Origin of the sequence: Pontivivens nitratireducens (genome assembly GCF_011290545.1) — a bacterium.
Taxonomy (GTDB): Bacteria; Pseudomonadota; Alphaproteobacteria; order Rhodobacterales; family Rhodobacteraceae; genus Pontivivens; species Pontivivens nitratireducens.
On the sequence record NZ_CP049811.1, the window covers coordinates 1,687,752 to 1,743,224 of the forward strand.

Consider the following 55,473-nt stretch of genomic DNA (forward strand, 5'->3'; position numbering starts at 1 on the left):
GCGGGTTCTGTGATCCACGCCATGCATCACGAGCAGGACATGAGGAACTATGGTGGTCTGCGGAAGAAAATCCCCATGACCTTCTGGGCCATGATGCTGGGCACGCTGGCCATCACTGGCGTCGGCATTCCGTTCAGCTACGATCTGTTCGGCGTACCGATCGGCTTTGCCGGGTTCGTGTCCAAGGACGCAATCATCGAGGGTGCTTTCGCCGGTCATGCCTATTTCGCCTTCACAGCGCTGGTCATCGCGGCACTGTTCACCAGTTTCTACAGCTGGCGCCTGATGTTCCTGACCTTCTATGGCAAGCCGCGCGGGGATGCGCATACGCACGATCATGCGCATGAAAGCCCTTGGGTAATGACGGTTCCGTTGGGTGTTCTGGCCATCGGCGCCGTCTTTGCCGGGATGGTCTACTACAACAGCTTCGTCGGGCACGACGCCGAGGAATTCTTCGGTGATGCGATCGGTGGACCGGCTGTAATGGCCGCTGATGGTCATGGCGTCGTTGCCGATGCGCATGAACCTACGGACGATAGCCATGGTGAAGAGATCGAGGGCGAAGACCTCCTCGCGGATGGCAGCAACGCTGTCGATACCGCGCACGATTCCGAGGGGGCGCATGACGAATCTGTCCTGCATTCCTATCACGACGTGCCGTGGCTGGTTGCCCTTTCACCGTTCATCGCGATGCTGGTCGGGCTGTTGACGGCGTGGATGTTCTACATTCGCAATCCGCAGACACCCGCACGCCTTGCAGCCGCGATGCCTGGGCTGTACCGGTTCCTGCTGAACAAATGGTATTTCGACGAGATCTACGACGTCCTGTTCGTGCGCTCGGCGAAATGGCTGGGTCGGTTCCTGTGGCGCAAGGGCGATGGCAGGGTTATCGACGGCGGCATCAACGGTCTGGCCATGGGTATCGTGCCGTTTCTCACTCGTATTTCCGGGCGTGCTCAATCCGGTTACGTCTTTCACTACGCCTTTGCGATGATAGCGGGTCTGGTCGCCATCATCACATGGTTCGCAATCCGCGGAGCCTCCTGATATGGAAATTCCATTGCTTTCATTCGTGACGTTCCTGCCTGCGCTGGGGGCGGTCGCAATGGGCCTGCTGCTGCGGGGCAACGATGAATGGGCCGTACGCAACAGCAAGATAATGGCGCTGTTCGTCACCACGATCACCTTTCTGCTGTCGCTGTTCATCCTCGCTGGGTTTGACCCGTCGTCGAGCGATTTCCAGCTAGTAGAAGATCGCGAATGGCTGGGCGGCCTACGCTATCGCATGGGTGTGGATGGCATCAGCGTTCTGTTCGTGATGCTGACCACCGTTCTGATGCCGCTGGTCATCGGGGCGAGCTGGAACGTTTCGCACCGGGTCAAGGAATACATGATTGCGTTTCTGATCCTGGAAACCCTGATGATCGGCGTGTTCTGCGCGCTCGACATGATCCTGTTCTACCTGTTCTTCGAGGCGGGCCTGATCCCGATGTTCTTCATCATCGGTATCTGGGGCGGCAAGGATCGCGTTTACGCGGCGTTCAAGTTCTTCCTCTATACGCTTCTTGGTTCCGTCCTGATGCTGATCGCGATGATGTACATGATCGCGGAGGCAGGCACGTCCGACATCGTGGCGCTGTTGGGGACGGAGTTCAGCTTCGCGACCTTCGAATTTGCCGGGATCGAGATCGTTGGCGGGGCGCAATTGCTGCTCTGGCTGGCCTTCTTCGCTAGCTTCGCGGTCAAGATGCCGATGTGGCCGGTTCACACCTGGTTGCCGGACGCGCACGTTCAGGCCCCCACAGCGGGTTCGATCGTTCTGGCGGCGATCCTGTTGAAAATGGGCGGCTACGGGTTCCTGCGGTTCAGTCTGCCCATGTTCCCGGTGGCCTCCGACATCATGGCGAACTTCGTCTTTGCGTTGTCGGTTATCGCGATCATCTACACCTCGCTGGTCGCGCTGGTGCAGGACGACATGAAGAAGCTGATTGCCTATTCCTCCGTCGCGCATATGGGCTTCGTGACAATGGGTATTTTCGCGGCGAACCAGCAGGGCGTCGATGGGGCGATTTTCCAGATGATCTCTCACGGGTTCATTTCGGGTGCGCTGTTCCTTGCCGTCGGCGTGATTTACGACCGTATGCACACGCGTGAGATTGCGGCCTTCGGTGGGTTGGTAAACCGGATGCCGGCGTTCGCGTTGATCTTCCTGTTGTTCACGATGGGCAATGTCGGCCTGCCGGGAACGTCCGGTTTCGTCGGGGAATTCCTGACATTGTCGGGGGCCTTCCAGGCGAACACCTGGGTTGCGTTCGGCGCAGCAACCGGAGTGATCCTGTCCGCGGGATATGCGCTGTGGCTGTATCGTCGCGTGGTATTTGGCGATTTGGTCAAGGAAAGTCTGAGCACGATCACGGATATGGATCGGCGCGAGAAGCTGCTTTTCGTTCCGTTCGTGTTCTTCACCCTGCTGTTGGGCGTTTACCCCAGTCTGGTGACCGACATCATCGGGCCGAGCGTCGAGGCATTGCTCGACTCCTATAATTTCGCGCTGGAGGAGGCAGGTATGGTTGCCGATACCGCGCCACATATGACGACGGGACACTGAGATGTTGAGCGAAAACCTCACGATTGTTCTGCCTGAGCTGCTGCTCGCCGGATTCGCGATGATCGCGCTGATTTTCGGCGTCTTCGCGGGCAAGGACAAGCAGGCGGAATTCATCCTCTTCGCAACAGTTGCGGTGCTCGCGATTCTGGCGCTGGTCGTCGGTACGCGCTCCGAGGGAACGCATATCGCGTTTAACGGGGCGTTCGTCGATGACGGCTTCGCGCGTTTTACCAAGGTGACGTTGCTGCTGGGCGCGTCGATCATGCTGTTGCTTAGCCGGGAATACCTCAAGCGCTATGACTTGATGAAGTTCGAGTTCCCGGTACTGATCGCGCTGGCTTGTGTCGGCATGATGATGATGGTGTCAGCGGGCGATCTGATGTCGCTGTATATGGGCCTGGAATTGCAATCCCTCGCGCTTTACGTCGTCGCCGCATTCCGGCGCGACAGCCTGCGCTCGACCGAGGCGGGATTGAAATACTTCGTTTTGGGTGCGCTCAGTTCGGGTTTGCTGCTCTACGGGGCGAGCCTGGTCTACGGCTATACCGGCACCACGGTCTTTGCTGGGATTTCTGCCATTATCGTGGACGAAGGCATCTCGATGGGTCTGCTGATCGGTCTGGTCTTCCTGACCACCGGTCTGGCATTCAAGATTTCTGCCGCGCCGTTCCATATGTGGACGCCGGACGTGTACGAGGGATCGCCGACGCCAGTTACAGCGTTTTTCGCAACCGCGCCGAAGGTCGCGGCGGCCGGGATGTTCGCGCGGGTGCTGCTCGATGGGTTCGGCGCAGCGGTGGCGGATTGGCAGCAGATTTTGACATTCCTCGCCATCTTCTCGATGTTTCTCGGCTCCATCGCGGCCATTGGTCAGACCAACATCAAGCGCCTGATGGCCTATTCCTCCATCGGTCATATGGGATTTGCTCTCATCGGGCTGGCGGCGGGGACACAGGCGGGTGTCGCGTCCTTGCTAATTTATATGGCGATCTACGTGGTCATGAATGTCGGCACGTTCGCATTCATTTTGAACATGGAGCGTGACGGCCGCCCGATCACCGATATCGGGGCGTTGAACCAGTATTCGACGGTGGCGCCGGGCAGGGCCTTCGCACTGGCCATTCTGATGTTCAGTATGGCGGGCATCCCGCCGATGCTGGGCTTCTTTTCGAAATATTATGTGTTTGCCGCCGCTGTGGACGCGGGGCTGATCCCATTGGCGATCCTGGGCGTCGTGGCCAGCGTGATCAGTGCATTCTACTATCTGCGCATCGTCAAGTTGATGTATTTCGGTGAGGATATCGATCCGCTGACGGGCCGTATGCCGCTGGCGCATGGGATCGCTCTGACGGCATCTGCTGTGGTGCTGCTGCTCGGCTCATTCGCGCAGATGTTCGGAGTGGAAACCTTGGCCGTACAGGCCGCCGCCTCGCTGTTCAACTAGATGATGGGGTGGCCCGAGGGCACCGCGCGCGTCGTTCTGGAGGAGGCCGACAGCACGCAGACACAGGCGTTCGCCCGCAGCGATGACGCGCCGGTCTGGGTGCTGGCGCATCGTCAGACCAGTGGAACGGGCCGGCGGGGCAGGCCATGGCAGATGCCGACCGGCAACTTCGCTGCCACCCTTGCCCTGCGCCCGAAAGACGCGGTTCATCGGCGTTCCTTGCGCTCCTTCACGGCGGCGCTTGCCTTGCGTGATGCGCTCAGCGAACTGACAGGACAGCCCGCTTTGTTTTCGCTCAAATGGCCCAATGACGTGCTGTGCCGTGGTCGGAAGCTGGCGGGAATTTTGCTTGAAAGCCGGGGGGATGTCCTGCTGATCGGGATCGGGATCAATCTGGCCGCCGCCCCGGCGCATTCCGTGCTGGAGCAGGGCAGCACCGCCCCTATAGATTTGCTGAGCGCGAGCGGCCAGTTGATCGGCGCGGAGGATATGCTGGATGCCTTGGCACCAGCCTTCGCGGAGCGTGAGGCCCGACTGCTGCGGGAGGGGTTCGACCCGCAACAGGCTGAATGGATGCGGGGCGCCACCCGTTTGGGGCAACCGATTGTCGCCCGCTTCGCCCAACATGAACTGTCTGGCAGGTTCGACGGGATCGACGCCGACGGCGCATTGCTACTGTCCACGGCGGAGGGCATTCAGCGATTGCCCGCGGCTGAAATCTACTTCAACGAAGCGGGGTAAGTGATGCTTTTGACCGTCGATGTCGGCAATACGAACACGGTTTTCGCGGTCCATGACGGCCAGTCGTTTCTGGGCGAATGGCGCTGTTCAACCTATGCCGCGCGAACGGCGGATCAGTATTATGTCTGGCTGCGCCAGTTGCTGGAATTCCACGGGCTGAACATCGCGATCGACAGCGTCGTCATCTCCTCCGTCGTGCCGCAAGTTGTGTTCAACCTGCGTCTGCTTTCGGATCGGTATTATCATTGCCGGCCGCTGGTTGTGGGCAAGCCGGACTGCGAATTGCCCGTCGACGTGCGTGTGGATGAGGGAACGATTGTCGGTGCGGACCGGCTGGTCAACACCGTTTCCGGCTACGACAAGTTCGGCGGCGATCTGATCGTGGTGGATTTCGGCACTGCCACCACCTTCGATGTGATCGATACTGACGGAGCGTATATTGGCGGCGTTATCGCCCCCGGTGTTAATCTGAGCATCAAGGCCCTACATGAAGCGGCAGCGGCTCTTCCGAACATAGATGTGACGAAGCCCCAGCGGGTTATCGGGACCAACACCGTGGCCTGCATGCAATCGGGCGTCTTCTGGGGCTATGTCGGCCTGATCGAGGGCATCTGCAAACAGATTAGAGGCGAACGCGACCGCCCAATGAAGATCGTCGCGACCGGTGGATTATCCACGCTATTCGATCAGGGAACCGAAATTTTCGATCATATCGATACGGAACTGACCATGCATGGTCTCGTCCTGATCAATGAACACAACAGAAAGACTATGAATGAGCAAGAATGACAGCCTCGTCTATGTAGCCCTCGGTGGGGCAGGCGAAATCGGAATGAACATGTATTTGTATGGCTATGGACCGGAGCGTAAGCGCCGCTGGATCATGGTCGACGCGGGCGTGGCGTTCCCGGATATGGACAGCTCCCCCGGTGTTGATCTGATTACTGCCGATCCCGAGTTCATCACCAGCAAGGCACACGCGCTGGACGCTATCTTCATCACCCATGCGCATGAGGATCATGTCGGCGCGATCGGACGTCTGTGGCCACAGTTGAAGGCCCCGGTCTACGCGCGTGAATTCACGGCCGAGATCGCGCGCGGCAAGATGGAGGAAGCGGGCGTCAACCCCGATGAGATCCGCACCGTCGGCCCCTGGCCCGAGGTCGTGGAGGCCGGACCGTTCAAGGTGGGCTTCCTGCCGATCAGTCACTCGGTCCCGGAAAGCTCCGCCCTGGTTATCGACAGCCCCGCAGGCCGCGTGATCCACACAGGCGATTTCAAGGTTGATGCGAACCCGCAGGTTGGTGAGCCGTTCAGCCCGGAGGCGATCATGGACGTGTCGAAGGACGGCGTTCTGGCGCTGGTCTGCGATTCCACCAACGTGTTCTCGAAGTCACCGGGGCGTTCGGAATCCGAGCTGGTCGGCCCGATCACCGAACTGCTGCGCTCGCAGCCCGGCATGGTCGTGGCAACGACATTCGCATCGAATGTGGCGCGTCTGCGCACGCTGGCGCTGGCCGGAAAGGCTGCGGACCGGTCCATTGTCGTCATCGGACGCGCGATGCACAAGATGATCGCGACGGCGCGCAAGGTGGGCCTGCTGACCGACTTCCCCGACATCGTGGACGTGAATGACGCCGCAAACCTGCCGGCGGAGAACGTGATGGTACTGGCCTCCGGCTCACAAGGGGAGCGGCGGGCGGCCTCGGCCCAATTGGCGCGCGGTGGCTATGGCAAGCTGAGCATGAAGGACGGCGACACGTTCCTGTTCTCCTCCAAGGTCATCCCGGGGAATGAGATCGGCGTCGCCTATATCGAAAACCAGTTCGCAATGCAGGGCGTTGATGTGATCGGGGATGAGGGCGGATTGTACCACGTATCCGGCCACGCGAACCGTCCCGATCTGGAGACGATGCACAATCTGGTCAAGCCGCAGTTCCTGATCCCGATGCACGGCGAATACCGTCACCTGCGCGAGCACGCGAAATTGGGTGCGGCGGGCGGTTACAGCCCCGTGGTCGCCCCGAACGGCGCCCTTGTCGAGCTGACCGGTAACGAGCCGAAGATCGTCGAGATGATCGAAACCGGGCGTCGCTACGTCGATGGAACGGTAATGTACGGTGCGATGGACGGCATCGTGCGGGATCGTCTGCGCATGGCCATGCGCGGCATGTTGGTCGTGAACATCGTGTTTGATGAGAACAGCGATCTGGTCGGCGATGCCTGGGTCGAGGCGAAGGGTCTGTTCACGAGCGTGAACGGCAAGGAAGCTGCGCTTCAGGCCGAGTTGGAGAAGGGCATCACGCAGGAGTTGGAGCGCGCAAAGAAGAAGTTGCGCTCGGATGACGAAGCGGTGGAGAAGCTGGTAACGCAGGCTGCCTCGAACCGGACCAACCGCATGATTGGCAAGAAGCCGGAAGTTATCGTGATGATCAACCGCCTCGAAGACTGAGGTGGGATTTACCCAACAAAAAGGCCTCGGCGAACAATCGCCGAGGCCTTTTTTATTGAACAGTGAACCGTCGTATCAGGCGGCGGCACCCTCAGAACCGTTATCGGTGGACGGCTCGTCCTTATCCTTCGCTGCGGCCCGGGTCTGGCTGGGCAGCTTGATCTCTCGCAACATGAAGGCGGGAACGTGGTCGCCCATGCCGACGACGCGATTGTCGTCACCGCGTCCCCCCCGCCCGCGGCCACGGTTGTTGCCGCGATCCTGCCGGTCGTTGGTGTTACGATCGTTCGTGTTGTTCCGCTCCGCCGATGCGTTGCGGTTTCCGTCCTGCTGCTGGTCCGCATTGCGGTTGCGACCGCGCCCGCCACGGGACCTTTCCTGAGCGGGCTTCTGCTCCGGCGCGTCCTGTTTGGTCTGCTCGGCGGGTTCCGCCTTGTGCTCGACAGGGGCGGCGGTCTGTTCGACCGGCTTGTCCTCCGTCTTGCGCGATCTGCTGCGCGAACGGCTGCGGGTGGGCTTTTCCTCGGTCTCGGCGGTGTCGGGGTCAGGGGCCTTGTCCGATTTCAGCGGGCTTTCCAGACGGGGGATCGGCTTTTTCACCAGCTCCTCGATCTTGTCGAGGTATTTTTCCTCATGCGGGAAGCACAGCATGATCGCCTTGCCCTTGCGCCCGGCCCGGCCGGTGCGGCCGATACGGTGGACGTAATCCTCGGAATGGATCGGCACGTCGTAGTTGAAGACGTGTGACACGTTCGGAATGTCGAGACCGCGCGCCGCCACATCGGAGGCGACCAGCAGCTTCAATTCGCCATCGCGGAACCCTGTGAGCGTCTTCATGCGCACGCTCTGATCCAGATCGCCGTGGATCGCAGCCGCATCCATGCCGTGCTTTTTCAGCGATTTCGCAACGATGTCGACGTCGCGCTTGCGGTTGCAGAAGATGATGCCGTTGGTCAGCTCGGTCTCCGCCTCGATCACGCGGCGCAGGACGTCACGCTTTTCGGCGTCTGCTCCGGTACGACCGGCTGGACGGTGCAGCACGACGGCCTGTTCGATCGTCTCGGACGTGGTCGCCTGACGGGCCACCTCAACACGAACTGGATTGTGCAGGAATGTCTCGGTAATGCGGGTAATTTCCGGCGCCATGGTGGCGGAGAAGAACAGTGTCTGACGGGTAAACGGCGTCAGGCCGAAGATCCGTTCGATATCGGGTATGAACCCCATGTCGAGCATCCGGTCGGCCTCATCCACCACCATGACCTGCACGCCGGTCAGCATCAGCTTGCCGCGCTCGTGATGGTCCAGCAGGCGGCCCGGTGTGGCGATCAGAACGTCCACGCCGCGGTCGATCAGCTTGTCTTGATCCTTGAAGCTGACGCCGCCGATCAGCAGGGCCATGCTCAACTTGTGATATTTTCCGTAGGTCTCGAAATTTTCCGCCACCTGGGCGGCAAGTTCCCGGGTGGGGCACAGAATCAGCGAACGCGGCATCCGCGCCTTTGCGCGACCCTGTGCGAGAATGGTGATCATCGGCAGGGTGAAGCTGGCCGTCTTGCCCGTTCCGGTCTGGGCGATGCCCAGCACGTCCTTGCCCATCAGGGCGTGGGGAATCGCCTGCTCCTGAATCGGTGTCGGCGCGGTATAGCCGGCTTCGTCGATGGCCTTGAGGACCTTCTCATCGAGATGCAGATCGGAGAATTTTGTCATGTGTTTCCTTCGCGCGGTTCAAATGCGACACCAGATGGGCCGCCTTCACTGCAGCGACCGGAGCCACCCGTATCGGTGGCGCTTTCGTAACTGGTCGCGTCATGCCTGTTGATCGTAGAATTGTCAATGAAACTTGCTGGTTTGGCGCCTTCTGCGACGATTTTGCCGCGAGAGTACGGGACATCGGCTTGCGCGAACCGCCGGGGGCGGTTAATTGCGCGGCCAAAGGAGCCCGCGATGACCTACTCTTCCGCCACACCGCTCGAAGATCTGCCCAGGGGATTGCAGGGGGTGGTCTTTCTGAAGGTCACGTCCGTTACGCACTGGACCGATCGCACCTTCAGCTTCACCTGTGAGCGGCCCGAAACGCTGCGCTTCAGATCGGGTGAGTTCGCCATGATCGGTTTGGTGGATGGGGAAAGGCCTCTGTTGCGGGCCTATTCGATCGCCAGCCCCGCCTGGGACGACGAGCTGGAATTCTACTCGATCAAGGTAGAGGACGGGCCGCTGACATCGCGCCTTCGCCACCTCAAGGTCGGGGATGAGATCGTGATGCGGGCCAAGCCTGTGGGAACGCTGGTCCACGATGCATTGACGCCGGGCAAACGTCTGATCCTGTTTTCAACGGGAACGGGTATCGCACCCTTTGCCAGCGTGATCCGTGATCCCGAAACCTACGAGAAGTTCGACGAAGTGATCCTGACGCAGACCTGCCGGGAGGTGGCCGAACTGGACTATGGCCGCCACCTGATTTCGGGCATTGCCGATCATGAATTCCTGCCGGAGATTGTCGGGAACAAACTGCGCTTCATCGGCACCACCACGCGCGAGCCGTCGCAACTGATGGGGCGGATGACCGACTGGTTGCGCGATGGCCGTTTCGCGGAGGCGACAGGCGCCCCGCTGGACCCGGCGACGGATCGCGTGATGATCTGCGGGTCGCTGGACATGCTCAAGGATCACAAGCAGATCTGTGAAGATGCCGGCATGCGCGAGGGTTCAAATTCCGCGCCCGGCGATTTCGTGATCGAGAAGGCCTTCGTCGACTGAAATTCACCTGCGCCACAATTCGAGCTTTTTCCATTCCCAAGTTGAGTGGGCTGAACGAATGCAGGGGAATCGTAGCATGAACTGCTTCTGCTACGGCAGGTGCGATAGCCTCCCGGCTGAAAATAGGACGTCGTGCGATGAAATGTATGAATTTTCACAGACCGTAACCCCCTCCAACTGAAACGCATATGAACATGGAAGACATCGACGAACATATCGGCCATCGCTACGTGCCGGGTCACGAGCGTGAGCATTGCGATTGGGTATGTGACGTCCTTCAGACGTCGATGCAGTTCTGGGAAACCATCGCCATCGTTGTGGGCGGTGTGCTGGTTTTCAGCATCCTCTATGGCATTCGGCGGCTAATGAAGGCCATGGCGGAGGAGCGCACGGTCGTGCGCCCGCGTACGGATCAGGAAAAACAGGAGCATCTGCGCACGCTGCGTGAAATGCGGAAAAACCGCTAGTCCGCTCAGACCATCATCTGCTTGATCGCTGTCAGTTTCAGGTCTGGCCAGTCCCTCTCCACCCGGTCGATATCCCATTGCAGGCGCGTCAGGAAAACCGGATCGCCATCGTGGTCCATCGCCATGTGACCCTTGTTCGCATTTGCGAAACGGTCGATCTCCGCCTGCGGACCGCTGATCCAGCGGGCGGAGGTGAATTGGGACGGCTCGAACCGGACGGGCAGGCCGTATTCCAGCTCGATGCGGCTGGCCAGAACCTCGAACTGCAACTGTCCAACAACGCCGACAATGGCGCCGGAACCGATCATCGGTTTGAAGATCTTGGCCGCGCCTTCCTCGGCGAACTGTTGCAGGGCCTTGTCCAGATGCTTGGCTTTCAACGGATCGCCCGCCCGCACGCTTTGCAGCAATTCCGGTGCGAAGGAGGGGATGCCGGTGAATTTCAGGTCTTCCCCCTCGGTCAGGGCATCGCCGATGCGCAGCTGGCCGTGGTTGGGAATGCCGATGATGTCGCCAGCCCAGGCTTCCTCGGCCAGTTCGCGGTCGCTGGCCAGGAACATGACGGGGTTCGAGACGGCCATCGGCTTCTTGCTGCGGACATGATGCACCTTCATCCCGCGTTTGAAATGGCCGGAACACAGGCGGACGAAGGCCACGCGGTCGCGGTGCTTGGGGTCCATGTTGGCCTGAACCTTGAACACGAAACCCGCGACCTTGTTCTCATCCGGTGAAACGGCGCGCGGCTCTGCCGGACGAACCTGCGGCTCCGGTCCGAAATCACCGATCCCCCGCATCAGTTCGCGCACCCCGAACGAGTTGATGGCGGAGCCGAACCAGATCGGGGTCAAAGTACCGTCGAGGAAATTCTGGCGGTCAAAGGCCGGCAGCAACTCGCGCGCCATCTCCACATCCTCGCGCAGCTTCTCCAACAGGTCGGCGGGGATGTGCTGTTCCAGTTTGGGGTCGTCCAGCCCTTCGATGGAAACGCTTTTTGCCACCGTGTTGCGATCGGCGCGGTCCATCAGTTCCAGCCGATCGTTGAGCATGTCGTAACAGCCGAGGAAGTCGCGCCCGACGCCGATTGGCCAACTGGCGGGTGTCACGTCGATGGCGAGGTTTTCCTGAATCTCGTCGATGATCTCGAACGTATCGCGGCTTTCCCGGTCCATCTTGTTACAGAAGGTCAGGATCGGCAGATCGCGCAGGCGGCACACCTCGAACAGTTTCTGGGTCTGGCTTTCCACGCCCTTGGCCCCGTCGATCACCATCACGGCGGCATCCACGGCGGTCAGCGTGCGATAGGTATCCTCCGAGAAGTCGGAGTGGCCGGGCGTATCGACCAGATTGAACCAGAACGTCCCGAACTCGAACGACATGGCGGAGGCGGAGACGGAAATGCCCCGGTCCTTTTCCATCTGCATGAAGTCGGACCGCGTGCGCCGGGCCTCACCCTTCGCCCGGACCTGCCCGGCCATCTGGATCGCGCCGCCATATAGCAGGAACTTCTCCGTCAGGGTCGTTTTTCCCGCATCGGGGTGCGAGATGATGGCAAAGGTCCGCCGCCGGGCAATCTCGGCAGGCAAATCAGGTTTGTTATGGGCGCGATCCAACATGACCGGCATATAGCGCCGCGCGGGTGCGGGCGCAATCGGCGGGTTAGGGCCTTCGTCGCATATGGCAATTGGCTGTCAGTGATCCTGGATCAGCCCGAACCTCAGCCGCCGGCCGATCACAGCCAGCGGCGCGTCTTGTCGAGGTATTCGGTATAGGGTGCGCCGAATTTCGCGGTCAGATACGCTTCTTCGCGCAGAACAACGCCATAGTGCAGCGCCGCCAGCACCAGCGGTGCAATAATGACGGACCAGTCGAGCGATGCCGCCAGCCCAAGACCCAGTTGGAAGAGAGCAATCCCCAGATACATCGGGTTGCGGGTGAACCTGTACGGCCCATTGGTGACCACGATCAGCGCCGAGGCGTGCGGGCTGACATTCGTGCCCGCGCGCTTGAACGCAACGATCCCCCACAGGCCGAGGGTCATCGCGACGATCAGGATCACGAAGCCGGCCGCGATCTGAATCGGCCCCTTGCCCAGGATGTCGAGCGGTATGATCCAGTCCAGTATCATCGCCGCAATAGGGGCACCCGCGAACAGCACCGGCGGATAGAATGCGACATCGGGGGCATCGTGACGGGGCATCGCAGCACTCCTATCTGAGGTTCACGCGCAGCGCGGCGGCTGCGACGAAGGGGCCTGCGGACAGGCTGAGCAAAGATATTCCGGCAAGGAACGGCAGGGAGGCACCAGCCTCCACCCCATCACCCGCCCGACTGGCGATCTGCGCACCGAAGATCAGCGTGGGAACATAGAGCGGAAGCACCAGCAGCGACAGCAGCAAGCCCCCCCGACGCAGACCTACGGTAATCGCGGCGCCGACCGCGCCGATTGCGGACAGCGCCGGGGTGCCGATGGCAAGCCCGAGGATCAGCATCGGTTGGGCCGCATCGGGCATGTTCAGCGTCAGGGCCAGCACGGGCGCGGCGATCACCAGCGGCAGGCCGGTTGTCACCCAGTGCGCCATCATCTTGACCGCGACGATCCCCTCCAGCGGCAGGGGGGACAGGGCGAGGATGTCCAGCGTCCCATCCTCATGATCCGCCTGAAAGAGACGGTCGAGCGACAGCAGACACGCCAGCAGTGCCGCGACCCACAACAGACCGGGGGCCACCTGCGCCAGCAGCGTCTGATCCGGCCCGATGCCGAGGGGCGCCAGCAGCGTCACGATCAGAAAGAAGGCGAGGCCCAGCCCCGCGCCACCACCGGCCCGGACCGCCAGCCGGACCTCTCTCTCCAGCAAGGCGCGGAGGGGGCTCACAGATAGTCACCCGTCAGGAATGGATCGGACGCGTCCTCGGGCGCAGCCGAGGGTGGTGTCAGGACATGTGGGCGCAGCGCAAGGCCCAGGTCGATATGCGTGGCAACGATGGCCAGACCGCCGACGTCCAGATGAGTTGAGAGAATATCCCCGAATATCCGCGTATGTTCGGCATCCAGCGAAACGGTCGGTTCGTCCAGCAACCATAACGGCCGTCGGGACAGGACCAGCCGCGCCAGTCCCAGCCTGCGCTTTTGTCCCGCGGAACACAGGCCCGCGGGCCGGTCCGCGATCGGCATCAGGTCGAACCGGTCGAGGGCGGCATTCGCGTCCCCCCCATGGAGCGCCGCCCAGAAGCGCAGATTCTCCCCCACGGTGAGAACCGATTTGATGGCGTCACGATGTCCTGTGTACGCGATCAGATCGGTCCATTCGTCGGAGCCGAGTTTCCTGCCGTCCAACTCCGCCCGTCCCGTCACCGGAAGCAGACCGCACAGGGCGCGGATCAGCGTCGATTTGCCAACGCCGTTCGGCCCGCGCAGCGCGATGCCCTGACCTGCCTGCAACGTCAGGGAGACGTCACCCAGCACACGCCGCCCGCCGCGCTCACATCCAATTCGATCCACGATCAGTTTCATGCGCTATCGCTACCTGACGGGAGACGGCTTCGGAAGGGGACTTGTGCGGTATGCAATTGCACACAATCTTCTTGCACCGCAAGGCGAACTGGGGCAATAGGGCGGCGAGCGCGCGGAACCCCTGCTGGCAGACATGCCGTTCCGTGCTAGATCAGGACGTGAAAGCGGTGCGACAACCGTTCCCGTCAAACCAGCAAGGAAGAGGTTCCCATGCCCATTACAGTCGGTCAGGACAGCAACAACACGCGCCGGACGCTCAAATCCGGCGGCACATCCTTCGCCTACTATTCCATTCCCGCAGCTGAGGAAGCCGGTCTCGGCGATTTCTCGCGCCTTCCGTCGGTTCTGAAGGTGGTGCTTGAGAACATGCTGCGCTTCGAGGACGGCAAGACCGTCTCGACCGATGACATCAAGGCGTTCGCCGACTGGGCGAAGATGGGCGGCAAGAACCCGCGTGAGATCGCCTACCGCCCCGCGCGCGTGCTGATGCAGGATTTCACCGGCGTTCCGGCGGTCGTGGACCTTGCCGCGATGCGCGACGGGATCGTGGCGCTGGGCGGCGACGCGCAGAAGATCAACCCGCTCAACCCTGTCGATCTGGTCATCGACCACTCCGTCATGATCGATGAGTTCGGCAATCCGCGTGCGTTCCAGATGAACGTTGATCGTGAGTATGAGCGGAACATGGAGCGGTATCAGTTCCTGAAATGGGGACAAAAGGCGTTCGACAACTTCCGCGTCGTGCCGCCGGGCACCGGCATCTGCCACCAGGTGAACCTGGAATATCTGGCCAAGACGGTCTGGTCCGACAAGGATCAGAATGGTGAGGTTGTGGCCTATCCCGACACGCTGGTCGGCACCGACAGTCACACCACCATGGTCAACGGCGCGGCTGTTCTGGGCTGGGGCGTCGGCGGGATCGAGGCGGAGGCCGCGATGCTGGGTCAGCCGATTTCGATGCTGATCCCCGAGGTCATCGGTTTCAAGCTGACCGGTGCCATGCCCGAGGGGACCACAGCGACCGATCTGGTGCTCAAGGTCGTGGAACTGCTGCGCGCCAAGGGCGTGGTCTCCAAGTTCGTCGAATTCTACGGCGACGGTCTGGACAACGTGCCGCTGGCCGATCGCGCGACCATCGGCAATATGGCGCCGGAATATGGCGCCACTTGCGGATTCTTCCCCATTGACGCGGAAACCATCCGCTATCTGACCCAGACGGGCCGGGACGAGGCGACCATCGAACTGGTCGAGGCCTATGCCAAGGCGAACGGCATGTGGCGCGATCCGGGCTATGAGCCGGTTTATACCGACACCCTGGAACTGGACATGAGCACTGTGGTTCCCGCAATCTCCGGTCCGAAGCGGCCGCAGGACCACATCCCCCTGACCAAGGCGGCATCGGAGTTCGGAGCCTACGTCAAGGGCCAGCGCCCCGATATCCACGACAAGGCGGAGATCCGCTGGGAGGGTGAGGGCGGCCAGCCCGAGCCGCAGGACATCCCCGGTGATGAGGGCCACCACAACCGTGGCTACGTCAGAACGGACGAGCATGGATATCAGATGCATGACGGCTCCATCGTCATTGCATCCATCACGTCGTGCACCAACACATCCAACCCTTACGTCATGATTGGCGCGGGGCTGGTGGCGCGCAAGGCGCGTGAACTGGGCCTGAACCGAAAACCGTGGGTGAAAACATCGCTCGCCCCCGGATCGCAGGTCGTGTCCGCCTATCTGGAGGCCGCGAACCTTCAGGAAGACCTCGATGCGATCGGTTTCAACCTGGTCGGGTATGGCTGCACGACCTGCATCGGCAACTCCGGTCCGCTGGAGCCAGAAATCTCGAAGTGCATCAACGACGCCGATCTGATCGGCGTGTCCGTCCTGTCGGGCAACCGCAACTTCGAAGGACGCATCAGCCCCGACGTTCGCGCCAACTACCTCGCCTCGCCGCCGCTGGTCGTGGCCTATGCGCTGGTCGGTGACATGAACGTGGACATCACCACCGCCAGCCTGGGCAAGGACAAGAACGGCAACGATGTCTACCTCAAGGATATCTGGCCCTCGCAATCCGAAATCGCGGAGCTGGTCGAGGCGACCGTGACCCGTGAGGCGTTCCAGTCCAAATATGCCGACGTCTTCAAGGGCGATGAAAAGTGGCAGGCTGTTGAGACCACCGACAGTGAAACCTATAACTGGCCGGCGCAGTCCACCTACGTCCAAAACCCGCCCTACTTCCGCGACATGGCGAAGGAAGCGGGCACGATCTCGGACATCAAGGACGCAAAGATCCTGGCCATTCTGGGCGATATGGTCACGACTGACCACATCTCCCCCGCCGGTTCGTTCAAGGAGACGACACCTGCCGGTCAGTATCTGGTCGAGCGTCAGGTGCCGGTGCGGGAGTTCAACTCCTACGGCTCGCGTCGCGGCAACCACGAGGTGATGATGCGTGGCACCTTCGCCAACATCCGCATCCGCAACGAGATGCTGGATGGCGTCGAGGGCGGCTATACGCTGTCGCCCAAGGGGGAGCAGACCTCGATCTTCGATGCCGCGATGGAGTATCAGGAGCAGGGGACCCCGCTGGTGATCTTCGGTGGTGAGCAATACGGTGCCGGGTCCTCCCGCGACTGGGCGGCCAAGGGCACCAACCTGCTGGGCGTCAAGGCTGTGATCGCTGAGAATTTCGAGCGTATCCACCGCTCGAACCTGGTGGGAATGGGCGTGATCCCGTTTGAATTTACCGGCGGCGACACGCGCAAGACGCTGGGCCTGAAAGGCGACGAAACCGTCTCCATCACCGGGTTGGAGGGCGATCTGAAACCGCTGTCGCAGGTTCCCGCGACCATCACCTATGGGGACGGTACGGTGAAGGAAATCATGCTGAAGTGCCGGATCGATACCGAGGTCGAAATTGAGTATGTCGAGAATGGCGGCGTTCTGCACTACGTGCTGCGCAACCTGGCCGTCGCCTGATCCAGACAGGATAGAATGCGAAAGGGGCGCTGCGGCGTCCCTATTCATGTCTGCATGTCGGCCACGACGTCCCCCACAAGTATCGGATACTATGCACTCCCGAACACTTGATTGGACCCTGCAGAATGCGGCATCTAGCTATGAGTGAGAATTCCCGGGCGAGAGGTCACCAAATGTTTCTACGCAAGGCTGCATTGATCGCCACGATGGTATTCGCCCTGGCTGGCGGTGCGCGTGCGCAAACCAATCCGGTCGTGGTGGAGCTGTTCACGGCGCAGGGATGTTCGTCCTGCCCGCCGGCGGATGCCTTTCTGGCGGATCTGGCGGATCGGGACGATGTGATCGCCCTGTCGCTGCATGTGGACTATTGGGACTATCTGGGGTGGAGCGATCCGTTCGCCTCGCCCGAAATGACGGCGCGTCAGCGCGGATATGCCGGCTATCAGAACGTGCGATCCGTATTTACCCCCCAGATGATCGTGCAGGGTGTCACGTCTGAGGTCGGTCACAGGCGGGCGGCGGTTCTGGAGGCGATAGCGCTTGCAAAAGCTGCCCCCGCGGCTGCCCGGGTCGAATTGCAGCAGGAGGCAGGCCGGTTGCGCGTGACGATTATTCCATTGCGCCCGGGCTTGAGCGGTATCGTTCACATGGTCAATTACGACGTGCCGCAGGTCCAGCAAATCCCGAGCGGCGAAAACATTGGTCAGACGCTGACTTACGTGAATGTGGTGACCGGCTGGATGCGCCTGGGAACCTGGAACGGTGAGCGGATGGAACTTACCGCACCTGTGCCCACCATGGGCAAAGGGGTTGCCGTTTTGGTCCAAGAAAACACGGTAGGTCCGATTTTCGCGGCGGCCCGAATGGAGCGGTGATCGTCACCGCCAGCGCCGGTGAAACCAGAACCACTGTTCCGGCTTTTGCGCAATCCAAGTGCTCAGTTGGTCATTGACGGCCCGCATCATGGTCTCTTGATCGGTATGAGGAACGGGCTCCGCGAAAACGCTGTCGAAACTTTCACCATCATCGGCGCGAAAGCTGATGACCGGGATTAGCGGAATGTCCATGCTCAGCGCTAGTTTCGCTGCTGTCAGGGTGGTTTCCGCAGGCTGGCCCAGGAATTCGATCAGGGGGGCACCGGTCTGTTTCTGATCGACGAGGATCTCCGCCACGCCACCTGAGCGCAGATGCCGGACCAGTTCGCGTGTGCCCTGCCGCCCCTTTGAAAACGCATCGGGCCCCAGTGTCCTGAGCGCAGCGACGAAATCAGCGTTGTAATAGGGATTGTTATGCGTGCGGTAAACGCCAGCAATCTGCAAACCATGGCCGAGCGCCGAGGCGCGCGCGCCCTCCCAGTTGCCATAGTGAGCGGAGACAAGGATCGCGCCCCGCCCCTCGGTCTGAGCGGATATCAACGCCTCCAGCCCGGCACCGGTCGCGCGAAATCGCGAGGGGTCTGCGATCACGTCCGCCATCATCATTTCCTCAACCATGACGCGTCCGAAATTGTCGCCCACGCCCTGAAAAAGGCGGTTGCGATCAGCATCGCTCATATCCGGGAATATGAGGTTTAGGTTGGCCTGAACACGCTGTCGTGCCGTGGGCAGCCGCATCATCAGGTTGCGCCCGATCCATGATCCCACGCGAAGCCGTCGGGAATAGGGCAGGATGCGCAGCACTGCGCCCAGTACGCGCAATACGCCATTGGACAGATAGTGCCCTATATCCGTCAGACGTTCACGAGGTGTCATGCTGCTGCTCCCTCATCATCCATGCCAGTAACAAGAAAGGCGGCGCATATGCACCGCCTTTCACAAATCGTCATCATGCGGGGCAGGATGTCAGTTTTTCACGGGTGAGATCATCATGACCATCTGCCGACCTTCGACGCGGGGCATGTTGTCGATCTTTCCAGTGCCTTCGACATCGTCGGCAACACGATTGAGAAGGATACGGCCCAGATCCTGGTGCGCCATTTCGCGACCCCGGAACCGGAGCGTGACCTTGACCTTGTCCCCACCTTCGAGGAACTTCATCACATTGCGCATCTTGACGTCGTAATCGTGGGTGTCGGTGTTGGGTCGGAATTTCACCTCCTTCACCTCGATCGTCTTCTGCTTTTTGCGGGCCTCGGATTCACGCTTTTGCTGTTCATATTTGAACTTGCCGAAATCCATGATCTTGCAAACAGGCGGTTCGGCATTCGGTGAGATCTCGACCAGGTCGAGTCCTGCTTCCTCAGCAAGCTCGATTCCACGGCGAGGGGTAACGACACCGACCTGTTCGCCGTCGGCGCCGATCAGGCGAATCTCGTTCGAGCGAATACGATCATTGACACGGGGACCCGTGTCGCGGGTTGGGGGCGCATTGTGCGGTCTTCTGGCTATGGTCTTCTCGTCCTTCTGTGGTGACAGTTCGTATATAACATTTTCGACCCAAGCGCGCAGGCTTGACGCGCATACGCAAAACTGGGCAACAGAGAACTTAAGTGGAGCCTGATGGGCATTTGGTCAATAGTGTATGTGGCCTCTGTCAGGCTTGTCGGGGGCACAGGGTATCTTTCAAATCGCTTTGATCGCAATTTCCGTGCTGTGCGCGCTGGCATATCTGGTGAAATACCGGCTATCGCCACCGTCACGCACGCGCACATTGGTCAAGACGACATCAGCAGGGGCCTTGGCGCTCGGCACCATCTTCGGGGCTGGACCGGTCGCATTGATCTTCTTCTTTGCCACGGCAGCGGTCGCGGACGCGTTTCTGGCCCGCGAGGACGAATATGGGTTTTTTGCCGCCATGGCGACAGCCCTGCTGTCCCAGATTTTCCTGTGTCTGAGCCTGTTTTCCGCCTGGACGGGAGTTGATGCGCCCCTCATCGCCGTATTGGGCCTTTCGGGCATATGGATCGGATATTTCATGCTGATCTGGAGCGCGCTGGATCGTATGCGCCTGATCATCGTCTGCTATTCGGTGGGAACCCTGGTGGCGACATATCTGGCGCTCGGCTCAACGACCTATGGTCAGTTCGCGGTTGTCGGAATGTTGTTCTACGTGTTGTCGCAGATTTTCATGTCGCTGGAATTCTTTGTCCTGCAACCGTATTCGTTGGAGGTGAAGCTGGGGCGACATGCGATCTGGCTGTTCTACTACACGTCACTGCTGCTGTTTTTTGCGGCGTTTCACTGTTCATATGTAGCGTAGTTACGCGGCAGGACGCATAAAGTACATATGTTCGAATACACGCCCCTCGCTGACGCGGCGCTCGCAATCTCCGTCGTCAGCTCACTGCTATATGTGGTTTACTACCAACTGCGCGCGGTGACGATACAAAGAGCCTTGAGCAAGACGGTGGCCACCGGGGCGCTGGTCGTCGCCGCATGGGCCGGCGGCGTATCGCTGCTATATGTCGGGGCGCTGATTTTCGCGGTGATTGGCGACTACATGAAGAGTTTGCGCAGCGAACGATCCTTCGGGTTTGCGATAGCTGCCACGGTCGGTATGCAGGTGCTGGTCTGCTTCTGGTTTGCTCAGGTGCTCTGGATAGGGATCGAGGCACCGCTGGTGGCGGTGGTCGGCATTTTGGGCATTTTCGGCGGGGGTTTTGTTCTTATCTGGCCCCGGCTGGGATCGCGCAAGTCGATGATGGTGCCGTTTGCCGTAACCTCGATTATCATGTTGACGCTGGGATTGGGGGCCTCTCCGGGCAGGCCGGAACTAATCCTGGGAGTGATCCTTTACTTGCTTTCCTTGATATTAATCGGCTTCGAGCTGGTTTTTTTTAACGATCGTTATAGATTTCTTCGCATTTCGGGCCCTATTGTATGGATGCTTTACTATAGTGGGCTTATCCTGATGATGATCGGGGGGGCAGGATAGGCGAGGATGAGATGGAGCTGCTGTTCGTCATAATCGCGATCGGTGCCGGCCTGGATTACGGTCTTTTCAAATCGTGGAGACAGCCGAGCTGGAGCCGTACCTTGACCAAGACGACGGCGATCATCTCGCTCATCGTCTGGGCGATCCTGATCGGCGCGCCAAGTCTGGTCGTCATCGCGTTGGGCTTTGCGGCCATAGGAGATTTTGCGGGAAGTCGGGGCGATCTGAAGTGGATGACTGTGAGTCGCACAGCCTTTTTTTCGTTTCATGTGTTGTATCTGATCGAATACGCACCTCTGATCGACAGACCACTTGTCGAGGCGGGACCGGCGGTCATGCTCGCCGGGTTTTGTGCGTTTGTGACAATCGCATTGTGCTGGAGGGCGTTCGAGGCACTTTGGCTGCTGGCTCTCTTGCATTCAGGTGTCGTGTTTTTCCAGTTTTCCGTGGGGCAACTGGTCGGCGGCGAATACATCCTCATCAGCTATACGACGACATTGTTCTTCCTGTCCTCATTGCTGCTGGGCGTCGAAATATTCCTGCTTGAGAAGGACGCGGCGCTGCGCAAGTTGAGCGGCGGCGCGATCTGGTTCACGTATCTCGCCGGTCAGATCGGAACGGTGATCGTGTTGACCGAAGCCTATTCAGCATAGCGGACGATGGATCGCGGCGCTTCCGCCCCGCGATCCCACTGTTGTCAGGACGTGGCCAGCTCGGGGGCCAGATCAGGGGCCAACGCCTCGGTCGCCAAGGAGGTGATCGCGTCGTCGCGCGACAGGACGGCCGATTGTTTCTCACCCAGACGACGCATGGAGACAGTGCCGTTCTCGACCTCCTGCCGCCCGACGGCGAGGATGACCGGCACCTTGCCCAGCGAATGCTCACGGACCTTGTAGTTGATCTTCTCGTTGCGAATGTCCGCCTCGGCGCGAATGCCCTGCTTGCGCAGCATCTCGACGGTTTCCGTCACGAACTCGTCCGCATCCGACACGATCGACGCAACCACGACCTGACGCGGGGCCAGCCAGAAGGGCAGCTTGCCTGCGTAGTTTTCAATCAGGATGCCGATGAACCGCTCGAAGGAGCCGAGAACGGCACGGTGCAGCATGAAGGGGCGGTGCTTGTCGCTGTCCTCCCCCACATATTCCGCGCCCAGACGGTCGGGCAACTGGCTGTCCACCTGGAACGTGCCGCATTGCCATTCGCGCCCGATTGCATCGGTCAGCTTGAAGTCGAGCTTCGGGCCATAGAACGCGCCCTCGCCGGGATCGACCTCGTAGTCCATGCCTATGGACTTGATCGCAGCCTCCAGCGCGCCCTCGGTCAGATCCCATTCCGCATCGGTGCCGATACGCTTTTCCGGTCGGGTGGAGAACATGATCCGGAAATCATCGAAGCCCAGATCCTTGTAAACCCGGCTAAGCAACTGGATGAACTTGGCGCATTCCGCCTCGATCTGCTCCTCGGTGCAGAAGATGTGCGCGTCGTCCTGAACGAAACCGCGCACGCGCATCAGCCCGTGCATCGCGCCCGAGGCCTCGTAGCGGTGGCACGAGCCGAATTCGGCCAGTCGCAGCGGCAGGTCGCGATAGGATTTCAGACCCTGATTGTAGATCTGCACGTGGCAGGGGCAGTTCATCGGCTTGAGCGCGTTGACCCGTTTCTCATTCGCATGTTCCTCATCTATCTCGGTGATGAACATGTTCTCACGATATTTGTCCCAGTGGCCGGAGGCCTCCCACAGCTTGCGATCCACGATCTGCGGTGTGCGGATTTCCTTGTAGCCATCCTCGGTCTGCCGGCGGCGCATGTAGTCTTCCAGTGCGCGGTAAACCGTCCAGCCGTTGGGGTGCCAGAATACCATGCCGGGCGCTTCCTCCTGAAAGTGGAACAGGTCCATTTCCCTGGCCAGACGCCGGTGGTCGCGTTTCGCGGCCTCCTCGACCTGTTGCAGATGGGCCTTCAGCTCCTGCCGCGTGCGGAAGGCGACGCCATAGATGCGCTGCAACTGCTTGTTCTTCGCATCGCCACGCCAGTAGGCCCCGGAAACGCGAGTCAGCTTGAAGGCATCGGCGGGAACCTGGCCGGTATGGACCAGATGCGGGCCCCGGCACAGATCCTGCCAGTCGCCATGCCAGTACATCCGCAGATCCTCGCCTTCGGGAATGGCGTGAATCAGTTCGACCTTGAACGGCTCGTCCGCGGCCTCGTAATGCGCGATGGCGCGGTCGCGTTCCCACGTTTCAGTACGGACCGGATCGCGAAGCGCGATGATGTCGCGCATCTTCTTCTCGATCGCGTCGAGGTCCTCGGGGGTGAAGGGTTCGTCGCGGTCAAAATCGTAGTACCAGCCGTTCGCGATGACAGGTCCGATGGTGACCTTCACATCGGGCCAGATTTCCTGCACCGCACGGGCCATGATGTGCGCCGCGTCGTGACGGATCAGTTCGAGCGCCTGCGCCTCGTCCTTCATGGTATGGATCGCGAGGGAGGCATCGGCGTCGATCGGCCGGCTCAGGTCACGGAACTGGCCGTCCACGGTGCACGCGATTGCCTGCTTGCCCAGCGATTTCGAGATGTCGGCAGCGACTTCGCCCCCGGTGATGCCCGCCTCATATTCGCGCTGTGCGCCATCGGGCAGGGTGATCGTGATCTGGGCCATCAGGGGGCCTCCTCGGTTCGGCGCCTACGAGTGCGCCCGGTTGCAGGTATGTGTCCGGGAGGTATGAAGGAGGTGGCTTAGGGGGTCAAGCCAATCACCCCTGTAGTTCGAGAAAACCCGCTCTGTGGCGGGCCAGCAGCTCTGGGTCTGGCATGAAACGCGATGGCATATTCAACTTGTCACCGTCACGCATCAGCGCCGCCCGATCTGCGGGCCCGATCCGCTGGGACACCATCAATGCGCAGTCGTCGTCGAACGATATGAGATGCCGGTCGAATGCCCGATCATGCAGCGCGTTGAGCAAGATTCCGTTCTTGGGATCCATGCGTCGGGATATATCCTCCGACCAACCGACGATATGGCTCGCGACCAGCAATTTCTGTTCGGCCAATCCCGTCAGGGCGCACTTGCCGTCATATGAAACGGAGAGCATCTTGCGAAAAAAGTCCTGACCTCTACGCCGCGTGGCGCTGACCGGTACGTCCGTACCATCCGCAGGCCGTGGATCGTAGGCGAAGCCCGGCTGTCTATGGTCGCTGACTGGATAGTCATACTGCATCCCTGTGTGGGTTGCATCGCGGTTCAGAAGGCTTTCGGGCATATGCAAAAACTTCGCCCAGATAGCACGGTCCAGTTTCGAGGTATTTCCCATTCCTCTTTGTTCGACCGTATCATCGATGGCGGCGAGGTTTGCCATTTTCAACGCGACGGAGCCTGCCGTTCGGTCGAGATGCGCGGCGAGCGCGACGATCTCGGGGTTTCTGGTGTGTATCCGTCCGAACGGGGTTTGCAGGTAAAGCAAAAGCGCCTGTTCAACCTCATCCGCAACCCAAGCACGTCCAGCCATCAGCCCCCCTCATAGACCGCCAATGTGGCCTGCTGCATCATCTCCACCGTGAAGCGGGAGCGGATGCGGGCGCGGGCGGCGAGGCCCATATGGGCGCGCGCGCTGTCGTCCAGTGACAGGGCGGCTTGCACGGCATCGGCCAGCGCCTCGACGTCGCCGGGGGGATAAAGCCAGCCGGTGACGCCGTCCTCCACCGTTTCCAGTGACCCGCCATGGGCAGTGGCGATGACGGGGCGGCCCATGGCCTGCGCCTCGACCGCGACACGACCGAAGGCCTCAGGTTCACGGCTGGCGCTGACGACGACGGCGGCCAGCTTGTAGGCGGCCTCCATGTCGGCGCAATGTCCGACCATCCGCACGGCACCCGCCAGATCGGCATTGCGCACGGCATGCTCCAGCGTGCCACGATAGCCGGACCCGGCGTCGTCACCGACCAGAACGATCTGCATGTCGAACCCGGCATCGCGCTGTTTCAGCAGGGCGGCGGCGGCGATCAGATCCTCCGCCCCCTTCCACCGCGTCAGACGACCGGGCAGCATCACGATAGGGCGGGCATCGTCGATGACTCCCCACGCCTGGGCGAGACTTACTGTCCGCTCACTGGTCACGGCCTCCTCAGCGAAGCTGTGGATGTCGGCACCGCGGGGGATGGTCACGATCCGCGATGCGTCGATGCCGTGGCGCTGCTGCACGACCTGCGCGACATGCCCGGACACGGCGATGACCGGATTGCCACGTGCCATGACCGAGTTGTACCAGCGTTTGAAAGGCAGATCGCCCTCGTTATAAACGCCGTGATACGTCGTAACGAAGCGCGTTCCCGTCGCCTTTGCCGCCCTCCACCCGGCCCAGGCCGGCGCGCGGGAGCGAGCGTGAACGATATCAACGCCCTGTTCCTCGATGATGTGCTGCAGGGCGCGGGCGTTCTGCCAGATCGTCAGGGGATTCTTTGATCCGATATCCATCCTGATGAACTCCCCCCCCGCGCGGCGCAATTGTGGCTCCATCCGCCCACCGGCGCTGACGACGAGCGCGCGATGACCCGCCGCGCTGAGAGCCTTGACGATTTCGATGGCGCCGCGCTCCACCCCGCCCGATTCCAGCGTCGGAACCAGTTGCAGTACGGTCAACGGGCGGGCAGTATCGGGGCCCAAATCAATCATCTGATCGGAAGTTGTCATGGCGTCCTTCGAGGTATTCGCACCGGATGAGCGGCGCAATATCGCCTATCATCTCACAATGGCCGAGGGCGCGGGGGCGGACAAGCCCGGTATCGTGTTTCTGGGCGGATTCCGCTCCGACATGGGGGGAAACAAGGCCGTCGCGCTGGAGGCGTTCGCGAAGTCGCAGGGCCGCGCGTTCCTGCGATTCGACTATACCGGGCACGGCGACAGCTCCGGCGATTTCGAACTTGGCTGCATCGGTGACTGGGCACGGGACGCAACCGATGCGATCACCGCACTCACCCAAGGGCCGCAGGTGCTGGTCGGCTCCTCCATGGGCGGTTGGATATCGCTGCTGGTGGCCAGAAACATGCCGGAACGCATCGCGGGTTTCGTCGGCATCGCAGCCGCGCCCGATTTTACCGAAGATTCGATGTGGGCGGGTTTCGATGAGGCGCAGCGAGAGGCTTTGATCCAGGCGGGCAGGGTGGAATTGCCAAGCGAGTATGATGACGGCCCCTATGTCATCACACGCCGATTGATCGAGGATGGGCGCACCCATCTGGTGTTGCGTGATCCGCTGCCCTTGCCGTTTCCAGTGCGGTTGCTGCATGGCACGGCTGATGTGGACGTGGATATGTCCCGCCCGCTGAAGCTGATGGAACACGCGACCTGCGAGGATCTGCGCCTGACCTTCGTCAAGGGCGCGGATCACCGGTTCAGCACACCGGAATGCCTCGCATTGATCGAGCGGACTGTGGCGGAAATCGCCTAGGCGGGCAGATCCTTGCCGTCCCAGGTGCGGAAACAGCCGGTCCGCGCCATCGTCAGGGCGTTGAATTCCGACAGCAGGCCGGCGGCGCTGTCCTGGGCGGTGACAGCTGCCGACGCGCCCCCCATGTCCGTCTGGACCCAGCCCGGATGCCATGCGCCGATCGCGATGCCTTCGGGTTTCAGATCGGCGGCAAGGTTAAATACCAGATTGGAGGCCGCCGCCTTGGACGCGCGATAGGCATAATGCTGGCCTGACGCCTGTTGGCTCGATGCCATTTGCGAGGAGATGACGGCGATCTTGCCGGCCTCGGCGGCGCGCAGGTTCGGCAGAAACGTGCGGATGGTGAAAAACACCCCGGCCACATTCGTCATCAGCGTATTTTCCCACGCGGCGAAATCCAGACTGGAATCGTCGATGCCACCCCGGCCCTGAAAGACCCCTGCATTGCAGATCAGCAGGTCGATGGGGCGGTTCCCCAGCTCCATTGCAAGCTGCAACTGGCCCGCCTCGGATTTCACGTCGAGCCTGTGACGCTCGATCCTGTCGGGCAGATCGGCGGTAGCAGGCTCGCGCATGGTGGCAATCACATCGTCGCCACGCGCCGCCGCCTGAATCGCCATTTGCGCGCCGATACCACGGCTTGCGCCGGTAATCAGAATAGTTGACATACGGTCCCCCAAAACAACCGCATGACGCGGTGATATTCAACAATCGGCTTTGATTGCTGATGTGGCCTGTCTAGGCTCCGCGTCAAAAGAAACCAAGGGGACAGACATGCGTATCTTCGCCGCAATCTTCATCGTGCTGGCATTGTCGATCACGGGGCTGCTGCTGTTCGCCCCGAGGGAGCCGGTGACAGGTCCACTTACATTCGCGCAGGACAGGCTGGGCGAAGACCTCGACCTGTATTTGGCCGCAGAGGAGGCCGAATACGACGACATCGTTCCGGGCACGCAAAAGAGGATCGTCTGGGCGGGAGATGCCGGTGCGCGCACGACCTATTCGATCGTCTACATCCACGGGTTTTCAGCCACCTCCGAAGAGATCCGCCCCGTTCCCGACAATGTGGCGGAGGCACTGGGCGCCAACCTCTACTACACGCGCCTTGCAGGGCACGGCCGGGGGGCGGAGGCCATGCTCGACGGGTCGGTTCCGCGCTGGATCGACGATTACGCGCAGGCCGTGGCCATCGGTGCCCGTCTGGGTGAGCGGGTGATCGTCATGGGCACCTCGACCGGCGGCACGATTGCAACCTTGGGTCTGTTCGACACGCGCATCCAGCAGGATGTCGCCGGTCTGATCCTGGTGTCCCCCAATTTCAGGATCGCCAGTGCCGGGGAAAGCGTGCTGACATTGCCACTGGCACGATACTGGGTGCCCCGTCTCGCCGGCACGGAACGGACCGTCGAGGTTGCCAATGCGGATCACGAGGCGTTCTGGACGACACGCTATTCGACCCTTGCACTGTTGCCGATGGCCGCATCGGTACAGGCGACGGGCCTGTTGCCCTATGAGGAGACGGAGGTTCCCGCGCTGTTCATCTTCTCGGACGAGGATCAGGTCGTCGACCATTCCGTCACCCGCGAAATCGCGGAGGCATGGGGGGCACCGGTCCAGATCATCAATCCCGGTCTGAACGAAGGTGACGACCCCGACGCGCATGTCATCGCGGGCGATATCATGTCACCGTCACAGACCGATCCGATTTCAGAGCAGATGATCCGCTGGATCGCGACCATGCTCAACTAGATCACACCGGAATCAAAGCAGCAGACCGGCCACAACCATGCCCAATCCGATGAATGCGACGCCTACGGCGGCCATGTTCACGGCGACCAGCGCGCGAAGCTTCGCAGCGGATTGTTCGGCGGGGATGCCGCCCTTGCGGATGCGCACGGCCTCGCGGATGCAATATCCCAGACCCGCCAGGCCCAAAGCGGCGGTTACGGCACCGATGATGATCAGGATGGTCATGGGATGTCCCTCGCTATTCGACGTTGCGCCCGGGCGTAAGGCCTTCGCCCGAATGGCGCAAGTGCGCTGGACGAAGGGCCGCCGCGTGCGTATGGTCCGCGCGTTTCCCCTGATAGATTGCGAGGACCGATTATGGACGTGACCGATGACGACAACAGCCCCGCCTCCCAGTACCGGATTACGGTTGGGGAACTGCGCTCATTCGTGGAAAGGATGGAGCGGTTGAACGAAGAAAAGAAGGTCGTCGCGGATCAGCAGAAGGAAATCATGGCCGAGGCGAAGGGACGTGGTTACGACGTAAAGGCGCTGCGCAAGCTGATCGCCCTTCGCGCGAAAGACCCGCAGGAAATCAGCGAGGAAGAAGCTGTTCTGCAACTCTATCGCGAAGCATTGGACATGTGAGCGGGCGATAGGCCCCGACCCACGAACACAATCCGGGCGTCAGATTCGTTTCCGGGGCAATCACAGACCGCAGATCGCCCCGGCCAGTCCTCGACCCCATATTTGTGCCATACCATATCAGGCGATGCGGGCTTCGGTTTTCGGATCGAAGGCGACGGCCTTTTCCATGTTGATCGCGAAGGGGAAGCGGTCGCCCGCCTTGACCTGAACGTCGGCGCGGAACCGTGCGGTGATGTCCTTGCCGCCCATATTGGTCGCGACAAAGGTGTCGGATCCGGCCGGTTCGGTCAGCTCCACCGGCGCCTCGACGATATGGATCGCGCTGGAATTCCGGTCGGCGCCATCACGATCGGTGATGGCCTCCGGGCGGATGCCCAGAACGATCTCCCGGCCCTCATGCGCGGCCATCGTGCCGGATGCGAACGGAAGCCGTGCCTGCGTGCCATCGCTCAGCCGGACCTCGGCGGCGATCGTACCATCATGGTTGGTCACTCGCGCCGGGAACAGGTTCATGGAGGGCGACCCCATGAAACCGGCCACGAACATGTTGGCAGGATTGTCGTAAACTTCCTTCGGCGTGCCGAGCTGCTGAACATAGCCGCCATACATCACCGCGATGCGGGTCGAGAGGGTCAGCGCCTCGATCTGATCGTGCGTGACGTAGACGATGGTGGTGCCCAGCTTCTGATGCAGCTTCTTGATCTCGGTCCGCATGTCCACGCGCAGTTTCGCGTCCAGGTTCGACAGCGGTTCGTCGAACAGGAACACGTCCGGGTCGCGGGTCAGGGCACGGCCCATTGCCACACGCTGCCGCTGACCGCCAGAAAGCTGGCCGGGCTTGCGGTCGAGCAGGGGCTGGATTTGCAGCAGTTCCGCCACCTCGCCAATCTTGCGCTCACGCTCGGGCTTGGCGATGCCGTGCATCTCCATGCCGAAGCTGATGTTGCCGCGCACGGTCATGTTGGGGTAGAGAGCGTAGCTCTGAAACACCATCGCGATGTTGCGCTCTGCCGGTTTGACGCCGATCATGCTGCGCCCCTTGATCGCGATATCGCCCGAGGTGACGTCCTCCAGCCCCGCGATCATGTTGAGCAGCGTGGATTTGCCACAGCCGGACGGCCCGACCAGAACCAGAAACTCACCCTCCTCGACCGAAATGTCGGTCTCGTACAGAACCTTGACCGCGCCGTAGGATTTGGTCGCGTTTTTGATGTCGAGAAAACCCATTGGATCAGCCTTTCACGGAGCCGGCCATCAGACCGCGGACGAAATAGCGACCCGCGACGATGTAGACGAGAAGAGTGGGCAGCGCGGCCATGATCGCGCCTGCAAAGTGAACGTTGTATTCCTTCACCCCGGTCGAGGATTGCACGAGGTTATTCAGCGCGACGGTCATCGGCTGGCTGTCGAAATCCGAGAATGAAGCCCCGAACAGGAAGTCGTTCCAGATATTCGTGAACAGCCAGATGATGCAGACCACCGAGATGGGACCTGAGGATGGCAACAGAATCCGACGGAAGATCGTGAAGAAGCCCGCCCCGTCGATCTGCGCCGCACGTACCAGTTCTGTGGGGAAGGCGGCGTAATAGTTACGGAAATACAGAGTCGAGAACCCTATCCCGTAGACCAGATGCACGAAGATCAGGCCCGAAACCGATCCAGCCAACCCCATCAGCCCCAGCATCCGCGCCATCGGGATCAGCACCATCTGGAACGGAATGAAGCATCCGAACAGCAGCAGGCCGAAGATGAGCGTCGATCCGCGAAAGCTCCACTTGGTCAGGACATACCCGTTCAGCGCGCCCAGGATCGTGGTGATCGCCACCGCAGGCACCACCATCATCAGCGAGTTGAGGAAATAGGGCCGCAGGCCCGTCGCCTCCACCCCGACCTGTGCCGTGGACCAGGCCCTACCCCATGGCTCGATCGTCCAGTCCGAAGGCAGTGACATCATTCCGCCCGATGTAATCTCGGACAGGGGTTTCAGCGAGTTCACCACCATCACGTAAAGCGGCAGCAGGTAATAGATGCAGAACAGCGCCAGAATGATGTAGAGCACGACGCGCGGCAGATGGGTGCGCAGGGCGGATCGTCCCGGCGGGGCAGGGGTGCCGACGGCAGGTGTGATTACCTCGGATGTCGGAGCGGTGGCCATCACTTTTTCTCCCGCAGTTCGGACCAGAGATATGGCACGATGATCGCCGCTATGGTCATCAGCATGATGACGGCAGAGGACGCACCGATGCCCATCTGATTCCGTGTGAAGGTGTACGAATACATGAACGTCGCGGGCACTTCGGTCGCCGTGCCGGGGCCGCCATTGGTCAGCGCGATGACCAGATCGTAGGACTTGATTGCCATGTGCGCCAATACGACGAAGGCCGACATGAAGGCGGGGCGCAGTTGCGGGATCACGATTCGGCGGTACAGCGCGAAGGTTGACGCGCCGTCGATCTGGGCGGCCTTGAGCATCTCACCGTCGATGCCGCGCAGGCCCGCCAGAAACATCGCCATGACAAATCCCGAGGTCTGCCAGACGGCGGCGATGACGATGGTATAGATCGCCATGTCGCTGTCCTTGATCCAGTCGAAGCGGAAGCTCTCCCACCCCCATCCCTGTACCACGGCCTCCAGCCCGATGCCGGGATCGAGGAACCATTTCCAGGCGATGCCGGTCACGATGAAGGACAGCGCCATGGGGTAGAGGTAGACGGTACGTATGAACCCCTCCGCCCGGATTTTCTGATCCAGCAGGATCGCCAGAAGCAGCCCCAGCAGACAACAGATCGAAATGTACAACACGCCGAAGATCGCGAGGTTCGTGACGGCCGTGTCCCAGGCGCGTATCCGAAACAGGTTCGTGTAGTTCTGCCAGCCGACCCAGCCAAAGGACGGCAGGATGCGACTGTCGGTGAACGACAGGTAAACCGTGAACGCGATGAAGCCGTAGACGAAGATCGCGACCAGAACGATCGACGGGCTGAGAACGAGTTTGGGCAAGGCATCGCGCAGCCAATCGACGGATCTGGACCTGCGCGACGTATCGGCATGTGACATATCGTGGCTCCTTGATAGTCGCCGAGGGGCGGCGCACCGCCCCCCCGTATCGCGGATCACATGTTGATCTGAACCGCGGTGACGAGCTCTTCGACTGCTGTCTCGCTGTCGTACTCACCGTTGAAATGCGCCGTGATCACGTCGTACATCGCGTTCTTGACGGATGCCGGGTTGCCGTAGCCATGCGCGAAGGAGCCGAGCAGGTTGTCGCTCTCTCCCGCTGCGATGTACTCGTCATAGCCCTGCTGACCGCAGGCATCCAATTCGGACGCATCCAGATCGGTCCGCGCGGGAACCGAACCCTTCACCTTGTTGAAGGCGATCTGGAACTCGGGGCTGAGGATCGCCTCGGCCAGGGCGGATTGCGCGGTGGAGACCTCATCACCCTGATTGAACAGCGCGAACTGGTCGGAGTTGTACATCACCTGATCCTGCGTTCCGGGGAAGCGGAAGCAGAGGAAATCCTCACCCGGCACCTGACCGGCATTGAGGAACTCACCCTTCGCCCAGTCACCCATCAGCTGAAAGACAGCCTCGTCGTTGATGAGCATCGCGGTGGCAAGGTTCCAGTCACGGCCCGAGAAGTTGTCGTCCACGAAACCGCGCAGCGTGCCCATGCGATCGAAGACCTCCTTCATGGTGTCCGACCCCAGAGCTTCCTCATCCAGTTCAATGAACGCGGAGCGATAGAAATCGGGACCACCGGTTGCCATCGCGACAGCCTCGAAGATCGTCGCGTCCTGCCACGCCTGACCACCATGGGCCAGCGCGGTATAGCCCGCGTCCTTCGCGGTCTGAAGTGCGGCGAGGAATTCGTCCCAGGTGGTCGGTTGCGCGATGCCCAGCTCATCCAGGATGGACTTGTCCGCCCAGACCCAGTTCGTGGAGTGCACGTTCACCGGAACCGCGACCCACTCCCCCTCATAGACCGAGAATTGCTGAAGCGCGGCGGGAATCACATCGTTCCAGCCCTGCTCCTCCGCGATGCTGTTGAGGTTGGCCAGCGCGCCTTCCTTGGCCCAATCCGTGATGTCGAAGCCGAGCATCTGGACAGCGGTCGGTGCGTTGCCCGAAGTGACGCGCGCGCGCAGCACGGTCATCGCCTGGGTTCCGCCGCCGCCCGCGACGGGCATGTCCTGCCAGCCGATGTCATCTTCGGCCAGCCCTTCCTTGAGCACGTTGAGCGCGGCCGCTTCGCCGCCGGCGGTCCACCAGTGCAGAACCTCGACATCCTCGGCCTGCGCGGTTCCCGCGATCGCCAGAGCCGCGACCGCTGTGAAAGTCTTTGTTAAACGACGCATGGTTTCCTCCCGTTTGCGTTATTTGTGGCCAAAGTCAGCGTGGCCCCGCCTTCACCCAAGGTGCCCGTGTGCGACCGATGCGCATCACCAGCGATTTCACCTCGAGGAATTCCTCGGATCCGATACGACCGATTTCACGGCCTTGCCCGGAATGCCTATCGCCACCAAACGCGATTCCCGCGAAGCCGTCCATGCATTTGAGGCGGAATTGGGAGGATTTTGCCGCCTATTGCGGCACGCCTGAATAATCGACGGTCCGGGTCCGGCCCGTTTGCGCAGCCTCACGCACTGCCAGCGCCAGCGCCAGCGATTTAATGCCGTCAATACCATCGGCCGACGGCGCGCCGCGTCCCAGCGTGGCCTCGGTGAACCTGTGCAGGGCGCGGTGGTACATATTGTGCGTGTCGAACGGGATCTCATGTTCACCCCGCATATCAATCAAGGTGACCGACCCGCCGGGCTCTTGCCGCATGATATTCTGCGCGTAGATCGAGCCATCGGTTCCGTGAATCTCGATGCCGGTGCGGGCGAAACTGTGGGTGAAGCTCTCATGGCTTTGCACCATCGTCCCCGATGCCATGGTCCATACGGACATGACGCTGTCCTCGACGCCTTCTCCCAGACCGGATGTCGTGGATTTCGCGATCACATCCACCGGGTCCTCACCCAGCAGGAACCTGACCGTATCGACATTGTGCACGGTAATGTCCGGAATGACGCCACCGCCGGCAGAGGCATCGTTTATCCGCCAGCCACGAAGCTGTTCCGGCAGGCTGACGGCATGATAGACGCGAACGCTCAACACCTTGCCGATGCGGCCCGTCGCGATCAGGTCGCGCATGGTTATATGGGCGCCGCCATTGCGCAGATGGTGGTTGGTGCCGAAAACAACGCGCCGCTTCGCGGCCTGCGTGACCATCTCGACAGCATCGGTGGTGGAGGTCGCCAGGGGTTTTTCGCACAGGACATGTTTGCCTGCGGCGATTGCCTTCATTGCCTGCGGGTGGTGTTTCTCGTTCGTGGTCGAGATGTAGACGGCATCGCAATCGGATTGCGCAAGCAAGGTGTCGAGATCGGCGAAATGATGGGGAATCCCGTGCGTGGCGGCGTAGGATTCCGCCCTTTGCGGGTCCGCGCTCAGCACGGACACGATCTGCGCGTCCGGCTGGCCTCTGATCGCATCAATCATGTGGTTCGAAGCGATTCTGCTCGCTCCGATCAAAGCCCATCGCATACCAGCCCTCACTTTTTGGGAACGCTGCTCAGATGCTAGTGAAGCGGTCGAAGTGGGGCAAGTTTTCGATTGTGTCACCACATGGCATGCAAATGCGGTCACAATGGAACTTCGCTCATCGTGTGGTTGTTTATCCATCATGCGAAGGCGTAACCTCTTCGTTCAATATGGAGTCATCATGCAGATCGTTCTACGCATATTCGCCGAAACGGGCGCAACCGATGCATGATTCCGGCACGACTCCGAAGGGAACTGAAGCGACGCCGCTAACGGGGCGCAGGAACATCTGCATCGTGATGAATTCCGGGTCGGGCAAGAAGGACACCTCGCAGATACCCGACCGGATCGCGGCGGCATTTGGCCGGGCGGATGTGTCGTACCGGCTCGACATCGTGAAGTCGGGCGCGGACATTACCGATACGGCGCAGCGGGCCGTTGATGAGGGGTTCTCGACGATTGTGGCCGCCGGTGGGGACGGCACGATTTGTGCTGTCGCGTCGGTGGTGCGAAATTCCGGGCGCACAATGGGGATCATACCGCTCGGCACATTCAATTACTTCGCACGATCGCTCGACATTCCGGTGGAGGTCGAGGACGCGGTTGATGTTATCGTCGCAGGCAGCGAGAGGCACGTTCCGATCGCGACCATCAATGACCGGGTCTTTCTCAACAATTCCAGTCTCGGGGCCTACCCGGAGATTCTCAAGAACCGCGAGGAGATCTATGCGCGCTGGGGGCGCAGCCGTGTTGCGGCCTATTGGTCGGTCTTCAAGACGCTGGTCATGCTGCGCCGTCCCTTGAAATTGCAGATCGTTACGCAGGGCGAAACGCGGGATGTGACCACTCCGCTGGTTTTTGCCGTTAACAACGCGTTCCAACTGGAACAGATCGGACTGGCCGGGCGTGAGGAGGTCGCGCAGGGCAAGCTGGTCCTGTTCATCGCGCCGAATTCGGGGCGATTGGGAATGCTGCGCCATGCTCTGGCATTGATCGCGGGCAATGCCACAGAGGATCGGAATTTCGAAATCATGGCCGCCGATCATATTCGGATCGAAACGCGGCGCGGCGCACGCATGGTCGCCTGCGACGGGGAGCGGACGCGGATGAAAATCCCGTTCGAGTTGCAGGTGCACCCGCGCGAATTGTGCGTCACCGTGCCGAATGCGCGCAAGGAGGGGGTACGGTGAGAAGGCTGGTCCACCTCTCGGATCTGCATTTCGGACGTGATCGTCCTGAATTGCTGGACCCTCTGATCGAGGCGATTAATGACCTCTCGCCCGACCTGGTGGCGATCTCAGGCGATCTGACCCAACGCGCACGCCCCGCGCAGTTCCGGGAGGCAAAGGATTTCATCGCGCGCCTGACGCCGCCGGTGATGGTTGTTCCGGGCAATCACGATGTGCCCCTTCACAATCTGTTCATGCGGCTGTTCATGCCGTGGCGCAATTACCGGAAGTTGATTTCGAAGGAACTTGAACCCTTCGTCGAGGATGAGGAAATGATCGTCGTCGGGGTCAATACGGTCGATCCGTTGAGCTGGCAGCGTGGTTGGTTCTCCCGCCGTGCCATTGCGCGGGTCTGCGGGGCCTTTCAGGAAACACGGGGGAGGCGTGCGCGTCTGGTCGTCGCACACCACCCGATGGAGCATTTGCCCGGTCAGAAGAAGAAGTTGATGCGCGGGGCCGAACGCGCCATCGACGAGCTGTCCGACTGCAATGCCGACATCATCCTGTCAGGTCATCTGCACACCTGGCGTGCCACCACCTTTGCGGAGCGGACGGGACGGAACGCGATTCTTCAGATACATGCGGGAACAGGTCTTTCGACGCGGGTGCGTGGGGAGCCGAACGATTTCAACCTCATCGGTATCGACGGCAACAAAGTCAGCGTGCACCGATACGCGGTCGAGGGCGAGGACACGACCTTCGCACCGACGGAAATGCGTGAGTTTGTTCTGCATCCCGGTGGCTGGACCGCGCAGCAGGGCTATGAAACATCCGCCTGAACGCGACTTATGCAAAATACGGCAAGGCAGAATGCAAAACGGCGGCCAGTTTCCTGACCGCCGTTCGTAATTTCAAATGTCGAAAAGCTGCGAGAGCTTACTCGACGGACAGCGAGCCTGCGCTCTGCTTGCCATCACGGCCGGTTTCCAGCTCGTAGGAGATCTTCTGGTTCTCGTCGAGGCCGGACAGGCCTGCACGCTCAACAGCGGAGATGTGAACGAATACGTCCTTGCCGCCGTCAGAAGGTTGAATGAAGCCGAAGCCTTTGGTGGAGTTGAACCATTTCACGGTGCCGTTAGCCATCCGAGTATTCCTCATAGTGTGGCCCGCACGACATGTGCGGGCAATAACGCAATGCAATCCCAAATCGAAGTACTGCGGCTGCTATGAGTCGAAGAATTCGGAGTAGATAACCTTACACCCAACCACCTAGGGCCGACGCATATGGAAAGCAAGCCTTATCGTGTGAACAATCCGTGTCACAGGCAATGTCATAGGGGGGCGCATGATTACGTGCTGCATGAAATTCGTCCCTCAAACCACAGCTTGCGTCCCGCGTTCACGGTAGGGGGTCGTCGAAAAGTGTGCCCGATAGCATTTCGAGAAATGCGACGGTGACGTGAATCCGCAGGCAAGTGCCACATTGATGACCGTCATATCCGTCTGCATCAGCAGGTTCTTGGCCTTTTGCAGCCGCAATTCCATGTAATACCGCTTGGGGGAGCGGTTGAGGTAGCGGCGAAACAGTCTTTCCAGCTGGCGTGTGCTCATTCCGACATCCGCAGCCAGCAGGGAGGGGCTGACGGGTTCCTCGATATTTTCCTCCATCATGCGGATGACATTGGCAAGCTTGGGGTGACGCACGCCGATCCGGGTGGGGATCGACAGGCGCTGCTCATCGCGGTCGCTGCGGATGGTGGTATAGATCATCTGATCCGCGACCCGGTTCGCCAGTTCCGGCCCGTGACGATCCGAAATCAGCTTAAGCATCAGATCAGCGGAGGCCGATCCCCCCGCAGAGGTATAACGGTTGCCATCTATGGTGTAGATCGTGTGGCTCAGATCTATATCCGGAAAATCCTCTAGAAAGCTGTCGCGGTTGTCCCAGTGGATCGTGCAACGCTTCCCCTCCAGCAGACCGGCGCGCGCCATGATATAGGTGGCATTGCACAGGCCGCCGATGGCAATCCCGCGTCGCGCCTCGCGCCGTATGTATTGCAGCAGGTTCCTGGTCGTGGCGTTCTTGACATGTGTGCCGGAGCAGATCAGCAACACCTCGTCCCGCCCGATCTCCTCGAATCCCATATCGACCAGCGTGCGTTGCCCGTTCGAACATTCGGCAAACTCACCGCCATCGGCGCTCAACCGCCAGCGATAAAGCTCCTGTCCTGTCGCCCAATTGGCCAGGCGCAGCGGTTCGACCGCGCAGGCATAGGACATCAGCGAATAATTCTCGGTCAGCAGAAAGACGAATGTCTGCGTCTTGCTCTCGAAGGGTGCCATTCGCCTGTCTCCACTGGAACGTCGCCCCAGTTCGTCGCAATCAAGGGGAGGCGTCAAGCGTCTGAAAGCGACCTGCGGGCGTCGCAACTGTTGGCATCGCGGCTCAGCTTCATAGCATGCACCGCGCGAAGTCTAGGATTTGAGCCGATCCGGCGGGCAAATCCGGCCTCGGCGCATCTATCCGGGTGGTCAGCGCCCGAAATCCCATGCTACACAGACTCTCCAAAACCTATATCGTTACAGGAGTGACGCAAATGTCCCCGACCTGGACCAAAGCCGGATGGCGTGCGAAGCCGCGCATCCAGATGCCTGACTACCTCGATGCGGAGGCGCTGTCCTCCGTCGAGAGCCGCCTTGCATCCTATCCGCCGCTGGTCTTCGCGGGGGAAGCGCGCGCCCTGCGCAAGCAACTCGCCCAGGTCTCCGAAGGTCGCGCATTCCTGTTGCAGGGGGGCGATTGCGCGGAAAGTTTCGGTGAATTCTCCGCCGACAACATTCGCGACACTTACCGTGTGCTGCTCCAGATGGCGATGGTCCTGACCTATGGAGCGAAGCTGCCCGTGGTGAAGGTCAGCCGCATGGCGGGTCAGTTCGCCAAGCCGCGTTCGGCAGGGACGGAGGTAAAGGACGGGGTGGAGCTGCCCAGCTATCGTGGTGACATCATCAACGATATCGACTTCACCCCCGAGGCGCGGATTCCCAACCCGGACCGCATGTTGCAGGCCTATACCCAATCCGCGGCGACGCTGAACCTGCTGCGCGCGTTCTCGCAGGGCGGGTTCGCGGATATGCACCGGGTGCACGAATGGACGCTGGGGTTCGCGGATGCGGCCGCGACCACGTCATACCGCGATCTTGCCAACCGGATTTCCGAAAGCCTCGCCTTCATGGAGGCTGCGGGCATCAACTCCGGCAACACGGACACCCTGGGCCGTGTCGATTTCTACACATCGCATGAGGCGCTGTTGCTGGAATACGAGGAGGCGCTGGCCCGCGTCGATTCCACCACGGGGCAGGTCGTTGCCGGGTCCGGCCATATGATCTGGATCGGCGACCGGACACGGCAGCCTGACGGCGCGCATGTCGAATTCTGCCGTGGTGTCATCAACCCGATCGGCCTGAAATGCGGGCCGTCGCTGCAACCTGATGAGCTGATCGACCTGATCGACCGCTTGAATCCCGGCAACGAGGCAGGCCGTCTGACCCTGATCGCACGGTTCGGCGCGGGCAAGGTCGGCGATCATCTGCCCGCACTGATTCGCGCGGTGGAGCGTGAGGGTCGCAAGGTCGTCTGGTCCTGCGATCCGATGCACGGCAACACGGTCAAATCCGATTCCGGGTACAAGACACGCCCGTTCGAGAGCGTTCTTGCCGAGGTTCAGCAGTTCTTCGAAATCCACAAGGCCGAGGGCACCTATGCTGGTGGCGTGCATTTCGAGATGACCGGTCAGGATGTGACCGAATGCACCGGTGGCGTGCGCGCTGTGACGGATCAGAACCTGTCTGACCGCTATCACACGGCATGTGACCCGCGTTTGAACGCCAGCCAGGCACTGGAACTGGCGTTCCTCGTGGCGGAGGAACTGGACAAGGCACCGCTGGCGCATCGCGCCGCCGTCTGATCCCCTGATCCCGACGTCCAGCCCCCACGGGGCTGGACCGTACGGGCGGAGAATACATGCAAAATTTTGCCATACTGACCGCCGCGGCCGGAGTGTCCGACGCGCAGGTTTCTCAGGTCCTGTCCGAACTGGTGCAACCGGGCGATCCGGTACGCCTTGCCGCATCGGCGGTTGAGATCGCCTGCGCTTCGCTGGGCAGCGCCGTTGCGCCGCAGGGATGCGACCTCAACCTCGTCCCCGCGCAGGGCCGCCGAAAGAAAATGCTGATCGCGGACATGGACAGCACGATGATTCCGGTGGAATGCATCGACGAACTTGCCGATTTCGCAGGCGTGAAGGATCGCGTCGCGGATATCACCGAACGGGCGATGCGCGGCGAGCTGGATTTCGAGGCGGCCCTGAGGGAGCGTGTCGGGCTGGTCGCGGGCTTGCCGCGCAGCGCACTCGATGAATGCTATACGCAGCGCATATCTCTCAATCCCGGTGCGCGGACCCTGGTGCGGACGATGGCGCATCTGGGGGCGCAGACGGCGCTGGTTTCGGGCGGATTCACCTACTTTACCGCGCGCGTGGCGCAGGCGGCGGGCTTTGCCGTCAATCGGGCCAACACGCTGCTGTTCGACGAAGATCGGCTGACTGGCAAGGTTTCCGACCCGATTTTGGGCCGGCAGGCAAAGCTCGATTCCCTGTGCGAACTGGCTCAGGCGGGTGGCTTCGATGCGGGCGACGTTATCGCGGTCGGGGACGGTGCGAACGATCTGGCGATGGTCGAGGCGGCAGGGCTGGGTGTGGCGTACAAGGCCAAGCAGGCGCTGCGAATCGGGGCGGATGCTGTGCTAGATCATTCGGACCTGACCGCGCTTCTCGCGCTACAGGGCATTCCGCAGGAGGAGTGGGTTCAGGACTGATCCCGCCCCCTCAATCGTTGGAACTGACAACGCGCAGATGTGAACGGGTCAAGGGCTGGCGGGGCGCGCGGGCACTGCCGGACACACTGCGAAGATGCGGGCCGGTGAAGGCGGCCTGCGCCTCCGCGAAACCGGCGGGCGTGGCCGATTTGGGCTTCTGACGCAGCGTGTGGATGAGCACGGTATCAATGGTGATCGCGATGTCCGTCTCATAGCGGGGGGCGTCGATGAGCAGGCATCCCAGTACACGCGTGATCGCACCCAGATCATCGAAAAGCGGGCGCAACATCATGCTGCCCTGATACTGCGCCGCCTCACCGGACAGTCCGGTCAGGTCCATGTCGATACAGGCGGGATGGCGAACAACTTCGCTGAACAGATCGTCCGCGCGCATCTGATCCGGGATCGCGAACATCGCGCGGGCAGGCATTCCGCGCGCCTCCATCCCCATCATGTCACACAAGCGCGACCCGGCAAGCCGGATGCGCAGCGGTCCATCCTCGACGCTTTCAAGAATGAACATATGCTCCAACGCTGCACCGAACCGGTTGGGATTCAGGTCGGACCGGCGGGGTGCCAGCCTGTTGCCGCGCACCTCCTCCCAATATTCCGACAGATCGCCGAGTATGTCCTGCCTGTTCATCTTACTCACCCTTGCCACGCCATTCGCCCATGGTTACGCGGACGTTAATAGAATGATAGCATTTGAGTAGCATTTTAAATGATCTTTCCGCCTAAAAGGTTAACGACGGCTGAACGGCAGCGCGAGATGCCGTTCATGACACGGTTCACAGGGATAGACGGAATGATCTGGGCTTGGGCGGCGGGCTGCCCAAATGCCAGGTGCGCGATCTGCCAGTCACGCTGACCGCGAAATTCGACGATGCGGCGTTAACCGGTGTCGAAATCGATATGAAAGTGGTAATCGACCAGATGCGTGAACAAGTCCAGAATGTCGAGTGAGGCCGCTATGACCCCCGAACGCCCCGAGATCAGCCGCCGTGGAATGCTGGTTATCCTGTCCTCGCCTTCGGGTGCGGGAAAATCCACGCTGTCGCGGCGCCTGCTGGCAGATGATCCGCAGATCTCATTCTCCGTTTCCGCGACCACTCGTCCGCCGCGCGCGGGGGAGGTCGAGGGACGTGAATATTTCTTTCGTGAACGTCCCGAGTTCGAACGCATGGTCGCCGAGGGGGAGATGCTGGAACATGCGGAGGTTTTCGGAAACCTCTACGGCACACCCATCGGGCCGGTTCGCAGATCCTGTGCACAGGGTTCGGACGTACTGTTCGACGTCGATTGGCAGGGGGGGCAACAGATCCGCAACTCTGAAATGGGACGTGATGCGATTTCTATCTTCATCCTTCCCCCCTCCATCGAGGAATTGGAGCGTCGTCTGCATGCGCGCGCTCAGGATGCAACGGACGTGATCGAGCGCCGGATGCGCGAAGCTAGGCGTGAGATGAGCCATTGGGCTGAATATCGGTACATCCTGATCAACGACGATCTGGAAATCTGTTACTCTGAACTGCGTGCGATCCTGACGGCGGAACGGCTGCGTCGCGACCGCAGACCTGATATTGCACGTCGTGCCCGCATCATGTCGGGCGAAATAAAGGAGATTGCATGATGCCGCTTTATACCCTTGGCGAATTGACGCCGGACTGCGACGCGGATGTCTGGATCGCTCCCGGTGCGCACGTGATCGGGGCTGTCCACCTCTCGTCCGGGGTGGGAATCTGGTTCAACTGTACCTTGCGCGGTGACAACGAATTGCTCAGCATCGGGGCGAACTCCAATGTGCAGGAAAACTGTGTCTTTCATACCGACCCCGGCTGTCCGCTGACCATTGGCGCGGGCTGCACCATCGGGCACAAGGCGATGCTGCATGGCTGCACCATCGGCGACAACTCCCTCATCGGGATGGGCGCGACCGTCCTGAACGGAGCCACGATCGGGCGCAATTGCCTGATCGGAGCGGGCGCCTTGATTACCGAGGGAAAGGTGATCCCCGACAACTCGCTGGTGATGGGTGCGCCGGGCAAGGTCGTGCGGCAGATTGACGATGCGGGCGTCAGAATGCTCGAATCCTCGGCGCGGCGTTATGTCGAAAACATGCAGCGGTTCCGGGACGGATTGCGCGTCGTTTCCTGAGGGGCGCGACCGGGGCCACGGGTCAGCCCAGAACCCGCTTGATCCACCGCTGACCGTCGCCCCAGTCCAGCGCCAGGGTTTCTGCCGCATCCGTCCGGGGTAGGGCAGGCGCGGCGTAATCGCAGCCGATCAGCTGCATGCGGCGCACCTGCGGTGCCTCCTTCGCGGCACTTTCGATCTGTGCCGCGCTGTCGTCGATGAACAGGACCGGGCCATCGACCCGCGCGGCCAGTTCGGCCAATGCGAAGCCCTTGCCGCCGGTGTTGGTGACGACCGGGTAGGGAATGCCATGCCCGCCCAGATTCGCGATGCGCCCGTCGCGCGCGGCATGGGGCAGGTTGGTCAGTACGACGATCTGCGCGCTGAGACTTGCCTCCTTCAGACTGGATGCGGCCCAATCTATGGCGATCTGGTTGTGAACCTCCGCCTGAAAGAAGGCGTCAATCAGGCCCAGGCCGGTCGCCATGTCGGCAATCGAGCCGTCTTCGATATGGGTCAGCGCCTGATCCAGCCTGCCCGCCCCAGGGTTCAGCCGCCAGGATTTTTCGGCACTGAAATCGCGAAAGTGCCGCATGAAGTAAACGAGAACCTCATCCGCATCGACTGCGATCAGGGGCGAATCGGGCACCAGATCCAGCATTTCGATCTGTGCGCGGGTAATGTCGGTCAGTGCCATATCAAGTCCAGTTCGGCAAATCGCCACCGGGAAGCAGCAATCGCGCCCGTTGCGGTGCGTCGTAGGGGGTGTTCGTGCGGTCGCAGAATTCGATCAGGGCCTGTTCATCCTGCAACAGAAAATCGATGAGAAAGCCCAGGAACTGCGGATCATTCGCCCGATGGCGAAGATCGCCTACCTCCGCGCCGGTCATGCCCAGAAACGACATGAGTCTTTCATCATCACCTGCCAGCCAGCCCAGAACTTGCGCCGCCAGGGCCTCCGCTGATGTTTTGTTCATACTTTTCCCCTAGGCGATACCCACGTCATACAGGTCACTGTCATGCTTGCCCATCACTTTTCTGAAACCGCTTTTGGAGGACATTCCCACGACATAATTGGCAGTTTTATGAGAATTTCACATGTTTCGTAAGGTTTGGTTGAGTTGTTCAGCTAGCTTACATGCCGCTCATAACGTATGGTTTGGCCGTTTGTGGGCGCTATCAGGTGGTGGTGTGTTTGGGGTCGTGGGGGGCTAATGTCAGGACGCATCCTTCTGGTAGATGACATAGCAGCCAATCGCGTGATGATCCGCACAAAACTTGCGTCGGCATATTACGATGTTCTTGTCGCCGAAACGGCCGAGGACGTGCATCGCCTTGTTCGCGCAGAGCAGCCATCGGTTGTTCTGATAAACGTGACCATGCCGACTTTGGATGCGTTCGGGCTATGCCGCGATCTGAAATCCAGCTGGGATACGGCATTGACCCCGATCGTGATGATGACCTCCGTCGATGATGCCGAGGACAGATTGCGCGCTCTTGAGGTTGGCGCGGACGATTTTCTGGTTAAGCCGATTCACGATCTGGCTCTGTTCGCACGGGTTCGCAATCTGATGCGAATGAAGTTTGTTACGGACGAACTGCAGTTAAGGGCAGAAACGACACGCGAACTGGGACTCGATTCCGCTCCGGCCGGCATCGACGACATCGTTCTGACGCCGGCACATTCCGTGTTGATTGCGGCCCCGGATCATTTGAACGGTGCGGCCTGGGCCAAGGCGATACGGGGCAAACTGGCGGTACAGGTCGATTTCGTCACAAGTGAGAAGGGCATGGCCAATCGTATTGCCGCCGATGTGCCCGATGCGTTCGTCGTGCATCAGACCCTGGCGGATTCCGGGGACGGGCTGCGCCTGATCTCGACGATTGCGCGACGGCAGCCGACACGTCATTCCGCCTTGCTGTTCCTGGTGTCTGACAATGATATGTCCACGGCGGCGAAGGCCTTGGATCTGGGCGCTTGGGATTACGTGATGCCGCCGCATGACCTTACAGAACTGGCGGTCAGGCTGCGATCCCAGCTGCGACGCAAGCTCTACTCGGACATGCTGCGCACCAATTTGCGTGACGGGTTGAGGTTGGCCGCAATCGACCCTTTGACCGGATTGTACAATCGCCGGTATGCCGATCATCACTTGGTCAACATGCTGACGCAGGCCCGGTCGGAGGGCAGCGATTTGGCTCTTCTCACTCTCGATCTTGACCGTTTCAAATCCGTGAACGACAGCTATGGCCACGATGCGGGGGATGAGGTTCTGCGTCAGGTCGCGCGCCGCCTGCAGGAAACTGTCAGGGGCGTGGATGTCGTCGTGCGGCTGGGGGGGGAGGAATTTTGCGTGGCTCTACCCGGTACGAGCCGCAAGGGGGCCTTGCAAGTGGCCGAGCGTATTCGCCGCGCCATCGCGGATCAGAAATTCGAGATCGGAACGCGTGATCCTATCGTTTGCACAGGCAGTTTCGGCGTGGCCGTCTCGATCGCGGGTGCGGATAACGTGCAGCAACTTCTGACCGCTGCGGACCGTGCATTGTACAAGGCGAAGGCCGGCGGGCGCGACAGGATCGCGACAGCCTGGGACGACTGATCACTCGCGGGGGGGCCTGTCAGCCGGTCGGTTCTCACTCGAAGGGCTATCGCCGGGGCGGGGGCTGCGCGCCCCGGACTGGCGCATCCTCTCCAGAAAGGCGATGCGATTGTCCTGCGGCATCGCTTCGAGTGTATCGAGCAGGACATCCACCGCCGCCAGTCTGAGGCGTTCACCGTCATCGGCGCGGCTGGCGAAGATCGCTTCGATCGCCTGGCGGTCCATGGGTTGCGCGCGGATCGCGGATGCGAACCGCTGCTGGCTGCGCAACCGCTCGACACGGGCGCCCCGCTCGCTCGGCATCGCCTCGCGCAGAGCATCGCGCACCCGATCACGGTCCGTGTTCGGCAAGGCGGAAATCGCGGCCCGCAAATCCGGTGTCACACGCAATCTGACAGGATGCCCCTCATCGCGCAGCATCGCACCAGCGAGCGTTCCCGCTACGATGAGGTTGATGCCGAGCGATATGACGAGTGCGATGGTAATCCCCCGACGCTTGCGTCCTTCTGCGGTCATGCCCCGTCCTCCGTGCTGAGATAGTATACGTCTTCATCGAACACGCCGCTGTCCAACGTGACGACGCCTTGCCCCTGGATCAATTCCAGACCGGCCAGCAGGGGCAGATCGCCCAGCCCGGCATAGCCGATCAGAACCCCTCCCAGCGCGCATGTCGTCAGAGAGGCCACGCCGGGCATTCCCCCGGGCACCAGGTCAGCAATGCCCCGGCGAAGCCTGTGCCACATAGACGCGCGAGGCGGTGGCGCGAGGGTCGTGACCACAGTCAGATCCGCGGCATCGCCCAGAATGCGCGCCATCAGGTCAGCATCGGGGACAGGTCTGGCCGCGCGTGCCGCCATGAACAGATCATCGAGCACGGGTTCCATCGATTGGGGGTTCATCCGGGTCGGGTCCACAGGGGGGTGGTCGGTCATGTCACAGGCTCCAGATCTTCGCGATGTCGTGCCAGCAGGGTCGTCAGAGTTCGGCGGCCGCGTGACAGCAGGCTTTCCACGGCATCGACGCTGGTTCCCAATATGGTCGCGATATCGGGATTCGAAAGCTCCTCGATATGCCGCAATGTGATGGCGAGGCGCTGCCTCTCCGGCAATTGCCCGATGGCGTTATGCAACAGTCGGACGCGGTCGTCCGCTTCCATTTGCTGAGGGGCCGTCAGGGCCGTGTCCGCAGGTTCGTTCACCTCGTCCAAAGGATCGGTGCCGCCGCGACGGGCGCGCAGCCGGTCTATGCACAGGTTCGAGACGACGCGATACAGCCAAGTGCTGAGCTTCGCGCGATCCGCCTGCCAATCGGGGGCAATCCTGAACATTCTGATCATCGCCTCCTGCGTGATATCCTGTGCTTCGGCCGGGTCGCCCAGCATCCTCGTCGCGACAGACAGGGCGCGGGGGGCGTGGCGTGCGGCCAGCAGACGCGCCGCCGACTGATCGCCCTGCGAGAAGCGTGCCAGCAGGGCCGCGTCAGTATCGTGCGCATCTTCGGGCATGGGCGTTTGGGGCACTTTCAGGTTAGCTCCGGCCCGCAGCGTTCCAGCCGCGGACCGGAAAGTCCAGCCGAAGGGCTCAATCGTGCGAGCGACGGCCATGTTCACGGTTGCCATCACGATCATCGCCGCCACGGTCGCGCATGTGTTCACGGGCTGCTTCGATCTCCTCCTGACTGATGGCGCCGTTGCCGTCAGCATCCATACGCTCGAACATATCGCCGCCACGGGGCTGGGGTTGCAGTTCTTCCTGCGTCAGAACGCCGTCGCCGTCAGCGTCGGATCGTTCGATCATGCGCTCGGCGCGTTGGGTGTCGCGGGCTTGGCGCCGGGCCTCGGCTGCGGCGATCAACTCGGCCTGATCCACGATGCCGTTCCCATCCGTGTCGATGTCGGCGAACCGGGCCGCGCGGTGGGCGTCAACCTCGGCGCGGGTCACTTCCCCGTCGCCGTTCGTGTCGATCGCGGCGAAGTCGAATCCCCGGCTCTGGCCCTGCGCGGACACAGACGTCGCGCCTGCGAAAAGAGCGAGAACCAGCGTTACGCCGAGTGCGGTCTTGGAGGTGGAGGTCATATTGCCGTCCTTCGTTGGTATCAGTTTCTCCGAACGTGGCCTCGTGCCGTCGTTCTGCATCTGATACGGGTGCGCGCCATCTGTTCCGTCGCAAAAAACTGCGAAAACTTCGAAAACCGGCCACGGGGGGAGCGACATCCCGACGCGGGGGCGTTCTGACCACGTGCAAAGCCCTCAGGCATGGAGTATCGAGATGCCTATGAAAGATATCCAGCATATACCGGCCACATCTCAGGACGAACGCGATCTGAAACCTGCCCTGCGGCGCGGGTGGAAGGGACGGTGCCCCAATTGCGGATCCGGGCCGATCTTCGACGGCTATCTGAAGGTCCGTCACGATTGTCCCGTATGCAATCAGGCGCTGTATCATCAGCGCGCTGATGACGGGCCTGCCTGGGCGACCATGTTGATCGCCGGCCACCTGATGGCACCTATGATGATCATATTGTTCGAGTCGTTTCGCCTCAATCCTCTCGCGATGATTGCCGTGATCGTGATTCCGTTCGTGTTGCTCTGCCTGTGGCTGCTGCCGCGAATAAAGGGGGCGTTTATCGCCTTTCAATGGGCCAAGCGGATGCACGGATTCGGCGGCTCCAGCGAATATTAGGCTCACGATCTCTGGACGCATCGCCCCGGCTGATCCATAGTCCGCGCATGACCGATATACCTATCCGCGACGCGGCGACGATCATCCTTATTCGACATACGACCGATGGACCGATGGTCCTGATGGGGCAGCGCGGATCCGCGGCTGTGTTCATGCCGAACAAGTTCGTGTTCCCGGGGGGCGCGCTCGACCCGTCCGACCGGGCCGATCTCAGCCATGCGACCGAGCTTCCCGATACTGTTCGGGAGCGGTTGAACAAGCACTCCGATCCGGAGCTGGCGGTTCCGCTGGCCCGCGCCGCCATCCGCGAACTGTTCGAGGAAACCGGACAGGCGCTGGGGCAGCCCGGCGCACATGCAGGCGACATACCCGCCGATTGGCAGGCGTTCTACGATCTCGGGCTTGCGCCGCATCTGGCCGGTCTGGAATTCGTGTTTCGCGCGATCACGCCGATGGGACAGCCCCGTCGGTTCGACGCGCGGTTTTTCATCGCGGACGCAGCGGACCTGGCCAGTGATCCTGATGATTTCTCATCCGCATGTGACGAGCTTTCGCATCTGCACTGGGTGTCACTGCCCCAGGCGCGCAAGCTGGAATTGCCATTCATTACCGAGGTCGTGCTGGCCGAAATCGATTCCCGGCTGGAAAACGGCCCCCGCCCTGTGCCGTTCTTTTCGCACAAAGGGGACCGCTCGCACTTCCGAGTGCTCTGAACCGCTTGACACCACAAGGGGAGGGTGTAGGAAACGGGTTCAAGATTTGGGTGGCTCCTGCCGCTCACCAACTGTATGGGGCCGGGCCCCGTTTTTAGGAGATGGATCATGGCGAAGCCAACGACGATCAAGATCCGCCTGAACTCCACTGCGGGAACGGGCCACTTTTACGTCACGAAGAAGAACAGCCGGACGATGACGGAAAAAATGTCCGTCAACAAGTACGACCCGGTGGTGCGCAAGCATGTCGAGTACAAGGAAGGCAAGATCAAGTGATCTTCCGCTTCTGAGCGTTTTGCAAAGGGTCGCACCACGGTGCGGCCCTTTTGCGTTTCGCGCCTATCGTCTGATCTGTTCGGCCCCAAGAAAAAGGGCCGGAGGTTTCCCCCCGGCCCCTGATTCAGTTCTGGATGCGATGTTATTCGCGGTTGCCGAACAGCGACAGCAACATCATGAACATGTTGATGAAGTTGAGGTACAGGCTCAGCGCGCCGAGGATGGCGGATTTGCCGAGCATCTCACCCGCGCCGGGATGCGTCGCATAGGTCACATACTCGTTCTTCAACCGCTGCGTGTCATACGCGGTCAGACCCGCGAAGACCAACACACCAATCGCAGAGATGCCGAACGCCAGCGCGGAGGAGGCGAGGAAGATGTTCACGATCGAGGCGATGATCAAACCGATCACACCCATGATCAGGAACGATCCCCAACCGCTGATATCGCTCTTCGTGGTATAGCCATACAGCGACAGACCGGCGAAGGACGCGGCGGTGATGAAGAAGACCTGCACGATGCTCTCACCGGTGAAGACCAGGAAGATCGAGCTGATCGACGCGCCCATCACGGCGGCAAACGCGTAGAAGACCAGTTGCAGCGTCGGTGCGGACATCCGGTTCACCCCGGCGGAAATGCCGAAGACGAAGGCCAGCGGCGCGAACATCAGCACCCATTTCAGCGGGGAGGCGTATAGCGCATAACCCAGATCCGTCAGATACGTTCCCTCACGCAAGGCGGCGGTCGCGTTGGTCGAGTCGGAGGTCACGGCGAGTGCCGCCAGCGCCCACGCGACCAGACCGGTCACGACCAGTCCTACGGACATCGTGCCGTAGATCTTGTTCATATGCGCGCGCAGGCCCGCGTCGATTTCCGCCGGGCGCGCACCGGCCGCGGTTTGCTGCCGGAGGTAATCGGATTGTGCCATTGCTGACTCCTGTAATTGGGTGGGGCGAAATGTTCTCGCACCATTCTATGATAATATCGGCAACTCACGTTGTGGTTTCAAGACAAACCGGCCAATAGCTGTCGATCAATCGCGTGACCGCAGCACACGGGCGGGCCGCGCGGCCAAAGGTGCCCATGCAAAGGCCAGTCCGGCCAGCAGGCTGGCCACCGCGCCACCGCTCACGATGGTCAATGCGGATATGGCCTGAAAGCTGTAATCGGCCTCCATCACGAAGGTCATGACCGCCCAACCTGCCAGAGCGCCCCCCAGAATGGCGACCAATCCGGCCATCGCGCCCAGAATGGCACTGCGCAGGGCAAAACTGGCCAAAATGCGGCCCCGGGTGGCGCCTACGGTCTTCAGCACGGCTGCTTCGAACACGCGCCGCCGCGTTCCCGCCGCCGCTGCCCCGATCAGAACGACGAAACCGGTCACAAGGGTCGCCGCCGCGCCATAGGACGTGGCCGCCGCTAGCCCGCCCAATGCCTCACTGACACGCGTGATCGCATCGCGAACCCCGATCGCCGTCACATTCGGAAAGGCGCGCGAAAGGGTGCGTAGCAGCGGCCCCTCCGCTGCTTCCTCGGCGTAGAGGGTGGCGATATGCGTGTGCGGCGCACCGGCGAGCGCGGCCTCGTTCAGGATCATCACAAAATTGATGCCCATGTCCCCGAACTCCACAACGCGGAAGTTTGCGATTTCGACCTCGATATCGCGGCCAAGGACATTCACGGTCAGCTTGTCGCCCAACGACAGGCCCAGCTCGGCCCCTTCCTCGGCGGCGAAACTCACGAGAGGGGGGCCGCTATAGTCGTCGGGCCACCAAGTGCCTTGGGTCAGTTCGGCCGAGTCAGGCTGACTGGCCGCGTATGTCACACCCCGGTCGCCGCGCAGAATCCAGTGATCCCCCGCCACGTCACGCGCGGTCTGGCCGTTGATCCGGGTCACGATACCGCGCAGCATCGGGGCGGTGTCAATGCGACCGACGCCATCCTGCGCGTGCGCGATTTCCAGAAAGTCGGGCAACTGATCGTTCTGAATGTCGAGGAAGAAGTAGGCCGGCGCCACCTCGGGCAAGTCCTGCGAGATTGCCTTGCGGGTGTTCATCTCGATCTGTCCGACAGTGGCCAGCACGGTCAGCCCCAGCCCCAGCGACAGGATCACGGAAGCGGTCTCACCCCCAGGTCCGCCGACCGCCCCCAGTGCCAGTCGCAACGCGGGGCGTCCCCGCACCACGCGGGATCGCGCCAAGCGCCGCGCGCTGATCCGCACCAATCCCGCCATGATCGCAAGGATCGCCAGAGCCGCCAGAATGCCGCCTGCCGCCCCCAGTGACAGCGTCCACGCGCCTGAGAACAGGATCGCGAGCGCAATCAGCACCGCAGACAAAGCCGCGATCACGAGGAGGAATGGCCAGCGTGGCAGGCTCATGCCGCCGCCCGCGATGTCGCGGAACAGTCCTGCGGCGCGAATGTCCTGCGCACGCGCCAGCGGCCAGATCACGAAGATCGCCGCCGTCAGCAGGCCATAAATCGCCGCCTCGACCAAGGGGCCGGGATACAGCGTGAAGACGGCGGGAACAGGCAATTGCGCCTCGATGACCGGGCCCAGAGCCAGCGGCAGCAGTGCGCCCAGCAGCAGGCCCAGCCCCACGCCGATCAGACTCAGGATGCCGACCTGAATGAAATATACGGTAAAGATGACCCGCCCAGTTGCGCCCAGGGTCTTTAACGTCGCGATGGTGTCCAGCTTTCCTTCGAGATAGGAGCGCACCGCCGCACTGACGCCCAGACCCCCGACCGCCAGGCCGGACAGCCCGACCAGCACCAGAAACGCGCCCAGTCGATCCACGAACCGTGCGATGCCCGGCGCGCCGTTGCGACTGTCCTGCCACCGCAGGCCGGACTCCGCGAAACGGGTTTCCGCCGCATTCTCCAACGCCTCCAGATCCGTGCCCGCAGGCAGCCGCAAACGATATTGCGTGTCGTACAGCGTTCCGGCAGTGATCAGCCCGGACCCCTGCAATCCTTCGAGTGTGACAAGGGTGCGCGGGCCGAGGCCGAAGCCTGCCCCGGCGCTGTCCGGCTCCTGCTGCAGCAGGGCGCGCAACTCGAACTGTTGGGTGCCCAGCGTGAAGGTATCGCCCACCCTCAGCCCCAACCGCGCGGCGAGGACCGGTTGCATCACACCCCCCGGCAGGGCGCGACGCTCCAACGCCGAGGCGATATCCATCGGCGGGTCCAGCACCACCTCACCATAAAGAGGATAGAGTTCATCGACCCCGCGGACCTGCGTCAGTCCACGTTCATTTCCCGCCACAGCCATTGAGCGGAAATCCACAGTTTCGCTGACCTCCTCCGCGACGGATTCGAGCCATGATCGTTCCTCCTCCGTGGCGAAGCGATAGGTGAACTCCGCCTGCGCATCGCCACCCAGAATTGCCGCGCCTTCGCGTGCCAGACCGGCCTCGATCCCCGCGCGGACGGAACCGACGGCAGCAATCGCGGCAACACCCAGGGCCAAACAGATGAGAAAGATGTAGAACCCGCGCAGGCCGCCCCGCAGCTCCCGACGCGCAATGCGCCAGGCGGCGCTCATTCCGCAGCCTCGGACAGGGTGTCCAGCCGGCCGTCGCGCAGCCTGATCTGCCGATCGCAGCGCGCGGCCAGTTCGGGGGCGTGGGTTACCAGAACCAGCGTCGCACCATGCCTGTCGCGCAGGCCGAACAGCATGTCCATGATCGCCTCACCGGTCGGACCGTCCAGATTTCCCGTCGGTTCATCCGCCAGCAGGATCGCGGGTCGCGGCGCGGCGGCGCGGGCCAGTGCGACGCGTTGCTGCTCACCACCCGAGAGCTGCGAGGGATAGTGATCCAGCCTGTGGGACAGGCCTACGGCGGTCAGTTCCGCCTCCGCCCGATCGAACGCATCGGCGGCCCCGGCCAATTCCAGCGGGGTCGCGACGTTTTCCAATGCCGTCATCGTTGGGATAAGGTGGAAGGACTGGAACACGACCCCCATATGTTTTAGGCGGAACCGGGCGAGGGCGTCCTCCCCCAGTTCCGTCAAATCGTGGCCGAGGGCCATTACCGTGCCGCCGGTGGCGCGTTCCAGCCCGCCCATGATCATGAGGAGAGAAGATTTGCCAGAACCGCTCGGACCCGTCAGACCCACTGTCTCACTCGCCCGGATATCCAGATCGATCCCGTGCAGGATCTCGACCCGCCCGGCGTTGGCGTCCAGCGCCAGTTTCGCGTCGCGGAGGGAAAGAACGGGGTCGATCATGCGGCGGCTCCTGTCGGGTCTCAACCTGAGTGGTTGCCTTCGATATGTGGTCGCGCGGCGAATGCGCAATGCGGGGCTAGCGGTTTTGATGCTGCTTGCATCCGCAACGGGCGCGTGGGCGCAGCAGATGACGATCGCGGCGCTGGGCGACAGTCTGACGCAGGGATATGGCCTGCCGCCGCAGGATGGGCTGGTGCCGCAGCTTCAGGAGTGGTTGAAGGCACAGGGGCAGGACGTGACTGTGCTGAATGCCGGGGTGTCCGGTGATACGACGGCGGGCGGTCTGTCGCGGATCGACTGGACCCTGACGCCTGACGTAGACGCGCTGATCGTGGCCTTGGGCGGGAACGACCTGTTGCGCGGCATTGATCCCAAATCCTCGCGCGCCAATCTGGACGGGATCCTGTCCCGGGCGCAGGACGTACCGGTTTTGCTGATTGGAATGCAGGCGCCCGGCAATTTCGGCCCGCAATTCAAGGCCGATTTCGATGCCATGTATCCCGAACTGGCCGCAGAACACGATGCGATCCTCGTCGAGAGCTTTTTCGAAGGGTTCGGGGTGGAGGGGCAGGACATCGCCGCCGCCGGCGATCTGATGCAGGCTGACGGCATACATCCCAACGCGGAGGGCGTCGCGCTGATCGTCGAGGCGCTGGGCCCCCGTGTGATGGACCTGATCTCAAGGATTGAGTGATGCGCATTTTCGTTGCATTGCCGCTGGCCGAGGATGCAGCGAGTGCGCTGGATCAGATTGCGCAAACACTGCCCGCGGGCGATCCGGTGCCGGAGGAAAACTGGCACATTACCCTGGCCTTCGCGGCGGATGTTGCTGAGGATACGGTGGAGGAGTTCGGGCTGAACCTGTCCGGCATCGCGGTGCCCCGGTTCGCATGGCAGATCGACGGGTTCGGTGTCTTCGGCGCTGCGAAACCGCGTCAGATCCATGCGCTGGTCGCGGAAAATTCCGCTCTGACGGAGCTGCATCATCAGGTTCGCAGGGCCGCGCGAAATGCCGGGCTGATTCTGCGGCACAGGCGTTTCGTGCCGCATGTCACAATATCGCGCCTTCGCCGCGCACCCCTGGATATTCGTGCGGCCGACTGGTTGGCCGAAAACGCGACGCGCAGGCTGGGGCCCTTTGTCGCGCGGGAGTTTACGCTCTTCGAATCCGAGCTGCACCCCGACGGCCCGCGCTACAATCCGCTGCTGACCCTTTCGTTGCTTTGATCAGGTCCAGTTTGATCAGGCCCAGAAGGGCTTGGCGCACTCACGACGAACCTCGTCGCGGGTTAGACCCAGATCGGCCAGCAATGTGTCGTCCAGCCGGGACAGGTGAACGCGCGAACGGGCGCAAGCGTGCCATCCGGCGAGACGGGCCAGAAGGGGGAGGGAGCGGACTGCGCGGGGCAGGGTGGCGGTCATGTACATCGTATTTTCCATTCGGACATTTGATCGTTGCGGGTCGAATTATTTGTTTCGGTGATTGATCTAGTGTTCGAGTCGGCGTAACACAAGCGAATGAATGTGAACTGTTTCATCACGGAGATTGATGGTGCCCAGAAACATAGACATGACCGCCCTGCGCTCCTTCGTCACCGTGGCCGAATGCGGTGGAGTGACCCGTGCAGCCGGTCAACTTAACCTGACGCAATCGGCAGTTTCCATGCAAATCAAGAGGTTGGAGGAATCTCTGGGTCAACCGTTGCTGGATCGTTCGGGACGTGGCGTCACATTGAGCGCGCAGGGCGAACAGTTGCTGGGATACGGTCGGCGTATCCTGCGTCTGAACGATGAAGTCTGGAGCCGGATGACGCACCATGCCTACGAGGGCGAAATCGTCTTCGGGGTTCCCCACGATATCGTCTATCCACACGTGCCGATGATTCTCCAACGGTTCGGCGTCGATTTTCCGCGGGTGAAGGTTCAACTCGTGTCGTCCTACACGCGCGGGCTCAAATCGCAGATGGCGCGGGGTGAGATCGACATCATCCTGACAACCGAGGCGGATGTGGATGCGGGGGGGGAGACGCTGGCGACCCATACGCTTGACTGGGTGGGTGCGCCGAACGGCCAAACCTGGAAGCAGCGGCCCCTGCGGTTGGCGTTCGAATATGCCTGCATCTTTCGCGCGGGCGTTCAGGCCGCGTTGGACCGCGAGGATATCGCCTGGGAAATGGCGGTGGAGAGTGACTCCACCCGTACGGTCGAGGCTTCGGTCAGTGCTGATCTGGCGATTCACGCGGTCGTTTCCGGTTCGACCCCGCCCTATATGGAAACGATCAAGCACGGCGGTGCCTTGCCCCAGCTGCCGCAGGTCAACATCAACATGTATGTCGCCCCCGGCGCCAATGCCGAACTCGCAGGTAAGCTCGCGAGTTCGGTTCGCGCGGCCTATGGGGCGCCTGCGGTGATGGCTGCGGAATAAACCGGTCTGTGCCGTGCCGATCACCCGCGAAAGGAAGGACGTCAGATCGTGACGACGACCTTGCCTGTCGCCTTTCGCTGGATCAACAGGTCGTGCGCCTCGGACGCGCGCTCCAGCGGCACCTC

General features: G+C 61.3%; 60 protein-coding genes and 1 pseudogene (2 of these 61 running past the window's edge). 30 read left to right on the forward strand and 31 right to left on the reverse strand.

All coding sequences use genetic code 11. From position 1 onward, the window contains the following. The 6 genes in view from nuoL to G8E03_RS08345 are tightly spaced (at most 3 nt apart) and all read left to right on the forward strand, a layout consistent with a single transcriptional unit that may run on beyond the window. Positions 1-1,047, forward strand: the final stretch of a protein-coding gene (nuoL, locus tag G8E03_RS08320; protein WP_166190599.1) for an NADH-quinone oxidoreductase subunit L. 1,071 nt of this gene lie to the left of the window's left edge; only the last 1,047 of its 2,118 coding nucleotides appear in the window; its start codon lies off the left edge, out of view; the stop codon is at positions 1,045-1,047. Position 1,048: 1 nt separating this feature from the next. Further along, entirely contained in the window at positions 1,049-2,608 is a 1,560-nt protein-coding gene (locus G8E03_RS08325) for an NADH-quinone oxidoreductase subunit M (protein ID WP_166190601.1), read from the forward strand. Between the two features lies 1 nt (position 2,609). Continuing rightward, a complete protein-coding gene (gene nuoN, locus G8E03_RS08330) occupies positions 2,610-4,052 on the forward strand; it encodes an NADH-quinone oxidoreductase subunit NuoN (protein ID WP_166190603.1) in 1,443 nt (480 codons plus the stop codon). Positions 4,053-4,055: 3 nt separating this feature from the next. Beyond that, positions 4,056-4,793, forward strand: a complete 738-nt coding sequence (locus tag G8E03_RS08335) for a biotin--[acetyl-CoA-carboxylase] ligase (RefSeq protein WP_166194009.1) — start codon at positions 4,056-4,058, stop codon at positions 4,791-4,793. A gap of 3 nt (positions 4,794-4,796) precedes the next feature. Further along, positions 4,797-5,582 (forward strand): type III pantothenate kinase, encoded by a 786-nt coding sequence (locus G8E03_RS08340; protein ID WP_166190605.1) that lies wholly within the window; start codon positions 4,797-4,799, stop codon positions 5,580-5,582. Next, complete coding sequence (locus G8E03_RS08345) at positions 5,569-7,245, forward strand: ribonuclease J (RefSeq protein ID WP_166190607.1); 1,677 nt, start codon at positions 5,569-5,571, stop codon at positions 7,243-7,245. Before G8E03_RS08340 ends, G8E03_RS08345 begins: the two co-directional genes overlap by 14 nt. A 75-nt stretch (positions 7,246-7,320) precedes the next feature. Here the strand turns inward: G8E03_RS08345 and G8E03_RS08350 are convergent, their stop codons facing one another. Beyond that, positions 7,321-8,952, reverse strand: a complete 1,632-nt coding sequence (locus tag G8E03_RS08350; protein WP_166190610.1) for a DEAD/DEAH box helicase — start codon at positions 8,950-8,952, stop codon at positions 7,321-7,323. Between the two features lie 237 nt (positions 8,953-9,189). On the opposite strand from G8E03_RS08350, the gene G8E03_RS08355 reads away from it, so the two are divergent. Together G8E03_RS08355 and G8E03_RS08360 are read left to right on the forward strand one after the other, a co-directional pair. Further along, positions 9,190-10,002 carry a ferredoxin--NADP reductase gene (locus G8E03_RS08355; protein ID WP_166190612.1) on the forward strand — a complete coding sequence of 271 codons (813 nt, stop codon included), beginning with the start codon at positions 9,190-9,192 and terminating at the stop codon, positions 10,000-10,002. A 188-nt stretch (positions 10,003-10,190) separates the two neighbouring features. Further along, positions 10,191-10,469, forward strand: a complete 279-nt coding sequence (locus G8E03_RS08360; RefSeq protein WP_166190614.1) for a hypothetical protein — start codon at positions 10,191-10,193, stop codon at positions 10,467-10,469. 5 nt (positions 10,470-10,474) lie between these two features. Here G8E03_RS08360 and G8E03_RS08365 read toward each other — a convergent pair whose 3' ends face one another. The 4 genes from G8E03_RS08365 to ccmA all read right to left on the reverse strand — a co-directional run bounded on the left by G8E03_RS08365 (position 10,475) and on the right by ccmA (position 13,980). Further along, complete coding sequence (locus G8E03_RS08365; protein ID WP_166194012.1) at positions 10,475-12,082, reverse strand: peptide chain release factor 3; 1,608 nt, start codon at positions 12,080-12,082, stop codon at positions 10,475-10,477. Positions 12,083-12,198: 116 nt separating this feature from the next. After that, on the reverse strand, positions 12,199-12,666 hold the full coding sequence (locus G8E03_RS08370) for a methyltransferase family protein (RefSeq protein WP_166190616.1): 468 nt from the start codon (positions 12,664-12,666) through the stop codon (positions 12,199-12,201). A 10-nt stretch (positions 12,667-12,676) separates the two neighbouring features. Then, complete coding sequence (ccmB, locus tag G8E03_RS08375) at positions 12,677-13,342, reverse strand: heme exporter protein CcmB (RefSeq protein ID WP_240910310.1); 666 nt, start codon at positions 13,340-13,342, stop codon at positions 12,677-12,679. Beyond that, positions 13,339-13,980: a heme ABC exporter ATP-binding protein CcmA gene (ccmA, locus tag G8E03_RS08380; protein WP_166190618.1), complete on the reverse strand. Its 642-nt coding sequence runs from the start codon at positions 13,978-13,980 to the stop codon at positions 13,339-13,341. The genes ccmB and ccmA overlap by 4 nt, the downstream gene beginning before the upstream one ends. Before the next feature lie 210 nt (positions 13,981-14,190). Here ccmA and acnA point away from each other — a divergent pair, with 210 nt between their 5' ends. Continuing rightward, positions 14,191-16,959, forward strand: coding sequence for an aconitate hydratase AcnA (acnA, locus tag G8E03_RS08385; protein ID WP_166190620.1), 2,769 nt, complete (start codon positions 14,191-14,193; stop codon positions 16,957-16,959). A gap of 173 nt (positions 16,960-17,132) precedes the next feature. Next, positions 17,133-17,834: a DUF1223 domain-containing protein gene (locus tag G8E03_RS08390; protein ID WP_166190622.1), complete on the forward strand. Its 702-nt coding sequence runs from the start codon at positions 17,133-17,135 to the stop codon at positions 17,832-17,834. A gap of 3 nt (positions 17,835-17,837) precedes the next feature. Here G8E03_RS08390 and G8E03_RS08395 read toward each other — a convergent pair whose 3' ends face one another. Continuing rightward, entirely contained in the window at positions 17,838-18,710 is an 873-nt protein-coding gene (locus G8E03_RS08395) for a lysophospholipid acyltransferase family protein (protein WP_166190624.1), read from the reverse strand. 90 nt (positions 18,711-18,800) lie between these two features. Then, complete coding sequence (gene infC / locus G8E03_RS08400) at positions 18,801-19,406, reverse strand: translation initiation factor IF-3 (protein WP_430693243.1); 606 nt, start codon at positions 19,404-19,406, stop codon at positions 18,801-18,803. Positions 19,407-19,530: 124 nt separating this feature from the next. Between infC and G8E03_RS08405 the strand changes: the two genes are divergently transcribed. From G8E03_RS08405 to G8E03_RS08415, 3 genes are read left to right on the forward strand one after another with little or no spacing between them, the layout of a single operon-like run. After that, positions 19,531-20,157: a lysoplasmalogenase family protein gene (locus G8E03_RS08405; protein ID WP_166190626.1), complete on the forward strand. Its 627-nt coding sequence runs from the start codon at positions 19,531-19,533 to the stop codon at positions 20,155-20,157. A gap of 27 nt (positions 20,158-20,184) precedes the next feature. Continuing rightward, positions 20,185-20,832, forward strand: a complete 648-nt coding sequence (locus G8E03_RS08410) for a lysoplasmalogenase family protein (RefSeq protein ID WP_166190628.1) — start codon at positions 20,185-20,187, stop codon at positions 20,830-20,832. Between the two features lie 11 nt (positions 20,833-20,843). Then, the gene (locus tag G8E03_RS08415) at positions 20,844-21,485 is read left to right on the forward strand and encodes a lysoplasmalogenase (protein ID WP_166190630.1); all 642 of its coding nucleotides are present in this window, start codon (positions 20,844-20,846) and stop codon (positions 21,483-21,485) included. 44 nt (positions 21,486-21,529) lie between these two features. Here the strand turns inward: G8E03_RS08415 and thrS are convergent, their stop codons facing one another. From thrS to G8E03_RS08430, 3 genes are all read right to left on the reverse strand, one after another. Beyond that, a complete protein-coding gene (gene thrS / locus G8E03_RS08420; protein ID WP_166190632.1) occupies positions 21,530-23,494 on the reverse strand; it encodes a threonine--tRNA ligase in 1,965 nt (654 codons plus the stop codon). A gap of 94 nt (positions 23,495-23,588) precedes the next feature. Next, positions 23,589-24,341 (reverse strand): HNH endonuclease, encoded by a 753-nt coding sequence (locus tag G8E03_RS08425; protein ID WP_166190634.1) that lies wholly within the window; start codon positions 24,339-24,341, stop codon positions 23,589-23,591. After that, positions 24,341-25,522 (reverse strand): glycosyltransferase family 4 protein, encoded by a 1,182-nt coding sequence (locus G8E03_RS08430; RefSeq protein WP_205793037.1) that lies wholly within the window; start codon positions 25,520-25,522, stop codon positions 24,341-24,343. Before G8E03_RS08430 ends, G8E03_RS08425 begins: the two co-directional genes overlap by 1 nt. Here G8E03_RS08430 and G8E03_RS08435 point away from each other — a divergent pair. Next, positions 25,521-26,279 (forward strand): alpha/beta hydrolase, encoded by a 759-nt coding sequence (locus G8E03_RS08435; protein WP_166190636.1) that lies wholly within the window; start codon positions 25,521-25,523, stop codon positions 26,277-26,279. The two genes, G8E03_RS08430 and G8E03_RS08435, sit on opposite strands and share 2 nt — an antisense overlap. Here the strand turns inward: G8E03_RS08435 and G8E03_RS08440 are convergent. Then, entirely contained in the window at positions 26,276-26,947 is a 672-nt protein-coding gene (locus tag G8E03_RS08440) for an SDR family oxidoreductase (RefSeq protein ID WP_166190638.1), read from the reverse strand. The genes G8E03_RS08435 and G8E03_RS08440 overlap by 4 nt on opposite strands. A 106-nt stretch (positions 26,948-27,053) precedes the next feature. Here G8E03_RS08440 and G8E03_RS08445 point away from each other — a divergent pair, with 106 nt between their 5' ends. Continuing rightward, the gene (locus tag G8E03_RS08445) at positions 27,054-28,028 is read left to right on the forward strand and encodes an alpha/beta hydrolase (RefSeq protein ID WP_166190640.1); all 975 of its coding nucleotides are present in this window, start codon (positions 27,054-27,056) and stop codon (positions 28,026-28,028) included. Positions 28,029-28,040: 12 nt separating this feature from the next. On the opposite strand, the gene G8E03_RS08450 is transcribed toward G8E03_RS08445, so the two are convergent. After that, positions 28,041-28,253, reverse strand: a complete 213-nt coding sequence (locus G8E03_RS08450; RefSeq protein WP_166190642.1) for a hypothetical protein — start codon at positions 28,251-28,253, stop codon at positions 28,041-28,043. Between the two features lie 132 nt (positions 28,254-28,385). Between G8E03_RS08450 and G8E03_RS08455 the strand changes: the two genes are divergently transcribed. Beyond that, complete coding sequence (locus G8E03_RS08455; RefSeq protein WP_166190644.1) at positions 28,386-28,655, forward strand: DUF2312 domain-containing protein; 270 nt, start codon at positions 28,386-28,388, stop codon at positions 28,653-28,655. A gap of 117 nt (positions 28,656-28,772) precedes the next feature. Here G8E03_RS08455 and G8E03_RS08460 read toward each other — a convergent pair whose 3' ends face one another. From G8E03_RS08460 to G8E03_RS08480, 5 genes are all read right to left on the reverse strand, one after another. Then, positions 28,773-29,882, reverse strand: a complete 1,110-nt coding sequence (locus G8E03_RS08460) for an ABC transporter ATP-binding protein (protein WP_166190646.1) — start codon at positions 29,880-29,882, stop codon at positions 28,773-28,775. A 4-nt stretch (positions 29,883-29,886) separates the two neighbouring features. Next, positions 29,887-30,810 carry a carbohydrate ABC transporter permease gene (locus tag G8E03_RS08465; RefSeq protein ID WP_240910311.1) on the reverse strand — a complete coding sequence of 308 codons (924 nt, stop codon included), beginning with the start codon at positions 30,808-30,810 and terminating at the stop codon, positions 29,887-29,889. Continuing rightward, entirely contained in the window at positions 30,810-31,712 is a 903-nt protein-coding gene (locus G8E03_RS08470) for a carbohydrate ABC transporter permease (protein ID WP_166190648.1), read from the reverse strand. Before G8E03_RS08470 ends, G8E03_RS08465 begins: the two co-directional genes overlap by 1 nt. 56 nt (positions 31,713-31,768) lie before the next feature. Next, positions 31,769-33,013, reverse strand: coding sequence for an ABC transporter substrate-binding protein (locus tag G8E03_RS08475; RefSeq protein WP_166190650.1), 1,245 nt, complete (start codon positions 33,011-33,013; stop codon positions 31,769-31,771). A gap of 226 nt (positions 33,014-33,239) precedes the next feature. Then, a complete protein-coding gene (locus G8E03_RS08480; RefSeq protein ID WP_240910312.1) occupies positions 33,240-34,202 on the reverse strand; it encodes a Gfo/Idh/MocA family protein in 963 nt (320 codons plus the stop codon). 266 nt (positions 34,203-34,468) lie between these two features. Between G8E03_RS08480 and G8E03_RS08485 the strand changes: the two genes are divergently transcribed. Together G8E03_RS08485 and G8E03_RS08490 are read left to right on the forward strand one after the other, a co-directional pair. Then, complete coding sequence (locus G8E03_RS08485; RefSeq protein ID WP_166190654.1) at positions 34,469-35,434, forward strand: diacylglycerol/lipid kinase family protein; 966 nt, start codon at positions 34,469-34,471, stop codon at positions 35,432-35,434. Further along, positions 35,431-36,252: a metallophosphoesterase family protein gene (locus tag G8E03_RS08490; protein ID WP_166190656.1), complete on the forward strand. Its 822-nt coding sequence runs from the start codon at positions 35,431-35,433 to the stop codon at positions 36,250-36,252. Before G8E03_RS08485 ends, G8E03_RS08490 begins: the two co-directional genes overlap by 4 nt. A 97-nt stretch (positions 36,253-36,349) precedes the next feature. Here the strand turns inward: G8E03_RS08490 and G8E03_RS08495 are convergent, their stop codons facing one another. Both G8E03_RS08495 and G8E03_RS08500 read right to left on the reverse strand, forming a co-directional pair. Next, positions 36,350-36,556 carry a cold-shock protein gene (locus G8E03_RS08495; protein WP_097927926.1) on the reverse strand — a complete coding sequence of 69 codons (207 nt, stop codon included), beginning with the start codon at positions 36,554-36,556 and terminating at the stop codon, positions 36,350-36,352. A 231-nt stretch (positions 36,557-36,787) separates the two neighbouring features. Continuing rightward, positions 36,788-37,756, reverse strand: a complete 969-nt coding sequence (locus tag G8E03_RS08500; RefSeq protein WP_166190658.1) for a GlxA family transcriptional regulator — start codon at positions 37,754-37,756, stop codon at positions 36,788-36,790. A gap of 254 nt (positions 37,757-38,010) precedes the next feature. On the opposite strand from G8E03_RS08500, the gene G8E03_RS08505 reads away from it, so the two are divergent. Continuing rightward, positions 38,011-39,378, forward strand: a complete 1,368-nt coding sequence (locus tag G8E03_RS08505; RefSeq protein WP_166190660.1) for a class II 3-deoxy-7-phosphoheptulonate synthase — start codon at positions 38,011-38,013, stop codon at positions 39,376-39,378. 56 nt (positions 39,379-39,434) lie between these two features. Then, positions 39,435-40,286 (forward strand): phosphoserine phosphatase SerB, encoded by an 852-nt coding sequence (gene serB, locus G8E03_RS08510; protein ID WP_166190662.1) that lies wholly within the window; start codon positions 39,435-39,437, stop codon positions 40,284-40,286. Between the two features lie 10 nt (positions 40,287-40,296). On the opposite strand, the gene G8E03_RS08515 is transcribed toward serB, so the two are convergent. Next, the gene (locus G8E03_RS08515) at positions 40,297-40,929 is read right to left on the reverse strand and encodes a PAS domain-containing protein (RefSeq protein ID WP_166190664.1); all 633 of its coding nucleotides are present in this window, start codon (positions 40,927-40,929) and stop codon (positions 40,297-40,299) included. 218 nt (positions 40,930-41,147) lie between these two features. Here G8E03_RS08515 and G8E03_RS08520 point away from each other — a divergent pair. The 3 genes and pseudogenes from G8E03_RS08520 to G8E03_RS08530 all read left to right on the forward strand — a co-directional run. Beyond that, positions 41,148-41,249, forward strand: a pseudogene (locus G8E03_RS08520) (endoribonuclease YicC domain-containing protein); the annotation flags it as partial. 28 nt (positions 41,250-41,277) lie between these two features. Next, complete coding sequence (gene gmk / locus G8E03_RS08525) at positions 41,278-41,916, forward strand: guanylate kinase (protein ID WP_185803066.1); 639 nt, start codon at positions 41,278-41,280, stop codon at positions 41,914-41,916. Beyond that, positions 41,916-42,440: a gamma carbonic anhydrase family protein gene (locus tag G8E03_RS08530; protein WP_166190668.1), complete on the forward strand. Its 525-nt coding sequence runs from the start codon at positions 41,916-41,918 to the stop codon at positions 42,438-42,440. The genes gmk and G8E03_RS08530 overlap by 1 nt, the downstream gene beginning before the upstream one ends. Positions 42,441-42,462: 22 nt before the next feature. On the opposite strand, the gene G8E03_RS08535 is transcribed toward G8E03_RS08530, so the two are convergent. Together G8E03_RS08535 and G8E03_RS08540 are read right to left on the reverse strand one after the other, a co-directional pair. After that, a complete protein-coding gene (locus G8E03_RS08535; protein WP_166190670.1) occupies positions 42,463-43,116 on the reverse strand; it encodes a hypothetical protein in 654 nt (217 codons plus the stop codon). Position 43,117: 1 nt separating this feature from the next. Beyond that, positions 43,118-43,396: a DUF3572 domain-containing protein gene (locus tag G8E03_RS08540; protein ID WP_166190672.1), complete on the reverse strand. Its 279-nt coding sequence runs from the start codon at positions 43,394-43,396 to the stop codon at positions 43,118-43,120. Between the two features lie 237 nt (positions 43,397-43,633). Between G8E03_RS08540 and G8E03_RS08545 the strand changes: the two genes are divergently transcribed. Next, on the forward strand, positions 43,634-45,019 hold the full coding sequence (locus G8E03_RS08545; RefSeq protein ID WP_166190674.1) for a diguanylate cyclase: 1,386 nt from the start codon (positions 43,634-43,636) through the stop codon (positions 45,017-45,019). On the opposite strand, the gene G8E03_RS08550 is transcribed toward G8E03_RS08545, so the two are convergent. From G8E03_RS08550 to G8E03_RS08565, 4 genes are all read right to left on the reverse strand, one after another. Next, on the reverse strand, positions 45,020-45,535 hold the full coding sequence (locus G8E03_RS08550; RefSeq protein ID WP_166190676.1) for a periplasmic heavy metal sensor: 516 nt from the start codon (positions 45,533-45,535) through the stop codon (positions 45,020-45,022). After that, complete coding sequence (locus G8E03_RS08555; RefSeq protein ID WP_166190678.1) at positions 45,532-45,951, reverse strand: hypothetical protein; 420 nt, start codon at positions 45,949-45,951, stop codon at positions 45,532-45,534. Before G8E03_RS08555 ends, G8E03_RS08550 begins: the two co-directional genes overlap by 4 nt. Further along, positions 45,948-46,523 carry an RNA polymerase sigma factor gene (locus G8E03_RS08560; protein ID WP_166194029.1) on the reverse strand — a complete coding sequence of 192 codons (576 nt, stop codon included), beginning with the start codon at positions 46,521-46,523 and terminating at the stop codon, positions 45,948-45,950. The genes G8E03_RS08555 and G8E03_RS08560 overlap by 4 nt, the downstream gene beginning before the upstream one ends. Positions 46,524-46,599: 76 nt before the next feature. After that, on the reverse strand, positions 46,600-47,094 hold the full coding sequence (locus tag G8E03_RS08565; RefSeq protein WP_166190680.1) for an EF-hand domain-containing protein: 495 nt from the start codon (positions 47,092-47,094) through the stop codon (positions 46,600-46,602). A 199-nt stretch (positions 47,095-47,293) separates the two neighbouring features. Between G8E03_RS08565 and G8E03_RS08570 the strand changes: the two genes are divergently transcribed. The 3 genes from G8E03_RS08570 to rpmG all read left to right on the forward strand — a co-directional run bounded on the left by G8E03_RS08570 (position 47,294) and on the right by rpmG (position 48,690). Further along, on the forward strand, positions 47,294-47,701 hold the full coding sequence (locus G8E03_RS08570; protein WP_166194032.1) for a DUF983 domain-containing protein: 408 nt from the start codon (positions 47,294-47,296) through the stop codon (positions 47,699-47,701). A gap of 47 nt (positions 47,702-47,748) precedes the next feature. Further along, positions 47,749-48,414 (forward strand): NUDIX hydrolase, encoded by a 666-nt coding sequence (locus G8E03_RS08575; RefSeq protein WP_166190682.1) that lies wholly within the window; start codon positions 47,749-47,751, stop codon positions 48,412-48,414. A 108-nt stretch (positions 48,415-48,522) separates the two neighbouring features. After that, complete coding sequence (gene rpmG, locus G8E03_RS08580; protein ID WP_097927910.1) at positions 48,523-48,690, forward strand: 50S ribosomal protein L33; 168 nt, start codon at positions 48,523-48,525, stop codon at positions 48,688-48,690. 142 nt (positions 48,691-48,832) lie between these two features. Here rpmG and G8E03_RS08585 read toward each other — a convergent pair whose 3' ends face one another. The 3 genes from G8E03_RS08585 to G8E03_RS08595 form a co-directional block, all read right to left on the reverse strand. Then, positions 48,833-49,618 (reverse strand): Bax inhibitor-1/YccA family protein, encoded by a 786-nt coding sequence (locus tag G8E03_RS08585; protein ID WP_166190684.1) that lies wholly within the window; start codon positions 49,616-49,618, stop codon positions 48,833-48,835. Between the two features lie 105 nt (positions 49,619-49,723). Beyond that, positions 49,724-52,237: an ABC transporter permease gene (locus G8E03_RS08590; RefSeq protein WP_166190686.1), complete on the reverse strand. Its 2,514-nt coding sequence runs from the start codon at positions 52,235-52,237 to the stop codon at positions 49,724-49,726. Beyond that, positions 52,234-52,923, reverse strand: a complete 690-nt coding sequence (locus tag G8E03_RS08595) for an ABC transporter ATP-binding protein (protein WP_166190688.1) — start codon at positions 52,921-52,923, stop codon at positions 52,234-52,236. The genes G8E03_RS08590 and G8E03_RS08595 overlap by 4 nt, the downstream gene beginning before the upstream one ends. A gap of 61 nt (positions 52,924-52,984) precedes the next feature. Between G8E03_RS08595 and G8E03_RS08600 the strand changes: the two genes are divergently transcribed. Both G8E03_RS08600 and thpR read left to right on the forward strand, forming a co-directional pair. After that, positions 52,985-53,617 carry an arylesterase gene (locus tag G8E03_RS08600; protein ID WP_166194035.1) on the forward strand — a complete coding sequence of 211 codons (633 nt, stop codon included), beginning with the start codon at positions 52,985-52,987 and terminating at the stop codon, positions 53,615-53,617. Then, on the forward strand, positions 53,617-54,150 hold the full coding sequence (gene thpR, locus G8E03_RS08605) for an RNA 2',3'-cyclic phosphodiesterase (RefSeq protein ID WP_166190690.1): 534 nt from the start codon (positions 53,617-53,619) through the stop codon (positions 54,148-54,150). Before G8E03_RS08600 ends, thpR begins: the two co-directional genes overlap by 1 nt. A 15-nt stretch (positions 54,151-54,165) precedes the next feature. Here the strand turns inward: thpR and G8E03_RS08610 are convergent, their stop codons facing one another. Beyond that, positions 54,166-54,363: a DUF1127 domain-containing protein gene (locus G8E03_RS08610; protein WP_166190693.1), complete on the reverse strand. Its 198-nt coding sequence runs from the start codon at positions 54,361-54,363 to the stop codon at positions 54,166-54,168. A gap of 112 nt (positions 54,364-54,475) precedes the next feature. Here G8E03_RS08610 and G8E03_RS08615 point away from each other — a divergent pair, with 112 nt between their 5' ends. Next, positions 54,476-55,348 (forward strand): LysR family transcriptional regulator, encoded by an 873-nt coding sequence (locus tag G8E03_RS08615; RefSeq protein ID WP_166190695.1) that lies wholly within the window; start codon positions 54,476-54,478, stop codon positions 55,346-55,348. 41 nt (positions 55,349-55,389) lie between these two features. Here G8E03_RS08615 and G8E03_RS08620 read toward each other — a convergent pair whose 3' ends face one another. Next, positions 55,390-55,473, reverse strand: partial view of an NADPH:quinone oxidoreductase family protein gene (locus G8E03_RS08620; protein ID WP_166190697.1) — the 3' end only. 876 nt of this gene lie beyond the right edge of the window; only the last 84 of its 960 coding nucleotides appear in the window; its start codon lies off the right edge, out of view; the stop codon is at positions 55,390-55,392.

Coding starts and splice junctions, on each gene's coding strand:
- G8E03_RS08325 (WP_166190601.1), top strand. CDS start 1,049: ATGGAAATTCCATTGCTTTCATTCGTGACGTTCCTGCCTGCGCTGGGG.
- nuoN (WP_166190603.1), top strand. CDS start 2,610: ATGTTGAGCGAAAACCTCACGATTGTTCTGCCTGAGCTGCTGCTCGCC.
- G8E03_RS08335 (WP_166194009.1), top strand. CDS start 4,056: ATGGGGTGGCCCGAGGGCACCGCGCGCGTCGTTCTGGAGGAGGCCGAC.
- G8E03_RS08340 (WP_166190605.1), top strand. CDS start 4,797: ATGCTTTTGACCGTCGATGTCGGCAATACGAACACGGTTTTCGCGGTC.
- G8E03_RS08345 (WP_166190607.1), top strand. CDS start 5,569: ATGAGCAAGAATGACAGCCTCGTCTATGTAGCCCTCGGTGGGGCAGGC.
- G8E03_RS08350 (WP_166190610.1), bottom strand. CDS start 8,952: ATGACAAAATTCTCCGATCTGCATCTCGATGAGAAGGTCCTCAAGGCC.
- G8E03_RS08355 (WP_166190612.1), top strand. CDS start 9,190: ATGACCTACTCTTCCGCCACACCGCTCGAAGATCTGCCCAGGGGATTG.
- G8E03_RS08360 (WP_166190614.1), top strand. CDS start 10,191: ATGAACATGGAAGACATCGACGAACATATCGGCCATCGCTACGTGCCG.
- G8E03_RS08365 (WP_166194012.1), bottom strand. CDS start 12,082: ATGTTGGATCGCGCCCATAACAAACCTGATTTGCCTGCCGAGATTGCC.
- G8E03_RS08370 (WP_166190616.1), bottom strand. CDS start 12,666: ATGCCCCGTCACGATGCCCCCGATGTCGCATTCTATCCGCCGGTGCTG.
- ccmA (WP_166190618.1), bottom strand. CDS start 13,980: ATGAAACTGATCGTGGATCGAATTGGATGTGAGCGCGGCGGGCGGCGT.
- acnA (WP_166190620.1), top strand. CDS start 14,191: ATGCCCATTACAGTCGGTCAGGACAGCAACAACACGCGCCGGACGCTC.
- G8E03_RS08390 (WP_166190622.1), top strand. CDS start 17,133: ATGTTTCTACGCAAGGCTGCATTGATCGCCACGATGGTATTCGCCCTG.
- G8E03_RS08395 (WP_166190624.1), bottom strand. CDS start 18,710: ATGACACCTCGTGAACGTCTGACGGATATAGGGCACTATCTGTCCAAT.
- G8E03_RS08410 (WP_166190628.1), top strand. CDS start 20,185: ATGTTCGAATACACGCCCCTCGCTGACGCGGCGCTCGCAATCTCCGTC.
- G8E03_RS08415 (WP_166190630.1), top strand. CDS start 20,844: ATGGAGCTGCTGTTCGTCATAATCGCGATCGGTGCCGGCCTGGATTAC.
- thrS (WP_166190632.1), bottom strand. CDS start 23,494: ATGGCCCAGATCACGATCACCCTGCCCGATGGCGCACAGCGCGAATAT.
- G8E03_RS08425 (WP_166190634.1), bottom strand. CDS start 24,341: ATGGCTGGACGTGCTTGGGTTGCGGATGAGGTTGAACAGGCGCTTTTG.
- G8E03_RS08435 (WP_166190636.1), top strand. CDS start 25,521: ATGGCGTCCTTCGAGGTATTCGCACCGGATGAGCGGCGCAATATCGCC.
- G8E03_RS08430 (WP_205793037.1), bottom strand. CDS start 25,522: ATGACAACTTCCGATCAGATGATTGATTTGGGCCCCGATACTGCCCGC.
- G8E03_RS08440 (WP_166190638.1), bottom strand. CDS start 26,947: ATGTCAACTATTCTGATTACCGGCGCAAGCCGTGGTATCGGCGCGCAA.
- G8E03_RS08445 (WP_166190640.1), top strand. CDS start 27,054: ATGCGTATCTTCGCCGCAATCTTCATCGTGCTGGCATTGTCGATCACG.
- G8E03_RS08450 (WP_166190642.1), bottom strand. CDS start 28,253: ATGACCATCCTGATCATCATCGGTGCCGTAACCGCCGCTTTGGGCCTG.
- G8E03_RS08455 (WP_166190644.1), top strand. CDS start 28,386: ATGGACGTGACCGATGACGACAACAGCCCCGCCTCCCAGTACCGGATT.
- G8E03_RS08460 (WP_166190646.1), bottom strand. CDS start 29,882: ATGGGTTTTCTCGACATCAAAAACGCGACCAAATCCTACGGCGCGGTC.
- G8E03_RS08465 (WP_240910311.1), bottom strand. CDS start 30,810: ATGGCCACCGCTCCGACATCCGAGGTAATCACACCTGCCGTCGGCACC.
- G8E03_RS08470 (WP_166190648.1), bottom strand. CDS start 31,712: ATGTCACATGCCGATACGTCGCGCAGGTCCAGATCCGTCGATTGGCTG.
- G8E03_RS08475 (WP_166190650.1), bottom strand. CDS start 33,013: ATGCGTCGTTTAACAAAGACTTTCACAGCGGTCGCGGCTCTGGCGATC.
- G8E03_RS08480 (WP_240910312.1), bottom strand. CDS start 34,202: ATGATTGATGCGATCAGAGGCCAGCCGGACGCGCAGATCGTGTCCGTG.
- G8E03_RS08485 (WP_166190654.1), top strand. CDS start 34,469: ATGCATGATTCCGGCACGACTCCGAAGGGAACTGAAGCGACGCCGCTA.
- G8E03_RS08495 (WP_097927926.1), bottom strand. CDS start 36,556: ATGGCTAACGGCACCGTGAAATGGTTCAACTCCACCAAAGGCTTCGGC.
- G8E03_RS08500 (WP_166190658.1), bottom strand. CDS start 37,756: ATGGCACCCTTCGAGAGCAAGACGCAGACATTCGTCTTTCTGCTGACC.
- G8E03_RS08505 (WP_166190660.1), top strand. CDS start 38,011: ATGTCCCCGACCTGGACCAAAGCCGGATGGCGTGCGAAGCCGCGCATC.
- serB (WP_166190662.1), top strand. CDS start 39,435: ATGCAAAATTTTGCCATACTGACCGCCGCGGCCGGAGTGTCCGACGCG.
- G8E03_RS08515 (WP_166190664.1), bottom strand. CDS start 40,929: ATGAACAGGCAGGACATACTCGGCGATCTGTCGGAATATTGGGAGGAG.
- G8E03_RS08530 (WP_166190668.1), top strand. CDS start 41,916: ATGCCGCTTTATACCCTTGGCGAATTGACGCCGGACTGCGACGCGGAT.
- G8E03_RS08535 (WP_166190670.1), bottom strand. CDS start 43,116: ATGGCACTGACCGACATTACCCGCGCACAGATCGAAATGCTGGATCTG.
- G8E03_RS08540 (WP_166190672.1), bottom strand. CDS start 43,396: ATGAACAAAACATCAGCGGAGGCCCTGGCGGCGCAAGTTCTGGGCTGG.
- G8E03_RS08545 (WP_166190674.1), top strand. CDS start 43,634: ATGTCAGGACGCATCCTTCTGGTAGATGACATAGCAGCCAATCGCGTG.
- G8E03_RS08550 (WP_166190676.1), bottom strand. CDS start 45,535: ATGACCGCAGAAGGACGCAAGCGTCGGGGGATTACCATCGCACTCGTC.
- G8E03_RS08555 (WP_166190678.1), bottom strand. CDS start 45,951: ATGACCGACCACCCCCCTGTGGACCCGACCCGGATGAACCCCCAATCG.
- G8E03_RS08560 (WP_166194029.1), bottom strand. CDS start 46,523: ATGCCCGAAGATGCGCACGATACTGACGCGGCCCTGCTGGCACGCTTC.
- G8E03_RS08565 (WP_166190680.1), bottom strand. CDS start 47,094: ATGACCTCCACCTCCAAGACCGCACTCGGCGTAACGCTGGTTCTCGCT.
- G8E03_RS08570 (WP_166194032.1), top strand. CDS start 47,294: ATGAAAGATATCCAGCATATACCGGCCACATCTCAGGACGAACGCGAT.
- G8E03_RS08575 (WP_166190682.1), top strand. CDS start 47,749: ATGACCGATATACCTATCCGCGACGCGGCGACGATCATCCTTATTCGA.
- rpmG (WP_097927910.1), top strand. CDS start 48,523: ATGGCGAAGCCAACGACGATCAAGATCCGCCTGAACTCCACTGCGGGA.
- G8E03_RS08585 (WP_166190684.1), bottom strand. CDS start 49,618: ATGGCACAATCCGATTACCTCCGGCAGCAAACCGCGGCCGGTGCGCGC.
- G8E03_RS08590 (WP_166190686.1), bottom strand. CDS start 52,237: ATGAGCGCCGCCTGGCGCATTGCGCGTCGGGAGCTGCGGGGCGGCCTG.
- G8E03_RS08595 (WP_166190688.1), bottom strand. CDS start 52,923: ATGATCGACCCCGTTCTTTCCCTCCGCGACGCGAAACTGGCGCTGGAC.
- G8E03_RS08600 (WP_166194035.1), top strand. CDS start 52,985: ATGCGCAATGCGGGGCTAGCGGTTTTGATGCTGCTTGCATCCGCAACG.
- thpR (WP_166190690.1), top strand. CDS start 53,617: ATGCGCATTTTCGTTGCATTGCCGCTGGCCGAGGATGCAGCGAGTGCG.
- G8E03_RS08610 (WP_166190693.1), bottom strand. CDS start 54,363: ATGGAAAATACGATGTACATGACCGCCACCCTGCCCCGCGCAGTCCGC.